At 61.4% G+C, this 57,097-nt stretch carries 55 protein-coding genes (1 of these 55 running past the window's edge); 33 read left to right on the forward strand and 22 right to left on the reverse strand.

Annotated elements, in window-relative coordinates:
- Positions 1-226 precede the first annotated feature (226 nt).
- Both ACXYL9_RS01865 and ACXYL9_RS01870 read right to left on the reverse strand, forming a co-directional pair.
- On the reverse strand, positions 227-1,318 hold the full coding sequence (locus ACXYL9_RS01865; RefSeq protein ID WP_459037890.1) for a hypothetical protein: 1,092 nt from the start codon (positions 1,316-1,318) through the stop codon (positions 227-229).
- Positions 1,319-1,490: 172 nt separating this feature from the next.
- Positions 1,491-1,973, reverse strand: a complete 483-nt coding sequence (locus tag ACXYL9_RS01870; protein WP_459037891.1) for a GAF domain-containing protein — start codon at positions 1,971-1,973, stop codon at positions 1,491-1,493.
- A 103-nt stretch (positions 1,974-2,076) separates the two neighbouring features.
- On the opposite strand from ACXYL9_RS01870, the gene ACXYL9_RS01875 reads away from it, so the two are divergent.
- Positions 2,077-3,555, forward strand: a complete 1,479-nt coding sequence (locus ACXYL9_RS01875; RefSeq protein WP_459037892.1) for a PQQ-dependent sugar dehydrogenase — start codon at positions 2,077-2,079, stop codon at positions 3,553-3,555.
- Positions 3,556-3,567: 12 nt separating this feature from the next.
- Here the strand turns inward: ACXYL9_RS01875 and ACXYL9_RS01880 are convergent, their stop codons facing one another.
- Together ACXYL9_RS01880 and ACXYL9_RS01885 are read right to left on the reverse strand one after the other, a co-directional pair.
- Positions 3,568-4,404, reverse strand: a complete 837-nt coding sequence (locus tag ACXYL9_RS01880; RefSeq protein ID WP_459037893.1) for a DUF815 domain-containing protein — start codon at positions 4,402-4,404, stop codon at positions 3,568-3,570.
- Between the two features lie 11 nt (positions 4,405-4,415).
- A complete protein-coding gene (locus tag ACXYL9_RS01885) occupies positions 4,416-6,158 on the reverse strand; it encodes an acyl-CoA dehydrogenase (RefSeq protein WP_459037894.1) in 1,743 nt (580 codons plus the stop codon).
- Between the two features lie 64 nt (positions 6,159-6,222).
- Between ACXYL9_RS01885 and ACXYL9_RS01890 the strand changes: the two genes are divergently transcribed.
- On the forward strand, positions 6,223-7,167 hold the full coding sequence (locus tag ACXYL9_RS01890; protein WP_459037895.1) for an L-threonylcarbamoyladenylate synthase: 945 nt from the start codon (positions 6,223-6,225) through the stop codon (positions 7,165-7,167).
- Here ACXYL9_RS01890 and ACXYL9_RS01895 read toward each other — a convergent pair whose 3' ends face one another.
- From ACXYL9_RS01895 to ACXYL9_RS01920, 6 genes are all read right to left on the reverse strand, one after another.
- A complete protein-coding gene (locus ACXYL9_RS01895; RefSeq protein ID WP_459037896.1) occupies positions 7,168-7,506 on the reverse strand; it encodes a hypothetical protein in 339 nt (112 codons plus the stop codon).
- Positions 7,507-7,569: 63 nt separating this feature from the next.
- Positions 7,570-8,370: a head GIN domain-containing protein gene (locus ACXYL9_RS01900; RefSeq protein ID WP_459037897.1), complete on the reverse strand. Its 801-nt coding sequence runs from the start codon at positions 8,368-8,370 to the stop codon at positions 7,570-7,572.
- 130 nt (positions 8,371-8,500) lie between these two features.
- The gene (locus ACXYL9_RS01905) at positions 8,501-9,034 is read right to left on the reverse strand and encodes a CarD family transcriptional regulator (protein ID WP_459037898.1); all 534 of its coding nucleotides are present in this window, start codon (positions 9,032-9,034) and stop codon (positions 8,501-8,503) included.
- A 337-nt stretch (positions 9,035-9,371) separates the two neighbouring features.
- Positions 9,372-9,710, reverse strand: coding sequence for a ferredoxin FdxA (fdxA, locus tag ACXYL9_RS01910; protein ID WP_459037899.1), 339 nt, complete (start codon positions 9,708-9,710; stop codon positions 9,372-9,374).
- On the reverse strand, positions 9,707-10,018 hold the full coding sequence (locus tag ACXYL9_RS01915) for an RNA-binding S4 domain-containing protein (RefSeq protein WP_459037900.1): 312 nt from the start codon (positions 10,016-10,018) through the stop codon (positions 9,707-9,709). The genes fdxA and ACXYL9_RS01915 overlap by 4 nt, the downstream gene beginning before the upstream one ends.
- The gene (locus ACXYL9_RS01920; protein WP_459037901.1) at positions 10,018-12,594 is read right to left on the reverse strand and encodes a helicase-related protein; all 2,577 of its coding nucleotides are present in this window, start codon (positions 12,592-12,594) and stop codon (positions 10,018-10,020) included. Before ACXYL9_RS01920 ends, ACXYL9_RS01915 begins: the two co-directional genes overlap by 1 nt.
- Positions 12,595-12,800: 206 nt before the next feature.
- Here ACXYL9_RS01920 and ACXYL9_RS01925 point away from each other — a divergent pair, with 206 nt between their 5' ends.
- The 5 genes from ACXYL9_RS01925 to ACXYL9_RS01945 are packed head-to-tail and all read left to right on the forward strand — an operon-like array spanning position 12,801 to position 17,187.
- Complete coding sequence (locus ACXYL9_RS01925; RefSeq protein WP_459037902.1) at positions 12,801-14,459, forward strand: peptidoglycan DD-metalloendopeptidase family protein; 1,659 nt, start codon at positions 12,801-12,803, stop codon at positions 14,457-14,459.
- A gap of 39 nt (positions 14,460-14,498) precedes the next feature.
- Positions 14,499-15,494, forward strand: coding sequence for a porphobilinogen synthase (hemB, locus tag ACXYL9_RS01930; protein ID WP_459037903.1), 996 nt, complete (start codon positions 14,499-14,501; stop codon positions 15,492-15,494).
- Positions 15,487-16,044, forward strand: coding sequence for a GNAT family N-acetyltransferase (locus tag ACXYL9_RS01935; protein ID WP_459037904.1), 558 nt, complete (start codon positions 15,487-15,489; stop codon positions 16,042-16,044). Before hemB ends, ACXYL9_RS01935 begins: the two co-directional genes overlap by 8 nt.
- The gene (locus ACXYL9_RS01940) at positions 16,037-16,594 is read left to right on the forward strand and encodes a GNAT family N-acetyltransferase (RefSeq protein ID WP_459037905.1); all 558 of its coding nucleotides are present in this window, start codon (positions 16,037-16,039) and stop codon (positions 16,592-16,594) included. The genes ACXYL9_RS01935 and ACXYL9_RS01940 overlap by 8 nt, the downstream gene beginning before the upstream one ends.
- Positions 16,591-17,187 carry a gamma carbonic anhydrase family protein gene (locus ACXYL9_RS01945; protein WP_459037906.1) on the forward strand — a complete coding sequence of 199 codons (597 nt, stop codon included), beginning with the start codon at positions 16,591-16,593 and terminating at the stop codon, positions 17,185-17,187. The genes ACXYL9_RS01940 and ACXYL9_RS01945 overlap by 4 nt, the downstream gene beginning before the upstream one ends.
- A gap of 51 nt (positions 17,188-17,238) precedes the next feature.
- On the opposite strand, the gene ACXYL9_RS01950 is transcribed toward ACXYL9_RS01945, so the two are convergent.
- The 5 genes from ACXYL9_RS01950 to ACXYL9_RS01970 form a co-directional block, all read right to left on the reverse strand.
- Positions 17,239-17,916, reverse strand: a complete 678-nt coding sequence (locus tag ACXYL9_RS01950; protein ID WP_459037907.1) for a YoaK family protein — start codon at positions 17,914-17,916, stop codon at positions 17,239-17,241.
- A complete protein-coding gene (locus ACXYL9_RS01955) occupies positions 17,913-19,523 on the reverse strand; it encodes a cisplatin damage response ATP-dependent DNA ligase (RefSeq protein ID WP_459037908.1) in 1,611 nt (536 codons plus the stop codon). Before ACXYL9_RS01955 ends, ACXYL9_RS01950 begins: the two co-directional genes overlap by 4 nt.
- A 1-nt stretch (position 19,524) precedes the next feature.
- A complete protein-coding gene (locus ACXYL9_RS01960; protein WP_459037909.1) occupies positions 19,525-20,556 on the reverse strand; it encodes a ligase-associated DNA damage response exonuclease in 1,032 nt (343 codons plus the stop codon).
- 67 nt (positions 20,557-20,623) lie between these two features.
- Positions 20,624-22,999 (reverse strand): ATP-dependent Clp protease ATP-binding subunit ClpA, encoded by a 2,376-nt coding sequence (clpA, locus tag ACXYL9_RS01965; protein WP_459037910.1) that lies wholly within the window; start codon positions 22,997-22,999, stop codon positions 20,624-20,626.
- Positions 23,000-23,148: 149 nt separating this feature from the next.
- Positions 23,149-23,352 (reverse strand): DUF1192 domain-containing protein, encoded by a 204-nt coding sequence (locus ACXYL9_RS01970; protein ID WP_459037911.1) that lies wholly within the window; start codon positions 23,350-23,352, stop codon positions 23,149-23,151.
- A gap of 109 nt (positions 23,353-23,461) precedes the next feature.
- Between ACXYL9_RS01970 and ACXYL9_RS01975 the strand changes: the two genes are divergently transcribed.
- The 3 genes from ACXYL9_RS01975 to ACXYL9_RS01985 all read left to right on the forward strand — a co-directional run bounded on the left by ACXYL9_RS01975 (position 23,462) and on the right by ACXYL9_RS01985 (position 27,144).
- Entirely contained in the window at positions 23,462-24,472 is a 1,011-nt protein-coding gene (locus tag ACXYL9_RS01975) for an NAD(P)H-quinone oxidoreductase (RefSeq protein WP_459037912.1), read from the forward strand.
- A 125-nt stretch (positions 24,473-24,597) separates the two neighbouring features.
- The gene (locus tag ACXYL9_RS01980) at positions 24,598-25,374 is read left to right on the forward strand and encodes a DUF1013 domain-containing protein (RefSeq protein ID WP_459037913.1); all 777 of its coding nucleotides are present in this window, start codon (positions 24,598-24,600) and stop codon (positions 25,372-25,374) included.
- Between the two features lie 102 nt (positions 25,375-25,476).
- Positions 25,477-27,144 carry a long-chain-fatty-acid--CoA ligase gene (locus ACXYL9_RS01985; protein WP_459037914.1) on the forward strand — a complete coding sequence of 556 codons (1,668 nt, stop codon included), beginning with the start codon at positions 25,477-25,479 and terminating at the stop codon, positions 27,142-27,144.
- 57 nt (positions 27,145-27,201) lie between these two features.
- On the opposite strand, the gene ACXYL9_RS01990 is transcribed toward ACXYL9_RS01985, so the two are convergent.
- Both ACXYL9_RS01990 and ACXYL9_RS01995 read right to left on the reverse strand, forming a co-directional pair.
- On the reverse strand, positions 27,202-27,660 hold the full coding sequence (locus ACXYL9_RS01990) for a bactofilin family protein (protein ID WP_459037915.1): 459 nt from the start codon (positions 27,658-27,660) through the stop codon (positions 27,202-27,204).
- Positions 27,608-28,708, reverse strand: coding sequence for a M23 family metallopeptidase (locus ACXYL9_RS01995; RefSeq protein WP_459037916.1), 1,101 nt, complete (start codon positions 28,706-28,708; stop codon positions 27,608-27,610). The genes ACXYL9_RS01990 and ACXYL9_RS01995 overlap by 53 nt, the downstream gene beginning before the upstream one ends.
- A 318-nt stretch (positions 28,709-29,026) precedes the next feature.
- Between ACXYL9_RS01995 and ACXYL9_RS02000 the strand changes: the two genes are divergently transcribed.
- From ACXYL9_RS02000 to wecB, 9 genes are all read left to right on the forward strand, one after another.
- Entirely contained in the window at positions 29,027-29,680 is a 654-nt protein-coding gene (locus ACXYL9_RS02000; protein WP_459037917.1) for a nicotinate-nucleotide adenylyltransferase, read from the forward strand.
- A gap of 151 nt (positions 29,681-29,831) precedes the next feature.
- Positions 29,832-30,194 (forward strand): ribosome silencing factor, encoded by a 363-nt coding sequence (gene rsfS, locus ACXYL9_RS02005; protein ID WP_459039837.1) that lies wholly within the window; start codon positions 29,832-29,834, stop codon positions 30,192-30,194.
- Between the two features lie 56 nt (positions 30,195-30,250).
- Entirely contained in the window at positions 30,251-30,673 is a 423-nt protein-coding gene (locus ACXYL9_RS02010) for a 23S rRNA (pseudouridine(1915)-N(3))-methyltransferase RlmH (RefSeq protein ID WP_459037918.1), read from the forward strand.
- A gap of 4 nt (positions 30,674-30,677) precedes the next feature.
- Positions 30,678-31,913, forward strand: a complete 1,236-nt coding sequence (locus tag ACXYL9_RS02015) for a murein hydrolase activator EnvC family protein (protein ID WP_459037919.1) — start codon at positions 30,678-30,680, stop codon at positions 31,911-31,913.
- 145 nt (positions 31,914-32,058) lie between these two features.
- Positions 32,059-33,396: a S41 family peptidase gene (locus ACXYL9_RS02020; RefSeq protein WP_459037920.1), complete on the forward strand. Its 1,338-nt coding sequence runs from the start codon at positions 32,059-32,061 to the stop codon at positions 33,394-33,396.
- A gap of 18 nt (positions 33,397-33,414) precedes the next feature.
- Positions 33,415-33,882 (forward strand): disulfide bond formation protein B, encoded by a 468-nt coding sequence (locus tag ACXYL9_RS02025; protein ID WP_459037921.1) that lies wholly within the window; start codon positions 33,415-33,417, stop codon positions 33,880-33,882.
- A 4-nt stretch (positions 33,883-33,886) separates the two neighbouring features.
- The gene (locus tag ACXYL9_RS02030) at positions 33,887-34,408 is read left to right on the forward strand and encodes a demethoxyubiquinone hydroxylase family protein (protein ID WP_459037922.1); all 522 of its coding nucleotides are present in this window, start codon (positions 33,887-33,889) and stop codon (positions 34,406-34,408) included.
- Positions 34,409-34,514: 106 nt separating this feature from the next.
- Positions 34,515-35,156, forward strand: coding sequence for a hypothetical protein (locus ACXYL9_RS02035; RefSeq protein ID WP_459037923.1), 642 nt, complete (start codon positions 34,515-34,517; stop codon positions 35,154-35,156).
- Positions 35,157-35,220: 64 nt separating this feature from the next.
- Positions 35,221-36,342 (forward strand): non-hydrolyzing UDP-N-acetylglucosamine 2-epimerase, encoded by a 1,122-nt coding sequence (gene wecB / locus ACXYL9_RS02040; RefSeq protein WP_459037924.1) that lies wholly within the window; start codon positions 35,221-35,223, stop codon positions 36,340-36,342.
- Between the two features lie 47 nt (positions 36,343-36,389).
- Here wecB and ACXYL9_RS02045 read toward each other — a convergent pair whose 3' ends face one another.
- The gene (locus ACXYL9_RS02045; protein WP_459037925.1) at positions 36,390-37,403 is read right to left on the reverse strand and encodes an NAD-dependent epimerase/dehydratase family protein; all 1,014 of its coding nucleotides are present in this window, start codon (positions 37,401-37,403) and stop codon (positions 36,390-36,392) included.
- A gap of 636 nt (positions 37,404-38,039) precedes the next feature.
- On the opposite strand from ACXYL9_RS02045, the gene ACXYL9_RS02050 reads away from it, so the two are divergent.
- The 9 genes from ACXYL9_RS02050 to ACXYL9_RS02090 all read left to right on the forward strand — a co-directional run bounded on the left by ACXYL9_RS02050 (position 38,040) and on the right by ACXYL9_RS02090 (position 45,312).
- A complete protein-coding gene (locus tag ACXYL9_RS02050) occupies positions 38,040-39,116 on the forward strand; it encodes a hypothetical protein (protein ID WP_459037926.1) in 1,077 nt (358 codons plus the stop codon).
- Positions 39,113-39,955, forward strand: a complete 843-nt coding sequence (locus ACXYL9_RS02055; protein WP_459037927.1) for a LicD family protein — start codon at positions 39,113-39,115, stop codon at positions 39,953-39,955. Before ACXYL9_RS02050 ends, ACXYL9_RS02055 begins: the two co-directional genes overlap by 4 nt.
- Complete coding sequence (locus tag ACXYL9_RS02060; protein WP_459037928.1) at positions 39,948-40,574, forward strand: sugar transferase; 627 nt, start codon at positions 39,948-39,950, stop codon at positions 40,572-40,574. Before ACXYL9_RS02055 ends, ACXYL9_RS02060 begins: the two co-directional genes overlap by 8 nt.
- A gap of 8 nt (positions 40,575-40,582) precedes the next feature.
- The gene (locus tag ACXYL9_RS02065) at positions 40,583-41,449 is read left to right on the forward strand and encodes a glycosyltransferase (protein WP_459037929.1); all 867 of its coding nucleotides are present in this window, start codon (positions 40,583-40,585) and stop codon (positions 41,447-41,449) included.
- Between the two features lie 23 nt (positions 41,450-41,472).
- Complete coding sequence (locus ACXYL9_RS02070) at positions 41,473-42,279, forward strand: hypothetical protein (protein ID WP_459037930.1); 807 nt, start codon at positions 41,473-41,475, stop codon at positions 42,277-42,279.
- Positions 42,280-42,384: 105 nt separating this feature from the next.
- Positions 42,385-42,825 carry an adenylyltransferase/cytidyltransferase family protein gene (locus ACXYL9_RS02075; RefSeq protein WP_459037931.1) on the forward strand — a complete coding sequence of 147 codons (441 nt, stop codon included), beginning with the start codon at positions 42,385-42,387 and terminating at the stop codon, positions 42,823-42,825.
- A gap of 68 nt (positions 42,826-42,893) precedes the next feature.
- Positions 42,894-43,340 carry an HIT family protein gene (locus ACXYL9_RS02080; RefSeq protein WP_459037932.1) on the forward strand — a complete coding sequence of 149 codons (447 nt, stop codon included), beginning with the start codon at positions 42,894-42,896 and terminating at the stop codon, positions 43,338-43,340.
- 74 nt (positions 43,341-43,414) lie between these two features.
- A complete protein-coding gene (locus tag ACXYL9_RS02085; protein ID WP_459037933.1) occupies positions 43,415-44,134 on the forward strand; it encodes a hypothetical protein in 720 nt (239 codons plus the stop codon).
- Positions 44,135-44,205: 71 nt separating this feature from the next.
- The gene (locus ACXYL9_RS02090) at positions 44,206-45,312 is read left to right on the forward strand and encodes a DegT/DnrJ/EryC1/StrS family aminotransferase (RefSeq protein WP_459037934.1); all 1,107 of its coding nucleotides are present in this window, start codon (positions 44,206-44,208) and stop codon (positions 45,310-45,312) included.
- A gap of 29 nt (positions 45,313-45,341) precedes the next feature.
- On the opposite strand, the gene ACXYL9_RS02095 is transcribed toward ACXYL9_RS02090, so the two are convergent.
- Positions 45,342-47,195: a polysaccharide biosynthesis protein gene (locus ACXYL9_RS02095; RefSeq protein WP_459037935.1), complete on the reverse strand. Its 1,854-nt coding sequence runs from the start codon at positions 47,193-47,195 to the stop codon at positions 45,342-45,344.
- A 420-nt stretch (positions 47,196-47,615) separates the two neighbouring features.
- On the opposite strand from ACXYL9_RS02095, the gene ACXYL9_RS02100 reads away from it, so the two are divergent.
- The 4 genes from ACXYL9_RS02100 to ACXYL9_RS02115 are packed head-to-tail and all read left to right on the forward strand — an operon-like array spanning position 47,616 to position 53,173.
- The gene (locus ACXYL9_RS02100) at positions 47,616-49,022 is read left to right on the forward strand and encodes an O-antigen ligase family protein (protein WP_459037936.1); all 1,407 of its coding nucleotides are present in this window, start codon (positions 47,616-47,618) and stop codon (positions 49,020-49,022) included.
- Positions 49,023-49,069: 47 nt separating this feature from the next.
- Positions 49,070-49,780, forward strand: coding sequence for a polysaccharide biosynthesis/export family protein (locus ACXYL9_RS02105; protein ID WP_459037937.1), 711 nt, complete (start codon positions 49,070-49,072; stop codon positions 49,778-49,780).
- An 11-nt stretch (positions 49,781-49,791) separates the two neighbouring features.
- A complete protein-coding gene (locus tag ACXYL9_RS02110) occupies positions 49,792-51,978 on the forward strand; it encodes a GumC family protein (RefSeq protein WP_459039838.1) in 2,187 nt (728 codons plus the stop codon).
- A 40-nt stretch (positions 51,979-52,018) separates the two neighbouring features.
- Positions 52,019-53,173 carry a hypothetical protein gene (locus ACXYL9_RS02115; protein WP_459037938.1) on the forward strand — a complete coding sequence of 385 codons (1,155 nt, stop codon included), beginning with the start codon at positions 52,019-52,021 and terminating at the stop codon, positions 53,171-53,173.
- A gap of 39 nt (positions 53,174-53,212) precedes the next feature.
- On the opposite strand, the gene fabI is transcribed toward ACXYL9_RS02115, so the two are convergent.
- From fabI to ACXYL9_RS02130, 3 genes are all read right to left on the reverse strand, one after another.
- Complete coding sequence (gene fabI, locus ACXYL9_RS02120) at positions 53,213-54,016, reverse strand: enoyl-ACP reductase FabI (RefSeq protein ID WP_459037939.1); 804 nt, start codon at positions 54,014-54,016, stop codon at positions 53,213-53,215.
- 36 nt (positions 54,017-54,052) lie between these two features.
- A complete protein-coding gene (locus tag ACXYL9_RS02125; RefSeq protein ID WP_459037940.1) occupies positions 54,053-54,946 on the reverse strand; it encodes a YihY/virulence factor BrkB family protein in 894 nt (297 codons plus the stop codon).
- Positions 54,947-55,046: 100 nt separating this feature from the next.
- Positions 55,047-56,003: a DnaJ C-terminal domain-containing protein gene (locus ACXYL9_RS02130; protein ID WP_459037941.1), complete on the reverse strand. Its 957-nt coding sequence runs from the start codon at positions 56,001-56,003 to the stop codon at positions 55,047-55,049.
- A gap of 108 nt (positions 56,004-56,111) precedes the next feature.
- On the opposite strand from ACXYL9_RS02130, the gene gmd reads away from it, so the two are divergent.
- Positions 56,112-57,097: the 5' portion of a GDP-mannose 4,6-dehydratase gene (gmd, locus tag ACXYL9_RS02135; protein WP_459037942.1), read on the forward strand. It continues 85 nt past the right edge of the window; 986 of the gene's 1,071 nt are visible here — the first part of the coding sequence; it begins with the start codon at positions 56,112-56,114; its stop codon lies beyond the right edge, outside the window.

Genomic DNA, 57,097 nt, shown 5'->3' on the forward strand with positions numbered 1-57,097 from the left:
CGCGGCGCCGCGGCGGCATCGCTACCGAGCAAGGTCGGGGTGGCAGGTTCGCGACGAACCTGAGCAGTTGAAAACAGTTCCTTCACACGCTGCGATATCGCAGCCCATGGTTAATTTCGGGCTAAAGAATTTGCGCAGACCTCGAATTGTCCCGGCATGGGAGGGGGGCGCTACCAAATGGACCAGCCCTCGCCCAGGATGACGCCAAGGCGTCAAGCGTAAACCCTTATTTTCCCTTGATATATTTAGCCGGCTTGGCCTTGCTCTTGATGTAGCGGACCTTCGCCTTGGGTTTGGGTTCCGGATGGTAATGGGGCTTGGGCTTGGCATGGTGGGTCTTTTCGACCTCGACCCATTCCTCGGTCACGACTTCGCGCACCACCGGCACCATTGCCTGGTGATGGACCACCACCGTGGTTTGCGGGACCACGACATAGGCGCCGCTCCAGCCCCACGACTGCTGCCAGCCGCCACCTTGCCAACCTGTGTGCCAGCCACTTTGCCAATTGCCTTGCCAGCCGTTCCACCCTTGCGGGTAGGGCTGCCAGACCTGGCCATAACCGGGCCAGACGCCGCCATTGGCGTAGCTGTCTTCGTAGGTCCGCAGCCACCGCTTGCAGTCCCGCTTGGTACCGTCACCGCCAGCGAGCGCGATAGCCTGGCCGATAAACAGCCCGACAAGGCCCCCCACGCCAGCCCCGATTAGCGTTCCGCCAAGCCGCTCGCCATCGGCGACCCGGTTGCCGATCACGCCGCCCGCAACTGCGCCGAGCAGTCCTCCGCCCACGGCACCGCGGTCTGCCTGCCGCCGCCGATCACGCAAATAGGCGCGGCAATCGGCTATCCAGGCATCACGGTCGACCACCGGCGGCATCGGAGGATAGCCATGACCGCTGGCATATTGGGGATGTTGTGGCTGGGCATAGCTGCCCTGCTGATAGCCCTGCTGTGGATGGCCATGCTGCGGGTAGGCCTGGTGCGAGTGGTGCGCCTGCTGCGCGGATTGCGCATGGTGATGGCTCTCAGGCGCGTGCGATGCTGACGGCATGGCGGCTGACACCGGCTGAGTGTATTCAACCTCGTAGGCTTGCTCGACCGGGACGCTTTCGTAAGGCGTATGCGCCTCAACCGTCGGCGTTGCCTGCACCACGGGATTGCGCACGAACACCGTCTCCGGCTGAGCCACAATCACCGGCTTGGCGTTGTCGTAGACCCGCTGTTCGTAGCTCATCTGCTGGGCGAGTGCCGGCGTGGCGGCAATCATGGCTCCGGCGGCAACTCCGGATGCGGCAATCAGGCGTGGCAGGGCTCTCGACATCGCAGTTTCCTCTTTCGGGCCATCGGACCGCACAAAAGGGTGCGCGACTCCACGGCGTTAAGAGAAAAGTTACCATAAGCAGCCGCCGTGTCACGATATCGGGCGGCTTTGTCCCGTTACGGGTCAGAAAGTCAGCTAACGCGACTTACCGGTCAGCGCGAACGCCCGGTTGTTAGATGCGGTCGGCGATGCGCCGGGCCAATTGCTCTATCCCCGTGGCATCTGCTTCGGCGAAGCGCGCCAGTTCAGGCGAATCGAGGTCGATCACCGCGACAACCTCGCCGTTGCGGGTAACGGGCACCACCAGTTCGGAGCGACTGGCATTGTCACAAGCGATATGGCCAGGGAAGGCGTGGACATCCTCGATGCGCTGGGTCGTTCCGGTTTCAGCCGCAGTCCCGCACACGCCTTGCCCCATCGGGATACGGATACATGCTGGCCGCCCGACAAACGGGCCGAGCACCAGCTCACCGCCCACCACGCGGTAAAATCCGGCCCAGTTGAGGCCGGGGACGAATTCCCAGATCAACGCCGCGAGATTGGCCATGTTCGCGATTGCATCGGGCTCACCATCGGTCAGCGATTGGGCGGCAGCGGCCAGCTGCCGGTACCGCTCGTCGGGCGCAAGTGTCGTGTCGGGGGCAAAATCATACATCGTGGCAGCGATCTACGCGCTGGCCGGTAATGTGCAAGCGTCTGCCAGGGCCAGGCGTGCAAATCATTTGTAGCGCGCCGATAGCTCGCCTATCCCTGCGTGCATGAACTGGATCAAGAAACTCCTTATCGCCCTTATGGTAATCACTTTGCTGCTGGGGGCCATCGGCTATTGGCTGACCCGCGGCGACACTGCCGACCTGTCGGTGGAGGCGGTAACGGGTACCGATCCAACACTGTCGGAGCCGCAGGAAGAATCCTTCCCCACGGTCAAGATCGCCAAGCCGGTCGGGTGGGAAGATGGCGCGACACCTGACGCAGCCGAGGGCCTCGAAGTGGTTCGCTTTGCCGAAGACCTCGACCACCCGCGCGTGATTCACACGCTCCCCAATGGCGATGTTCTTGTCACCCTGACCCGCGCCCCGGCGAGCGAGGGTGGTGACGACTCGATCATGGGCGCGATCCGCAATTTCATCGCCGGGTTCCTGTTCGCGCAAGCCGGCGCTGCCGGCGAATCGGCCAATGAACTGGTGCTGCTGCGCGATAACGACGGCGACGGGCGGGCGGAAATCCGCCGTACCGTGCGTGACGATCTCGTTTCTCCCTCGGGCATCGCCTGGGCCGATGGCAAGCTCTACATTGCCAATCACGATGCACTGCTTTCATTCGACTACGAGTTGGGGGCCACCAGCGTCGCGGGCGACGCGCGCAAGCTGATGGACCTGCCGCCGGGCGGCGGACACTGGATGCGCAATATCAAGCTGAGCCCTGATGGCAGCAAGCTTTACGTCGCGGTCGGCTCGGTCTCCAATATCGGCGAGCAGGGTATGGAGGTCGAAGAAGGCCGTGCCATGATCTGGGAGTATAATCTGGAAACCGGCGCTTCCCGGCAATTCGCGGTCGGATTGCGCAATCCCAATGGTCTCGACTGGAACCCGATGTCGGGTGAGTTGTGGACCACGGTGAACGAACGCGACATGCTCGGTTCGGACCTCGTGCCCGACTATCTCACCAATGTTCCTGCCGGGTCACAATATGGCTGGCCATGGGTCTATTGGGGCGACACGCTGGACGCCAGGGTCAAGGCGAGGCGTCCCGAGTTCTTGGTCGAATATACCCGTCGCCCAGAATATGCGCTGGGGCCGCACGTGGCCGCTCTCGGCCTCGCTTTCAGCGGCGAGGGCAACTTGATGGGCGAAAAATTCGGCCGCGGCGCATTTATCGCCCGGCATGGCTCGTGGAACCGCAAGCCGCCGTCGGGCTATGACGTGGTCTATGTTGCATTCGACGAACGCGGCAATCCGGAAGGATTGCCAGTGCCTTTGCTGACCGGGTTCCTTCAGGATGACGGCACTACCCGTGGTCGCCCGACCTGGGTCGAATGGGCAGGCGACGGCTCACTCCTCGTCAGCGACGATACCGCCGGTATCATCTGGCGAGTGGTGGCAACGGGGGCGAAGCCGGTGGCGGCGCCGCCGCGCTACCAGACAACCAGTCTGCCGGCGCGCGATTCGCTAGATGGCGACCCGCGGGCCCGGTTTCGCGAGGACTATGCCCGCCAATCCAGCCCGCAGGGGCAGTAGACCGCAATTGCCTTAAAGTTCTCGCCCGGCGCGTCCGGCCAGTTCGGTGACAAACTGCCATGCCGTGCGGCCTGAACGCGCACCGCGATGCATCGCCCATTCGAGCGCCTCGCTGTCATCATATTCGAGCCCCAGCGGGTCGGCATGGGCGGCCACGATGTCGAGATAGACCAGCTCGCTGCATGGGTGGAAACCGAGAACCATGCCAAACCGATCGGCCAGCGCGAGCTTGTCGTCGACCATGTCCCGTTCGTGCAGGGCAGCTTCCGCTTCGCCCGCCTGCCGCGGCAGAATCGAGCGGCGGTTGGTGGTCACAGCCAAGCGTGTATTTGCAGGTCGTGCCTCAACCCCGCCTTCGAGCCAACTCCTCAAGACTCGCGGTCCCAGCGTATCGTCCTCGGCAAAGGCAAGGTCGTCGATAAACAGCAGAAACGGTCGATCGATGCCGCCGAGGTGATGAAACAGCCCAGGCAAGTCCGCCAGCGCGCCGACCCCAAGCTGCACCAGCCCGAGCCCCCCGCCCTGTGCCTGCGCTTCCTCTACGGCCGAGCGGATCAGCGCCGACTTGCCCATTCCGCGCGCGCCCCATAGCAACATGTCATGCGCGGCATGACCCGCCGAGAGCCGCTCGATATTGGCGACGACGGCGTCGCGCTGCCGATCAATGCCGCGAAAACAGGATAGCGGGGGCGCGTCGATAGTTTCGATGCTGCGGGCGCGTTGGCCGGACCAGACATAGGCTGGCGGGAAGAGCCAATCGACCGGTTCCCTAGCCTGTCCGCAATGCTCGGAGACAAGCCGTTCGAGCGCGTCCGCGATCCGGGCAAGGGGGTCTCCCTGGTCGGTCACTGCACCGCAACTCAGCCTGTCAGCCGTTGTGAATCAAGCGCGTAGAGCAAGTCCGCTCCGCCGATGGCCGAAGCTTTGAGCCCGCTCGCCTCGGCCACGATCCGGTCAAGGAAGAAGCGCACCGTGACGGGCTTGGTCTGGGCCAATGAAGGTGCCGCGCCGCCTTCTATCGCGGAAAGCTGTCTCATTAAATGCCAACCGGCCACGGCCACCGCGCACATGGTGGTGAAGGGGACACTGCCGGCGAGCCGATCATCGAGGCTGGCGTCTTCGCGCATCCAGCGGGCGATGGCTGCGCAGTCACCTGCCAGCGCGAACAGCGCCGGTTCGTCGGCAGCGTCGCGGGCAATCTCTTCGAACAGGCCGATCAGCGCCGCACCGTCTTCCAGTCCCAGCTTGCGGATAACGAGGTCTGCCGCCTGGATGCCGTTGGTGCCTTCGTAAATCGGTGCGATCCGGGCATCGCGGTAATGCTGCGCGGCCCCAGTTTCCTCGATGAACCCCATCCCGCCGTGGACCTGGACGCCGATACTCGCGACTTCGATGCCGATATCGGTTCCCCAGGCCTTGATCATCGGGGTCAATATCTCGCCGCGTGCGTGCGCCGCTTCATCGCCCAGGGAGCCGCGATCGACCTGCCCTGCGGTGTAATAGAGCAGTGCCCGCGCCCCCTCTGTCAGCGCCTTCATCCGCAGCAGCATACGGCGCACGTCGGGATGTTCGATGATCGCCACCGGAGCCTTGTCCGGCGAACCGGCGCGTGCTGACTGAATCCGCTCTGCAGCATAATGCACCGCTTGCTGGGTGGCGCGTTCGCCGATCTGTACACCTTGGTTGCCAACGTTGATGCGGGCGTTGTTCATCATCGTGAACATCGCCACCAGGCCGCGATTTTCGGCCCCCACCAGTTCGCCGATGCATTCATCATTGTCGCCATAGCTCATCACACAGGTAGGCGAGGCATTGATGCCCAGCTTATGCTCGAGGCTGACCGTGCGCAGATCATTGCGCTGCCCCAGCGAGCCATCGTCCAGGACATGGTATTTGGGCACCACGAACAGCGAGATACCACGGGTTCCCTCGGGCGCACCGGGGGTACGGGCCAGCACGAGGTGGATGATGTTCTTCGCCAGCTCGTGATCGCCCCAGGTGATGTAGATCTTCTGGCCCTTGATGCGATATTTGCCCGCATGTTCGCCATCTTCGATGGGCATAGCGGTGGCTCTCAAAGCGCCGACATCACTGCCAGCCTGCGGCTCGGTCAGGTTCATGGTGCCCGACCATTCGCCGCTCACCAGCCGGGGCAGGTATTTGGCCTGTTGCACTTCGTTGCCGTGGTGTTCGAGTGCCTCGATGGCCCCGACCGAAAGCATCGGCAGCAGATTGAAGGCCATGTTGGCGGTGCCGAGGTTCTCGAGCACGTTACAGGCGAGCGTGAAGGGCAGGCCCTGTCCGCCAAATTCAGCTGGGGAGGCGATGGCGTTCCAGCCCTGCTCGACATAATGCCCATAGGCTTCGGCGAAACCGTCAGGTAGGCGGACGACGCCGTTTTCCAGCCTGGCGCCTTCAAGGTCGCCGACCCGGTTAAGCGGGGCCCATTCCCCGGCTGCGAATTGACCTACGCCCTCGACAATGGCCTCGACCATATCGGACTCTGCAGCGGAAAATCGCTCGCTTCGGGCCAGCTCCTCGATGCCGGCATTGGCACGAATGGCGAGCAACTGGTCCTGGGTGGCCGGGGTGTAGGGGGTCACTGGGATGGGTCCTTGAGCTGCGAAGTGGCTTGGAAAGTCGTCGCATCAGATATAGCGCGCTGGCATGACCGGCAAGAACGCTACGGAAACGCTGGCGCCCGATGGGGCCGGAATCGCTCGCGCGGCTGAGATTCTCCAACGTGGAGGACTGATCGCTGTGCCGACCGAGACGGTCTACGGACTCGCCGCGAGGGCCGACAATGCCGAAGCGGTGGCGCGGATCTATGCCGCCAAGGGGCGGCCGAGCTTCAATCCGCTGATAGTCCATGTTGCCGATCTGGCTGCCGCGGCGCGGCTGGCGAGGGTGGATGGACGAGCAGAGACGCTGGCTGCGCACTTCTGGCCCGGCCCCCTCACGCTGGTCTTGCCGCTGCGCGACGATGCCGGTCTGGCCGGTGCGGTAACCGCCGGGCTGCCGACGCTGGCAGTGCGCGTGCCCGACCATCCGACAATGCAATCGCTGTTGCGGACGCTCGACGGACCAGTGGCCGCTCCATCGGCCAATGCCAGCGAGACCGTCAGCCCAACCAACGCGGACCATGTTCTCAAGACATTGGGTGGGCGGATCGATGCCATTATCGATGCAGGCGCCACGCAGCGCGGGCTGGAATCGACCATAGTAGCGCTGCGTCCTGATGGAAGCTGGAACCTGTTGCGCGCGGGGCCGGTTGGCCAGGAGGCTATTACCGAAGTGCTCGGTTCGCCGCCGGCCTCGGCTCGTTCCGGTATCGAGGCGCCGGGACAACTTGAACGGCATTACGCGCCGGGCAAGCCCGTGCGGCTGGACGCGAAGACGGCAAGGGAAGGAGAGTTCTTGCTTGGATTCGGTAACGTAGAGGGAGACTGGTCACTATCCCGGCACGGGGACCTGGCAGAGGCTGCTGCGCGGCTTTATGCCGGTCTACACGCAGGTGCGGACGCTGGTTTGCCGCGTATTGCGGTCGCTCCGATCCCGAATGAGGGGCTGGGGGTGGCGATCAACGATCGCCTGCGCCGCGCTGCGGCCTGATCAATCCTCGCCGTCTGCTGATTCGGCCGGGAGCGAGCGCACCAGAACCTGCATTTCTTCGTAGGTCCGGCGGGCATCGTCACAGGCCCCGCGCTCGCCATCGAGGCAGTCCTTGCGCTGTTTCTTGTAGCGCCGATCAAGCTTGCCAACCCGCTCCTCGCGCTTCCGCAGCTCGCGCCCCCGTTTCTCGTCGGCCTCGGATTGGCTGGTCGTCGCGAGATCCACGCCCTTGCTGACGATCCGCACTGGCGCGGTCGCCACATCGAAAGCGGTCTTGGCGAGGCAGCCCTGCAAGGTGAGGCTGGCAGCACCGAGCAGGACAAGGTGGGCGATACGCATGGAGGGCTCCTAGCTTCGAGCCCCCAGCACTAGCCGGAACACGGTTAGCAATCCATGAATGTGCTAGCTTTCAGTTGCTTCGCCCCCGTCACCATCGCCGGCTGGCTGGCCCGTCGACGGACCAGCAGCGGCCTCGGCAGCTTTGCAGGTCAGCGAACCGGAGCCCATCGACTTGATCGTGCAGGTTGCGCTCCCGGTGACCGTGATATTGCCCGAGCCGGCGACATTGGCTTCGACTGTGCCGTCGGAAGCGAATTGTGCATCGCCCGAGCCAGCCACCGCGATTTCCGCGGCTTCGACCTGCAATCCAGCCATCTTGGCTGTGCCCGACCCGGCAATGGTGAGGTCAAGCCGTCTGGCAGTGCCTGCTGTCTCGAAATCGCCCGAGCCGGCAACCGTCAAATCCAGCGAGTCGACGGCAATATTGCCCGCCATGGCGCTGCCTGAACCAGCAATTGTGACTTCGGCCTTGTTGCCCAGTCCGGGCAGATCAACCTTGCCCGAGCCAGCGACAACGACCTTTTTCGGCAAGGGCATGGTCACGCGCACGATAGCCGTGCCATCGCGTTTCCAGGAATTCTGCTCACGCATGATGCCAAGCGTCTCGTCCTCAAGAGTGAAGCGCATGGAATCGACGATATCCTGGTCGCCCTCAACATCAATCGAGAGGGTCTCTCCTTCAGTGATCACGACCGTGTCTGCGCCAGCTATCACGATGCCGGTTGGTGCTGGGCCACCGGTGTCAAGTTCGGCGAGGGGTACGCCTTCCGAACCGCTAATCGAGATATCCATTCCGTCACAGCCGGTGACCGCTAGGCCCATGGCGGCGAACGGCAAGAGCTTCTTAAAAAGTTGGTTCAGCATGCATCCCTCCGAGCAACGTGTATTGTCGCTATAATACACCGATACGGTCGTTGCAAGTCCTGCGGGGGTACGAAAAAGGGGCCGCCCCATCGCTGGAGCGGCCCCTTGTATCTTTCTTCCAACTGCCGGGTCAGGCGTCTTCGGAATTCTCGTAATATTGCGGCGCATGTTCGCGCAGCACGTCGAGGATTTTTTCGAGAGCCGTCGCTTCGTCGGTCTTCTCCATCGCCGCCAATTCGCGGGCGAGGCGGCTGGAAGCAGCCTCGAAGATCTGGCGTTCGGAATAGCTCTGCTCGGGCTGGTCGTCGGGACGGAACAGGTCGCGCGTCACTTCTGCGATCAGCACGATCTCGCCGGAATTGATCTTGGCTTCGTATTCCTGTGCCCGGCGGCTCCACATGGTGCGCTTCACCTTGGGCTTTCCCTTGAGCGTTTCCATCGCTTCCTTGAGCGCCTTGTCGCTCGAAAGCTTGCGCATGCCGATCGCCTCGACCTTGTTGACCGGTACGCGGAGCGTCATGCGCTCTTTTTCAAACCGCAAGACGTAGAGTTCGAGCTGCATGCCGGCGATTTCTTCATTCTGAAGCTCGATCACACGGCCGACACCGTGCTTGGGGTATACAACGTAGTCGCCAACGTCGAAGGCGAGGGCCTTGGCTGCCATGAATTGTCCTTTCGTTCAAAAAGCGGGGTCGTGCGAACAATCAAGCCGGGGCGGGATACGCCCGGTAGACGGCCAGATTGTCGAGGGAGTGCGACCCTGCCTTTCCGGATTCTGCCACCGGCGGAGCTGAAGCGCGCCGGCGGTTGGTCATTTATATAGCAGATTCGCAATAAAATTGCCAGTCGCGGCGCAAATCCACCCAAGGGCAGATTATATCGTGCTGGCGCGGGCGTTTATCGCCGCACTTCGGCGACCAAGCCATGGGCAGAAAAGCCAGCGCCAACTGATCGAAGGCGCGTTGAACCCCGCTTTAGCTACAGACTGCAGCGGCCAGGCTCTAGTCGCCTTCGCCGGCTTCGGCAGTGAAGTACTTCTGGTACTTGTCTTCCTCGCCCTTGTGCTCGTCGGCGTCTTCGGGCGGCTCTTTCTTTTGCGTGATATTGGGCCATTCGGCCGATAACTTGGTGTTGATCTCGAGCCATTTCTCGAGGCCGTCCTCGGTGTCGGGCAGGATCGCTTCGGCCGGGCATTCGGGTTCGCACACGCCGCAATCGATGCATTCGCTGGGGTTGATGACGAGCATGTTCTCGCCCTCATAGAAGCAATCGACCGGACAGACCTCGACGCAGTCGGTATATTTGCATTTGATGCAGGCGTCGGTGACGACGTAGGTCATGGTGCGTGGTTCCCCTTGAATACGGTCCGTGAACCCTCCGCTAGTGCGCTTTGTTCCTTCGGGTCAAGCACCCGATAGCAGCTTTGCGCTTCCGACGGCGGTCCGCGCCGCGTCGGAAGGGCGAGGATTTCAATGACCAGCACATCGAGCTGGCGCGGGATGGTGAGAACATCGCCGGGCACAACCGCACGACTCGGCTGGGCAGTCCGATCGCCATTGATGCGCAAGTGGCCAGCCTCGATCAGAGTGCGGGCTAGGCTGCGGGTCCTGGCGATGCGCAACCGACACAGCGCTAGGTCCAACCGCATCAGCGCACGAGCTTGGCCAAGTCAGCGAAGGGATTGCCTTCGACCGGGCCATCCGGCTTGGGCCGCTGCGGCCCGCGACCCGGGTGCTTGCCCTGACCCTTGCCCTTGTTCACGCCCTTGCTGGACGCAGCAGCTTTGCCACGCGGAGCTCTGCGCCCGCCAGCTGTGCCGGGACGCCAACTCCAGCGATCGGGTGCAGGCGGTCCAGACACGCCGTCCGCTAATGGCCGGGCCCGCCGGAGCCTAAAGCCGGCCGCACCGAGCAATCGTTCGAAACTGGCCTGGCTAAGCCCGGTAGAGATCGCCAGCGCCGGATCGATCGCCACGCTGCGCGCTTCGGCTTTCGCACTGCGTGCCTCGTGCGCTGCCCGGACGATTTTCTCTGCCACGTCGACCCGCACCAGCTGGTCGCCCGCCGGACGATAGCCTGCCGGGACTTGCCGCGTACCCGGTAGAACCGAGCGCATGGCCTCTTCGAGTGGGCGGCGGTCGAAGCCTGCATCGTGCAGCGCCCGGCGTGCAGCGGGCTTGAGCGAGGCGGGGGCGAACACGTCGAGTGCACCGAACACCACCCCCAGCCGGCGCAGGAAGGGGCGCATCTCCTTGGGCAGGTGCTGGATTCCAGCCTCCTCGCGGGCAACTACGCCATGGCCTGCAATCAGGTTAAGCAGCAGCGCCCGTGTCTGCGATCCCGCCGCCGGATCGACCGACGCCTGTTCGAGCTTTGCCAACGGCTGCAAAGGCGCGAGCCTTTCCTTCGCCCAGGTCGCCAGCGCCTCCACAAAGCGTGTCCGCTCTCCATCCTCTATCCGGTCGAGATCGCGTTCGGGGATAATCTGTGGTTCGAGAACCGATGGACCGCGTTTCAAGATTGCCAACACCTGTTTGCCCCACCGAATAGCTCCCCGCTCGAGCGTAAGGTCATCAAGCCCCCTCTCACGCAGATTCTTGGCCTGTGCGGCTAGGATGCGTGGCAAGGCCTTCTCTGCCGCAGAAAGCAGCATTTTGCGATCAGCCACATGGGCGGTGGCATCGACGGCGAAGCGAAATCCCGTGACGGTTCCAATGGCTTCGCCTTCCACCGTCAGCATGCCGTCCTCTTCCAGCGCGACCGGCAGCAAGTTTGGATCGTTGCCCAGGTTCTTCATCAGGATTGCGGTCCTTCGATTGACAAATCGTTCGGTCAGGCGCGCATGGAGCGCGTCCGACAGCCTCGCCTCGACGCCGCGAGCGCGTGCAGCCATTTCGTCCCGTGCCAGCACCCAGTCGGGCCGCTGGCAGATATAGGCCCAGCTGCGGATCGCGGCGATCCTTCCTTGTAGCGTGGCAATGTCGCCTTGCATATTGTCGAGCTCGGCGATCCGCGCCGCGGCATAGTCCGCCCCCAGGTATCCGCCGCGCAAGTCCTGCCACAACCGGGCCACGAAGCGTGCGTGGGTATCGGCGCCCGTTTGCCGGAAATCGGGCAGCGAACAGGCTTCCCAGAACCGGCGTACCTGCCCGGGTCCGTGAATTTCGGCGGCCAGTGGTTCACCGGCGAGCTTCTTGAGCACGGCTAGGTCGATCGCCTCGGGCGCACCGCGCAATTCGCGCTCCCCCGGAGTGCTCTCGAGATCGGCGACGAGGGTAGCGATGGTGTCGAAACGCGGTTCGGGTTCGCGCCAGAACAGCTGGGTCAGTGGCGCGAAGCGGTGCTCCTCGATTGCATAGACCTCTTCCTCGGTCAGCTCGGGAACCGGACCGCGGCCTCCGGCGAGCGTACCGAAAGTGCCATCCTTCTGGTGTCGTCCGGCGCGCCCCGCGATCTGCCCCATTTCGGCCGGCAACAAGCGGCGCTGCCGTATGCCGTCGAACTTGCTCAGCGAAGCAAAGGCAACGTGGTTGACGTCGAGGTTGAGACCCATGCCGATGGCGTCGGTGGCGACGATATAATCGACCTCGCCCGACTGGAACAACTCGACCTGCCGGTTGCGCGTCTCCGGGCTCAATGCGCCCATCACCACCGCCGCCCCGCCGCGGAACCGGCGCAGCATCTCGGCCACGGTATAGACAGCTTCCGCGCTGAAGCCGACAATGGCGCTGCGCGGCGGCAGGCGCGACAACTTGCGTGCGCCGATGTGCGTCAGCGTCGAAAAGCGCGGCCGGGTCTCGATATGCGCCTGCGGGACCAGCGAGCGCAGCACCGGCTCGAGGGTCGAGGCACCGAGCATCATGGTCTCCTCGCGCCCCCGGGCATGAAGCAAGCGGTCGGTGAAGATATGGCCGCGCTCGCGGTCGGCGGCGAGTTGCGCTTCATCCAATGCGACGAAGGCGTGGCCGCCGCCATCGCGCGGCATGGCCTCGGCGGTGCACAGGAAATAGCGGGCCTGCGGCGGCTCGATGCGCTCTTCGCCGGTGATCAGTGCGACCGCTTTTTCGCCCTTGATTGCGACCACCCGGTCATAGACCTCGCGTGCCAGCAGCCGCAGCGGGAAGCCGATCGCTCCGCTCGAATGGCCGCACATGCGCTCAATCGCGAGATGGGTCTTGCCAGTGTTGGTGGGCCCAAGGACCGCCCGGATGGTACTTTCGGTCACGCCTCAGCACTGCCATTGCCGCTCGCCCGCTGCAAGCATGCACGGTTTTGGTGCAAATCGGGTGCATTCATCGCACAGGGGACTCGGCTCGCCGCGACTTAAAGCGGTGTTAACTTTAATCCGGCACATGTCTGAGGCAGTAACGGAGCGGGACGGGTCGCTCGTGGCAGAAATGCCGAAAGCTCCGAAAATTGCAGGAGGCCGCCTTGTATCAGGCGCGCATACAGACAGTGGCCGGCTATCAGACCGGTGACGGCAATGGCGGCAACCCGCGCGCCGCAACCCTGTCGCACGCCCAGGTGATCGAGCACGATCGGCCGGGAGGCGGGCCGCAGGGCCAGCAGCGCATTGTCCAGCGCGCCCATAACCTGCGCGAAAGATTCCATGCCTGGCGCTTCGAAACGAGCGAGAGGCTCGACCGCCTCGATCTGGCACCCGACCTTGCCGAGGATATCGGCAGCCCCCGCTGGCTGCGCGGGATGGCGACGCTGATCGGCCTGTCGGCCGCGGCGATATCACTATGGCCAAGCCTTTCGCCGCTGGAAGCCGCGCCGGCCGTTCAATATGACGATGCTGCGCTTGAAGAACTGCGCAGCCAGGCGATCCAGCCGTTGGCGCTTGGCGGCGACAGTGGCAGCCGCATGGGTGCATCCGCGCTGGTCGAGCAACTTCCAGCTGCTCCCGAACGCCCGCAGGTCCAACTGGTGGCAACGCTGGCACAAGGTGACGGCTTTGACCGCATGCTGCGCCGCGCCGGGGTCGGCCGTGACGATGCCGAGCGGGTGTCCGAACTGGTCGCTCGCAGCATTGCCGTTTCGGATATCGAGCCCGGCACACAGGTCGACATCACCCTTGGTCGCAGGACCGCGGCAGGTGCGACACGTCCGCTCGAAGCGATGGAGTTCCGCGCCCGTTTCGATCTGGCCCTGGCCATCGAACGGGGCGCTGACGGCCGCCTCTCGCTTCTGCGAAAGCCGATCCGCGTCGACGACACGCCACTGCGCATTCGCGGCAAGGTCGGCAGCAGTCTTTATCGCTCGGCCCGCGCCGCTGGCGCGCCGGCCAGCGCCGTGCAGCAATATCTCAAGGCGCTGGGCGATCATACAGATCTTGACCGCGCCCTGCGCGCCGATGACACTTTCGACATGGTCGTCTCCTACCGTCGTGCCGCGACCGGCGAGCGACAGGCGGGCGACCTGTTGTTCGCGGGGGTCGAACGTGGCGGCAAACCAGCCACGCAACTGATGCGCTGGGGCAAAGAGGGGCGCTTCTACGAAGCTTCGGGCGTCGGCGAGCAACGCAGCGGACTGATGCAGCCCGTGCCCGGCTCAACCAGTTCGGCCTTCGGCATGCGCCGTCATCCGATTCTCGGTTATCGCAGGATGCACTCGGGCCTCGATTACCGGGCCGGATATGGCACGCCGATCCGCGCGGTGACAGATGGCCAGGTCCTCGGTGCGGGGCGCATGGGTGGTTGCGGAATCGCGGTCCGGCTGCAGCATTCTGCCGGCCTGCAGACCCGCTATTGCCACATGAGTCGGATGGCGGTGCGCCGCGGACAGAGCGTCCAGCGCGGCCAGATCATCGGCTATGTCGGCTCCACCGGCCTCTCGACCGGCCCGCACCTGCATTACGAGATGTATCGCGGCGGCCGGGCGATCAATCCGGCTTCGGTGCAGTATGTCACGCGCGCGCAGCTTTCGGGTTCCGAACTCAACAGCTTCCGTTCGACCCTGGCTCAGTTGCAGGGGATCGCGGCAGGATCTGCGCTGGAAGACCTGGTTCCGCGACCTGAAGAAAATGTCGAACCCGAGCGCGAGATCGACAAGCTTGCCGTGCGGCGTCCGACCCGCGTCGGCGGCTAGCGATTGCGCCTGGCCCGTGGATGCGGCAACAGGCTGTCCATGACTGCCAGCTATCCCCATACCCGCCTCCGCCGCACCCGCGCGACTGCGTGGAGCCGTGCGATGCACCGCGAGACGGTGCTGACCACGGCTGACCTGATCTGGCCGCTGTTCGTGATCGATGGCAATGACGCCGAGGACCCGGTCGCCAGCTTGCCCGGCGTGTCGCGCTGGTCGGTCGACGGGATTGTCGCGCGGGCCAAAGAGGCGATATCGCTCGGCATTCCGTGCATCGCGCTGTTTCCCAACACTCCGCCGGACCTGCGCAGCGAGGACGGGCGCGAGGCGACCAATCCCGATAATTTGATGTGCCGTGCGATCAAGGCGGTACGCGATGCCTGTGGCAGCGATATCGGCATCCTCACCGACGTCGCTCTCGATCCCTATACCAGCCACGGGCAGGACGGGCTGCTCGACCAGTCCGGTTATGTCGTAAATGACGATACGGTCGCCGTGCTGGTCGATCAGGCGATCAACCAGGCCGAGGCCGGGGCCGACATCATTGCCCCTTCGGATATGATGGACGGACGGGTCAAGGCGATCCGGATGGCGCTGGAAATGGGCGAGCATCCCAATGTCCAGATCATGGCCTATGCCGCCAAATACGCCTCCGCCTTCTATGGACCGTTCCGCGATGCGGTCGGTAGCGGCGGGCTGCTCAAGGGCGACAAGCGTAGCTACCAGATGGACCCGGCCAACGCCGACGAGGCTCTTCGCGAAATCGCCATGGATATCGACGAGGGGGCCGACAGCGTGATGGTCAAGCCCGGGCTTGCCTATCTCGATATCATCTGGCGCGCGAAAGAGGCGTTTGGAGTACCGGTCTTTGCTTACCAGGTCAGCGGCGAATACGCGCTAATAGAGGCCGGTGCCGCAGCCGGCGTTGGCGATCGCGACACGCTGCTGATGGAAAAACTGATCGCGTTCAAGCGCGCCGGGTGCAGCGGAGTGCTGACCTACCATGCGCCCGTCGCCGCCCGCCTTCTCAATGGCTGATTTTCGCCACGCGACCGAGCGGCTGATCTTGCGCGACTGGCGCGAGGAGGATTGGCCACGATTCTGGGAGGGTACCAACACACCCGAGGTTATGCGCTGGCTTGGCGGTGTTTGCGACAAGACCAAGCGACTGGCAGCGCAGCAGCGGTTGCTGTCCTACCGCGCCGAGCGCGGCCACACTTTCTGGGCGGTCGAGCGCAAGAGCGATAGCGCCATTCTCGGCTTTTGCGGGCTCAAGCGCTCGAACCAGGCTGGCGGGCCGATGGGCATGATGGAAGTCGGCTGGCGTCTACGGCAGGATGCCTGGGGGCAGGGATATGCCAGGGAAGCGGCACAGGCCTCGCTCGACCTGGCTTTCGAGCGCTTTGGAGCAGACGAGGTGATCGCGCTGACGGTGGAGCGTAATGTGCCGAGTTGGGGCCTGATGATTCGTCTCGGAATGGAGCGGCGCGAGGATCTCGACTTCGCCAATGCCGATTTCGATCAGGAGAACCCGGTCATCATCGTCTATTCCATCGACCGCTCTAAGTGGGAGGCGCAGTGTGGCTGATATCGTTATCGAAACCGACCGACTGCTGCTGCGCCGGATCGAGGAAGGCGATGCCGCTTTGCAGGACCGATTTCTCAATACGCCGGCCGTGATGGAGCACCTCGGCGGGGTCAAGGAACTGCACGAGATCGAGGCCAAGCACGCCAGGTCGATGGCGTCGTTTGCACAATCGGGCTTCGGTTTCATGATGGCGATCGAGAAAACCACCGGCGATCTGGTCGGGCATGCCGGGATGAAGCTGGTCGATCATCCCAATGCGCCTAACAAGGGCGACCATGAAATCGGCTGGCTGGTGCGCGAGGACCGCTGGCGCCGCGGTTACGCCGAGGAGGCGATGCGCGCAATTATCGACTGGGCTTTCGCTCGCCACGACGTGCCCCTCCTTGTAGCCCTGACCGGCGAGCGAAACGCGCCAAGTTGGCGATTGATGGAAAAGCTCGGCATGGTCCGCCGCACTGACCTCGATTTCGATGACCCGGCCTATGCCCCTGAAGACAATCCGACGATCCAGTACGCGCTCTCGCGCGAGCGATGGGAGACCACCCAATGACCATGGAATTTTCGCCCCACCATCCTGGCGTCCGCATTGTGGAGATCCACGGCAAGCGCCCGCAGATCCATGACAGTGCCTTCATCGCGCCCGGCTGCACCATCATCGGTGACGTCACCATCGGAGCTGATTCCTCCGTCTGGTACAATTGCGTGCTCCGGGCCGATGTCAGCCGCATCGTGATCGGCGAACGCAGCAATGTGCAGGACGGCAGCGTGCTGCATTGCGATCCCGAACGGCCCGGCGACCCCGACGGGTCTCCGCTGCTGATCGGGGACGACGTGCTGATCGGACACATGGCGATGGTCCACGGTTGCGTGATTGAGGATCGCGGCTTTGTCGGCCTTGGCGCCATCGCCATGAACAAGGCAGTGATCGGGAGTGACGCCATGCTGGCAGCTGGCGCAATGCTGACCGAGGGCAAGGTGATGGAGCCGCGCAGCCTGTGGGCCGGGCGCCCTGCCAAGCCACTGCGCGACCTCAACGATGCCGCCGTTGCCGGAATGCGCGCAGGCGTTGCGCATTACGTCGAGAATGGCCGCGCTCATAAGGCCGCAGTGGAGGCTGCCGGCGAAGGCGCGCCTGAAAACTAAGCTACGCCAGCGCTGCGCCACAATGCGCGAGTCACGGCTGCAAACGGCGAGCTAGTTTGCGCTGCGCTCGATCCGCCAGGCAATCAGGAACAAGGCAAGGGCCCCGACGGCGGCAAGCTGCAAGCCAATGCTGTCACCGATGGCGAAGCTCGCGGCGCCGGCGAGCGATCCGGCGGCTAGCCCGAGCCAGAGCGCACCATAGCCGCCGTGCCGGCTTGCGTCCTGGCCCCGAACCCTCAGCGCCAACCCCTGGGCAAGTCGCACCAGTGCGCCGTTCAGATAAGTGACCCCGATCTGCACCTCACCCTCGCGGCTGAACGCATTGTTGAGCGCCCCCATGGCCATCGCGCAGGCGCCCAGAAAACATAGCCCGGGGAGGGCCACAAGCAGCACGTTGGACAGCACCAAGAGAATAGCGGCCGAGCCGAGCGCAATCGTCTTGCGGCGTTTTGGTCGGCTCTCGCACAGAAGGGCACCAACGAAGGCTCCGAATGTGAAACTGCCAATCAGCCCCAGCGGAAGCAAGGCAGCGGAGAGATTGCTCGCAAGGTCCACTCCGAGCCGGGTGGTGTTTCCCGACATGAACGATACGAAATAGCCACCTGCTTCGACGAAGCCGACCGCATCGACATATCCCGCGAGCGCCGCGAGGCAAATGGCCAATCGTCGCCGGGCTGGATCGTAGCGATGCACTGGCTGGCTATAGTCGCCCGGGGCCCCGGGATTCAATCGCGGATCAGCGCCTTCAGTGCTTCTATGCGATCAGCTTCGTGCGGCGGCTTGTCCCAGCGAATCCGGTGGATGCGCGGGAAACGCATGGCGAGGCCCGACTTGTGTCGTTTGCTCTCGTGCACACTGTCGAAGGCGACTTCGAAGACCAGCGTTCGCTCGACTTCGCGCACGGGTCCGAACCTGTTGATGGTGTTTTGCCGCACGTGACGGTCGATCTTTTTCAGTTCCTCGTCGGTGAAGCCGGAATAGGCCTTGCCCACGGGTAGCAATTCGGCCCCTTCGTCAGGATCGCCGTCCCAGCAGCCGAAAGTGTAATCAGAAAAGAAGCTGGATCTCTTGCCGCTGCCGCGCTGGGCATACATGAGCACGCAATCGATCAGCAGCGGATCGCGCTTCCACTTGTACCACAAACCGGTCTTGCGGCCGGCGATATAGGAACTGTCGCGGCGCTTGAGCATCAGCCCTTCGATGGCGGCGTCACGGGTGCCTTCGCGGATTTCGGCGAGGTGGTTGAAATCGCGCGCATCGACGAGAGCGCTGAGGTCGAAACGGCTGTCGGGCAGACGCGGCAGGAAGGCTTCGAGCCGTGCCCGCCGGTCTTCCCATGGAAGTTGGCGCAGATCCTCGCCCTCCACAATCAGCGCGTCATATAACCGCACGAAGGCGGGCGCCTCGCGCAGCATCTTCTTAGAAACGGTCTTGCGGCCGAGCCGCTGCTGCAGCGCATTGAAACTGGCCGCCCCACCCTGTGTATCGGCATTCTCGGGGCCGCCCTGTGCTGAGCCGCGCACAAGCAACTCGCCGTCGAGTACGGCGGGAATGGTCAGCGCATCGAGCATTTCGGGGAAGGTCGCGCTGATATCGTCGCCCGAACGCGAATAGACCCGCGTTTCGCCTCCGGCATGTACGAGTTGGACCCGGATACCATCCCATTTCCACTCGGCGGCATACTCGGATAATGAGACGACTGTCTCTTCGAGAGGATGGGCGAGCATGAAGGGGCGAAAGGTCGGCAGGTTCTCGATATCGGGCGGGTCGGCCCCGTCGGCGGCCCAGGCGAACAGCTCGTCATAGGGCGGCGCGAGGCCGTGCCAGTATTCCTCGACCTCCTCTACTTCGACATCGAAGGCTTGCGCAAAGGCCACCTTGGCGAGCCGGCTGGAAATGCCGATCCGCATCGCGCCGGTGGCAATCTTGATCAGGGCGTAGCGCCCGGGCGGGTCGAGTCGGTCGAACAGGCGGGGCAGTTCCGTCAGGACCGACTTGCGCGTCAGGGTGTCAAGTTCAGCCACCGCTTCGCTGACGCTCGGCGCGGCGCTGCGTTCGCCGTCCGGTTCTGGCCAGAGCAGGCTGGCGGTCTCCGCCGTATCGCCGACGAAATCGCGGCTTAGCGCCCACAGCACAGGATCAATCCGCTCCTGCAATATCGTGCGCACGGCCGAACTCTTGACGGCAGGAAAGTCGAGGCTGTTGGTCAGCGCTGCGAGCGCCCAGCCGCGATCTTCCGTCGCGGTAGTGCGCAGATATTCGGCGATCAGTCGCAGCTTCTCGTTGCGGCTACGGGTATAGACCAGCGCGTCGATCAGGGCGGCAAACTCCTCCACCCTATTCGTCCTCGTCCTCGCGCCCGACCAGCGCCAGCGCACGGGCGCGGCGCTGATGCAGCTGGTGCCAGCGCAGCAGAGCTTCCTCGCGGCCATGGGTGATCCATGTCTCGTGCGGGTCGACTTCCTCGATCGTGCGCGTCAGTTCGCCCCAATCGGCATGATCAGAGATAACCAGCGGCAATTCAACATTGCGCTGCCGCGCCCGCTGGCGCACCCGCATCCAGCCGCTGGCCATGGCTGTGATCGGCTCGGGCAGGCGGCGGCTCCAGCGATCATTGAGCGCGGAGGGCGGGCTGACTACGATGTGGCCGCGTATGTCGTCCTTCTTGGCGTCACTCACCAGCCGCAATTCGCCCAGATCGACGCCGTGATCCTCATACAGGCGGCACATTCTTTCCATCGCGCCGTGGAGATAGATCGGCTTCGTGTGGCCGGCGCGGCGCAGCTCTGCGATCACCCGTTGCGCCTTGCCCAGCGCATAGGCGCCGACCAGGACGCAGCGCTCTGGATGGGCGTCCAGCCGCTCGAGCAGTTTGGCCATCTCTTCCTCGATCGGGGGATGGGTGAAGACCGGCAGGCCGAACGTCGCCTCGGTGATGAAGATGTCGCACGGGGTAACTTCGAAAGGCGGGCAGGTCGGATCGGCCCGGCGCTTGTAGTCTCCGGTTACGACCACGCGCTCGCCAGCATGTTCGAGCAGGATTTGAGCGCTGCCTAGTACGTGGCCGGCAGGGATATATGTCGCATCGACCCCGCCCTTCAGACGAATCGTTTCGCCATAAGCAACAGGAGTGGCTTTGGAGGGCATCTCGCCGTGCTGATCCTCGATCCCGGTGCGATAGCGTAACGCCATGATGGCCAGGGTTTCCGGTGTCGCCACGGTTTCTCCATGGCCACCGCGCGCATGGTCGGCGTGGCCGTGGGTGACGAGCGCGCGGTCCACCGCCTTGCCCGGATCGATCCAGGCATCGGCGGGGACCACGTGAATGCCCCACGGTTCGGGCCGGATCCAGGAAAAGGGTGCGCGCATTACGCCTTCAACGAGACGGGGCGCGAACCGTTTCCAGTTCGCGCCCCGTAAAGTCGTTTGCTGATGATTAGCTCTCGCCTTCGTCCTTGGTTTCCGGACCATCGGCTGCGCCAGTTTCAGGCTTCTTCGCCGCCGGCTTTTTCTTGGCCGGCTTGCGCTTGGGCTTGGCCTTGGGCGGGGCGGGCGTCAGTTCGAAGGCGGGCTTGCCGTCCTTGATGCTGACCTGCACCTCGCCGCCACCGGAGAGTTTGCCGAACAGCAATTCCTCTGCCAGCGGCTGCTTGATCTTTTCCTGGAGCAACCGGCCCATCGGCCGCGCGCCGTAGAGACGGTCATAGCCCTTGTCGGCGAGCCATTCGCGCGATGCCTTGTCGAACTGGATGTCGACATTCTGCTCGGCCAGTTGCAGTTCGAGCTGGAGGATGAACTTGTCGACCACGCGGGCGACGGTGTCTTTCCCGAGATAGCTGAATGGCACGATCGCATCGAGGCGGTTGCGGAACTCGGGAGTAAACATGCGCTTCACCGCATCCTCGCTCGCATCCTCCTTCGACACATCGCCAAAGCCAATGCCTTGGCTCGCCATATCGGCGGCGCCTGCATTGGTGGTCATGACCAGCACCACATTGCGGAAATCGACCGTCTTGCCATGATGGTCGGTCAGGCGACCATTATCCATCACCTGCAACAGGATGTTGAACAGGTCGGGATGCGCCTTCTCGATCTCGTCGAGCAGAAGGACGCAATGCGGGTTCTGGTCGATGGCATCGGTCAGCAGGCCGCCCTGGTCGTAGCCGACATAACCCGGAGGTGCGCCGATCAGGCGGCTGACCGAATGGCGCTCCATGTATTCGGACATGTCGAACCGCTTGAGCTCGATCCCCATGATGCTGGCGAGCTGGCGTGCCACCTCGGTCTTGCCGACGCCGGTCGGGCCGCTGAACAGGAACGAGCCGATCGGCTTGTCCGGGTCGCGAAGCCCCGCGCGTGACAGCTTCATCGCGGTCGACAGCTTCTTCACCGCCGGGTCCTGCCCGAACACTACATGCTTCAGATCGCGCTCGAGGTTCTCGAGGGCCTTCTTGTCGTCCTTGCTGACGGACTTGGGAGGGATACGCGCCATGGTCGCGATGACCTGTTCGATTTCACGCGCGGTGATCTTCTTCTTGCGGCGGCTGGGCGGGACCAGCATCTGCATCGCGCCGACCTCGTCGACCACGTCGATCGCCTTGTCGGGCAGCTTGCGATCGTTGATGTAGCGGGCCGACAGCTCGACCGCAGTCTTGAGCGCATCGAAGGTGTATTTGACTTTGTGATGCTCTTCGAAGGCGCTCTTGAGGCCTTTGAGGATCTTGATCGTATCGTCGATCGTCGGCTCGTTGACGTCGATCTTCTGGAACCGCCGCAACAGCGCACGGTCCTTCTCGAAATGGTTGCGGAACTCCTTGTAGGTGGTCGATCCGATGCAGCGGATCGACCCGCCTGACAGCGCTGGCTTGAGAAGGTTCGAAGCGTCCATCGCCCCGCCGCTGGTGGCGCCAGCACCGATCACGGTGTGGATTTCGTCGATGAACAAGACCGCGTCGGGCATCTTTTCCAGTTCGGAGACGACCTGCTTCAGCCGTTCCTCGAAATCGCCGCGATAGCGCGTGCCTGCTAGCAGCGCGCCCATGTCGAGCGAGTAGATCACCGCATCCTCGAGCACTTCGGGCACATCGCCTTCGATGATCTTGCGCGCCAGCCCTTCCGCGATTGCGGTCTTGCCGACGCCGGGATCACCAACATAAAGCGGATTGTTCTTCGACCGGCGGCACAGGATCTGGACCGTGCGGTCGACCTCGGGGCCGCGTCCGATCAGCGGGTCGATCTTGCCGTCTTCGGCCTTCTTGTTGAGATTGACGGTGAACTGGTCAAGCGCGGTTTCCTTGCCCTTGCTGTCTCCGCCCTTTTCCTCCGTCTGCGCTTCTTCGGAGCCTTGCGGCGCGCGACTTTCAAGTTGCTTGCCGCCTTTGCCGATGCCGTGACTGATGAAGCTGACCGCGTCCAACCGGCTCATGTCCTGCTGTTGCAGGAAATAGACGGCATAGGAATCGCGCTCGGAAAATAGCGCTACCAGCACATTGGCGCCGGTAACCGTGTCCTTACCCGAGGACTGGACATGCAGGATCGCGCGCTGAATCACCCGCTGGAAACCCGCCGTGGGTTGCGGCTCGCCGACTTCCTCGGTCTGCAACGACTGATATTCCTGGTCGAGATATTGCTTCACCACGCCGGTCAGCTCTTCGATGTCGACCCCGCATGCGGCCATCACTTCGGCCGCGTCGTCGTCCGCTACCAGCGCCAGCAGCAAGTGCTCGAGCGTAGCGTACTCGTGCCGTCGCTCGCGCGCGGAGTCGATCGCCGTGTGAAGCGTTTTCTCGAGGTTCTGGGCGAAGCTTGGCATCTGGCTACTTTCGGGTGGTGTTATGGAGCGTGCGGCACGGATGAGTATGACCGGTCATGATTAACCTTCGCTAACGCGCGGGCCGGGTGTGCGGCAAAGATATATGCATGCGCCGCACAATTGCGAGTGGGCAGGGGCGCAAAGCCGCGTCACGTCCCCGGTTTTCCGAACAGGGCATTGGCAGCCGCGCGGTGGGCATCGACCTTGCTGCGATGTGCTTCGACCCGCGCAATTTCCACCTGAAGCAAACGAATTCGCTCGGCCAGTTCGTCCTGCGAATAGGGGCCGAGGTCCTCTGCGGCGAGCTTGCTCGCGGCGTCGCCCTGCGGGCGCGGACGATCAACGTCTTCCATTGCCTGCCATCTTCGCCCGCGACCGTGCTTGCTGTCAACAAGACGTAAGGCTAGGTCCCGCTTAATCGCATCAGGGGCTGCTTTGAATCGAGTGGGGGGCAGACGATACATGACGCAGGCATTGCCGGTGGAAATCACCGCAATCGGGTTCGATACACCGGGCGGGGCCGAAGTCTTGCGCCCCGAAACAATCGCCATGCCGGAACCGGGGCCGGGCGAGGTCCTGATCGAAGTGGCGTGGGCAGGGGTCAACCGGCCCGACTGCATCCAGCGCGCCGGTCTCTACCCACCGCCGCCCGGTGCCTCGCCGATCCTCGGACTAGAGGTCTCGGGGAAGATCGTGGCGCTCGGTGCCCAGGTCGATGACGCCCATCTCGGTCAGACGGTCTGCGCGCTGACGCCCGGTGGTGGCTATGCGCAATACTGCACGGCGCCAGTTGGCCATTGCCTCACCGTGCCTCAAGGCCTGACGCTGCGCGAAGCAGCGGCGATCCCCGAGACCTTGTTCACCGTGTGGCACAATGTCTTCCAGCGCGGCATGGCACGCGATGGCGAAACGCTGCTGGTACACGGCGGGACCAGCGGCATCGGAACCATGGCGATCATGCTCGCCAAGTCTTTCGACATGACCGTCATCGTGACCTGCGGCGACGATGAAAAGTGCGCCGCCGCCTGCAAGATCGGCGCAGACCATGCGATCAATTACAAGACCGCGGATTTCGTCGAGGAAGTGCGGACCCTGACCAAGGGCAAGGGGGTCGAACTGGTGCTCGACATGGTTTCGGGCGACTATGTTCAGCGCAATCTCAAATGCCTGGCCGAGAATGGGCGCCATGTAACCATCGCGGTCCTCGGCGGGATGATGGCCGAGATCAACATGGCCGTGGTGATGAGTCGGCGGCTGACCCTGACGGGTTCGACCCTGCGCCCGCGCTCGGATGCCTTCAAGACGGCATTGTGTGACGAGATTGCACACTTCGCATGGCCGCTGTTCGAGGATGGCACGATCCGCCCGGTCATGGATGAGAGCTTCCCGCTGGCAGAGGCAGCCGCAGCCCATGCGCGAATGGAAGCCGGCGACCATATCGGCAAGATCGTTCTGGAGGTCGGCGGCGGCTGAGTGCGGCCGTACCCACGGCTGGCCAATCGAACGCCTTGCCCAAAAGCCCGGGATGGCCTACATCGTCGGGCAAGTGGCCGCTCCGAAAGGGGCGGCCCTTGTATTTTTGACAAGGTAGAAATCCGATGGCCGACCAACCCAAACCGCTGATGCCGCACGCGACCGCCACCTGGCTGGTCGACAACACCGGCCTGTCCTTTGAACAGATCGCCGAGTTCTGCGGCCTGCACATCCTCGAAGTCCAGGCGATGGCGGATGACCTCGCGAGTTCGAAATATACCGGCCGCGACCCGGTCCATGCCGGCGAGCTTAACCAGGAACAGATTGCCAAGGGCGAAGCCGACAGCACCTATCAACTGCAGATGCAGAAGGCTCCGGTCGAGGTTACTCGGACCAAGGGACCGCGCTACACGCCCGTATCGAAGCGGCAGGACAAACCCGACGGGATCGCATGGATCCTGCGCAACCACCCGGAAATTTCCGACGCGCAGATCGGCAAGCTGATCGGCACCACTCGCAATACTATCGGCGCCATCCGCGAACGCACCCACTGGAACATCCAGAACATCCAGCCGAAGGATCCGGTAACGCTCGGCCTGTGCTCGCAGCGCGAGCTTGATTCCATTGTGGCCAAGGCGGCCAAGAAGGCCGGTCTGACCGAGGGGGACGAGGTTGCTCCGGTTGCAGCCGGCAGCGACAAGGAACGGCTGATCGAGGAACTGCGTGCCGAACGTGATGCATCGGTCAAGGCCGCTGCCGAAGCGGCGCAGGAAGCCGAGGCCGCCGCATGGCTGGAGGCCAAGCGGGCCGGCGAAGCAGGCGAGGGCAGTGCAACCGAGGCCGGTGCAGCCGATGAAGCGAGCGAGGCCAGCGAAGCGCCTGCAGAAGAAACAAACGATTGATCGCACGCGGCGCGGTGCCGATGCGCCGCAGCCGTGAAGCAATCCCATGCAAACCCGGCCTTTCGCCTTGCGAGCGGCCGGGTTTGGCTTCATGCTGCTGACATGGATGTCAGTAAGCTCCCCTATCACCACCCCACACCCTGGGACACGCAGTTTGCCGCGCTGACCTTGCCCGACATGTTCCGGCGCTCGATGTCGGCCAACCCTGCTGCGCCGTTTCTGCATTTCCTCGGCCGAACCTACAGTTACGGCGAGATCCATTCCGAGGCCCTGCGCTTTGCTGCCGGACTGCAGGCGCTCGGCGTGAACAAGGGTGACCGGGTCGGCCTGTTTCTGCCCAATGTCCCGATTTACGCCTCGGCCTATTACGGCGCGATGATGGCGGGTGCGATCGTGGTCAATTTCTCGCCGCTCTACTCGGTCGAAGAATTGGCCTGGCAGGTCGGTGACAGCGGCACGCGGGTGTTGGTCACTATCGACGTGCCGGAATTGTACCAGCCGGCCGCGCAGGTCTGCGAGGAGTCCGGGCTCCAGTCGCTCGTCGTAGGGCGGCTGGCGGACATGTTGCCACGGTTGAAGGGCATCGCTTTCAAGCTGTTCAAGCGCGCCCAGATCGCCGCAGTCGATTACGGCCCGGCAATCCACTCATGGAACGATCTGACGCGGTCCGCTTCGCCAACTCCTGTAATGCTCGACGCGGAACAGGATCTCGCTCTGTTGCAGTATACTGGCGGCACGACCGGTCGGCCCAAGGGCGCGATGCTGGGGCACAGCCAGCTGTCGATCAATGCCCAGCAAGTTGCGGCGATTAATCCGTTTGGAAACCCATCCGGCGAAATCTTCATGGGCGCGCTGCCTTTCTTCCACGTATTCGCCAATACCAGTCTGTTGAACCACGCGGCTGCGACCGGGGCCTCCATTGCCATGGTTCCCCGCTTCGAAACGGCGCAGGTTCTCAAGACAATTGCCGCCCATCGCTGCACCGGTTTTCCTGGCGTGCCGACCATGTTCCAGGCGATGCTCGACCATCCCGATCTCGCCAAGACCGACCTGTCCTCGCTCAAGGTCTGTATCTCGGGCGGCGCACCGATGCCGGCTCCAGTACATGCCCGTTTCGAGGACATTGCCGGCGTCCGGTTGGTGGAGGGTTACGGACTGACTGAGAGCGCCGGGGTCGTCTCGGTCAATCCCTACGAGGGTACGCGCAAGCGCGGGACGATCGGGCAGGTCCTCGCCGGGACCGAGATCATCTTGCTCGACAAGGAAGACCCGACCAAGCTGGCCCCCGAGGGCGAGCCGGGCGAACTCGCCATTCACGGCCCGCAGGTCATGCGCGGCTATTGGAACCGGCCCGAAGCTGCTGCCGATGCCTTTATCGAGCATGATGGCAAGCAATGGCTGCGGACGGGCGATGTCGCAACGCTCGACGCTGACGGGTTTCTCGCCATCGTTGATCGGATCAAGGACATGATCGCGGTCGGCGGGTTCAAGGTTTTCCCGAGCCAGGTTGAGGACGTCCTGTTCGAACATCCGGCGGTGAAAGAGGTGCTCGTCATTGGCGTTCCCGACGAATATCGCGGGGAAGCGGTGCGTGCCTTCGTCACCTTGAACGAAACGGCCGAAACCAGTGGCGAGGGGCTCAAGACCTGGCTCAACGAGCGCGTCGGCAAGCACGAGCGGGTCGACCAGGTGGTCATCCGCGATGACCTGCCCAGGACCATGATCGGCAAGCTCGACCGCAAGGCCCTGCGCGCCGAAGTGCTCGACTGATACGAAAAGGGCGCCGCAATCGCGGGCGCCCCATCCGGTTTGCAATGGTTTTGCGCGTTAGTTGGCGGCACTCAACGGCAGGCTGTCAATCTCGGTGTCGGTGGCAGGAGAGACCGAAGCCACACTGGCCGGTTTTCCATTGCCGCGCGGTGCAAAGCGGCCATCGACATTGGCACCCTGCTCGATCGTGAGCGCGTCATAGTGGACGTCGCCCTTGATGCTCGCGGTGCGCAGCACGACCAGTTCACGGGCATCAATCGACCCCTCGACCGTTCCGGCGATGCGGGCGGTTTCGGCCCGGATCGCGCCGGTCACTTTCGAGGTCTCGCCCTGCACCAGCGATGCGCATTCGATATCGCCCTCGACCGACCCGTCGACATGCAGCTCTGTTGAGGCGACGACATTGCCGGTGATGGTGACATCGCTGCCAATCACCGAAAAGCTGCCGGATGCTCCCGACGCCCTAGCCACGTGGCTGGCCCTCGGTTCCGGCTCGGCGGACTTCTTTGAGAACATTGGGAGCGGCCTCCAGGAAGCGGCGCGGATTGACCGCGCGCTGGTTGATGCGAACTTCGAAATGCAGGTGTGGACCGGTCGAGCGGCCGGTGCTGCCGATCGCACCGATCGCGTCGCCCGCGGTGACGGTCTCACCGACCTTGGCCTTGAACTGCGACATGTGGGCGTAGCGGGTCATCAGGCCGTTGCCGTGGCTGATCTCGACCGTCTTGCCGTAGCCCGATTTCCAACCGACATAGCTGACGCGGCCATTGGCGGCGGCATAGATCGGCGCGCCTGTCGGACCTTTGAAGTCGAGCCCCGAATGCATCGCGCTTCCGCGCGTGATCGGATCGCGGCGATAGCCGAAACTGGACGAGATGCGGGTTACGTCGAGGCTGGTCGGATTGACCTGGGGAATCCCTTCGAGGCCGCGCTCGAGTGCCGCCATCCGGGCAAGGCTCAGGCCCAGGCGCTCGAACCGCGGATCGAGATCACCATTGGCGCTGGTGGCCAACAGCTCAAGCGGACCACCCATAGCCTGGCGTTCGGCCTGCCGCAGCATGGTGCTGGGGTTGAGGCCGAGGTCGCGAATGGCTTTTTCGGCCCTCGCTGCGCGGCGATCGGCGTAGCGGGTCAGCTTCTCCACATAGGCCAACTGGCGAGATTCGAGCTTGGCTAGTTCGACCGCTTGCGGAAATGCGATGCTGACCTTGTCGACCAAGGCTGCGGTTTCCGAACTGCTGTCGGTCACCGTATCGGCATCGTCGACCTTCACGTCGTCCGGCAGTGCGGCTGTAGTCGCCTCGAGAAAATCCTGACGCTTCGCGAGATCCTCGGCGACCGCCTCGAGGTCCTCGCCATAGACGCTGTGGCGTTCCTCGGCGGTGGCGACCTGGGCTTCACGTTCGATCAGCGAAACCCGGTCGGCCTGGGCGCGATATTGCAAATAGCTCATGACGCCCATGCTGATCGCCCACGCCATCAGCGCAATGACGACACCAGCGGCGGCGAGCATCTGCACGCGCGAACTGACCTTGATAAAGCGGACCTGGCCCTGCGAACGCATGAAGAATTCGCGATCGGGAAACCAATCAGCGATGCGTGCGGTCCAACCGCCATGTTGTGTTTGAGACTGCAATGCGACCCCGTATATACGATTTTTGTATTTGATCCCGCCTGTCGCGCTAGCAATCGAATCGTTCACCGTCGAATCCGGTTGCCGATGTAACCGGTGAACGGAGCGAGTCGCGCGGTGAGTCGAGCAAAATGGCGGGAACCAATAGCATTTTAGCCGATTTCGACCGCTGCGACGCTCTCAAGCCATTGTTTTCGAATCGCTTGGCCACTGCTTGGCGAAATCGGTCGAAACGGGTACGCGAGACCTATGAAACTGGCCAAGCGCACAGGGTTGCTGGGCGGAAGCTTCAACCCGGCCCACGGGGGACATCGCCGGATCACCTTGTTCGCCATGGCTGCGCTCGGGCTCGACGAAGTATGGTGGCTGGTATCTCCCGGCAATCCGTTGAAGCCTCGTGAAGGTATGGCGTCACATGAGGCCCGCTACCGCTCGGCTCTGCGCCATGCGCGGCGAGCGCCAATCAGGGTGACGACGATCGAGACAGCGCTGCGTACCCGCTACACCATCGACACGCTGCGCTCGCTGAAACGACGCTATCCGGGGCGCGAGTTCGTGTGGCTGATGGGGTCCGACAATATGGCGCAATTCCATCGCTGGAAGGCCTGGCGCGATATTGCCCGTACCATGCCGATTGCGGTCATCGCCCGCCCGGGGTATGAAGGGGCAGCCATCGCCAGCCCCGCGATGGCCTGGCTGGAGCGATACCGTATCGCGCCAGCGGCATTCCTAAGGGGCGAGTGGAGCGCGCCAAGCCTGGTGAATTTGCGATTTGATCCCGATTCCCGATCGGCCACGGCCATTCGCCGCGGTGATCCGGAGTGGGCGCGCCGCCTGCCGACCGGCCCGTTATACGACCAGGTCACCCATCGTCGCATATTCGATAGTCAGGGACCCGCGTGACTGGAGTCCATCTGATCCCGGCATCCGCAGTACGCACCAGCGACTCGCAATATCGCCAGCAACACCCTATTTTCTCACCATGACAGGAGTACCCAAACCGCCCATGACCCCGGCGCAATCCAATCCGCACGAAGACGATGGCGTTCGCGCCATGCCCGAAGCCGAGCCCGGCTCGCTGCACGCGCTCGTCCTCGAACAGCTCGACGACGATCAGGCGCAGGACATTGTTTCCGTCGCGCTTGAGGGCAAATCATCGATTGCTGACCACATGGTGATCGCCTCCGGGCGCTCGACCAGACAAGTTGCGGCCATCGCGCAGAAACTGGCCGAGCGGATCAAGCAGGCCGGCCATGGACCGGTCCGGCTCGAGGGCTTGCCTGCGGCTGACTGGGTGCTGGTCGATGCCGGCGATGTCGTCATTCACCTGTTCCGGCCCGAGGTGCGCAGCTTTTACAATCTCGAGCGGATGTGGGCTTTCGGCGATGCCCCTCCGGCTGCGGCTGGGACGGCCTGATAATCCCACAGCCCCGTCCGCAATAGGCGGCCCAATCCAGATCGGCCCGTTGCCCCATGCTTCTGCACGTCATAGCCCGCGGAAAGATTGCTCGCTCGCCCGAAGCCGAGCTGGTCGCACGCTATGAGAAACGGATGACGTGGCCGGTCAAGCTGACCGAACTGCCGGAGACGGGCGGAAGAATCCCTGAACCGCAATCCCCGCACAAGACCATCTTGCTCGACGAACGCGGTGAGGATCTTTCTTCGGAGGCGCTGGCCACCTTGCTTGAGCGGTGGCGGGACGACGGCATGCGCGAGACCCGCTTCGTGTTAGGCGCAGCCGACGGACACACCGACGAAGATCGCCGCTCGGCCGACCAGTTGCTGGCTTTCGGATCCGCCACATGGCCGCATCTGCTGGCACGGGCGATGTTGATGGAACAGCTTTACAGGGCCACCAGCATCCTTGCCGGACATCCCTATCATCGGGCAGGGTGACGCCATGATGTCGCACCACCCCCTCTTTGCTCTCGTCGCATTGGTAGGGCTTGTCGGTATGGGCATGGCGTCGATCGGAACATTCGCGCAATCGGCTGATCCAAGCACAGACCCGGCCGCAATCCTTGCGGCAATCGAAACTGCCCGCAGCGAGGCTGCCGAAGCAGCCAAGCGCGGCAGGAAGCTCGAGCAAAGGGCCCGTATCGCCACCGAAGCCGCAGAGAAGACGGCGGGCGAGGCAGCAGCGCTGGCGGCGCGAATCCAGCAATCCGAATCGCGCATTGCAGCCGCCGAAGGACGCATCGCGCTGGTCGAACGCCAGCGGCAGGACCTGCAGCGTCGTCTGGCCGAACGCCGCGAACCGCTGGTCCGCCTGACGGCAGCCCTGCAGAGATTTGCCCGCCGACCTCTTGGTCTTTCGATCCTCCGCCCGGGTTCGCTGCGCGAAACGGTGTATCTGCGCGCCATGCTGGAGACGACCTTGCCGCAAGTGCGTCAGCGGACTGCTGCGTTGCGGGGCGAAATCGACAAGGGGCGCGCGCTCGAGGCCGAGGCCAAAGCCGCGCTCGTGGGCCTGAGGCAGGAGCAGGGCACGCTCGATGAACGGCGGCAGCGCCTGGCTGCACTCGAGACGCGCCAGCGGATCGAATCGCGCGATCGTAGCGGTGCTGCTGCGCGCGAGACGGACCGGGCACTGGCACTCGCCGAGGAAGCCCGCGATCTTGGCATGCTCGTCGAGAAGCTGGACCAGGCCGGGTCCTTGCGCGATGAGCTGGCCGCGCTGCCGGGCCCTGTCGTGCGCCCTTCTGCCCCCCGCGCCGCGCGAGTGGTGACAGCTCCCAGTCCAAGCGCCAGCGCGACGGCGGGCGCGCTGGCACCGATCGACCTGCAATTGCCAGTCGTGGGTCGTACCGTCGTCGGGTTCGGCTCTCCGTCCGAAGGCGGGGTGATGTCCGACGGGATCACGCTCGCCCCGCGCCCTGGCGCGCAAGTCATCGCGCCGGCGGCCGGCCGGGTCGCCTTTGCCGGGCCCTATCGCGGCTATGGTCGCATCGTCATCATCGAACATGGCGGCGGCTGGACCAGCCTCGTGACTGGTCTGGCGCGGGTCGACGTGACGGTGGGCGAAGAGCTTGTTGCCGGTTCGCCGCTCGGCGTCGCTGGTCCCGGTCGGCCCGAGGTGTCGCTCGAGCTGAGGCGCTCAGGCACCCCGGTCAATCCGCTCGATTTCATCGGCTGATGCGCCTTGCGCTATCAGTGCCAGCGGATATTTCTATCGGCGATGCCCCGCAAGGGGACGAACGACGTGGTTCGCCGTGTTCCTCATATGGTATTAAGGTCGCGTTCGCGATATTGTTGCGCTGCAGACTGTTGAGAGATCATCGATGAAATTCGCCGAATTGATGCGTTCCGCCGCCCTCGTCACTGCCGTGGCGCTGATCCCGGCGACCACCGCCACCTTTGCCCAGGTCGATGGCCGGGTGGGACCGGAGTTCGCCAAGCTCTTCGCGGTCTACCAGCGGATCCAGGCTAGTTATGTCGAGAAGGTCGACGATGAAAAGCTGATCCGCGGCGCAATCGACGGGATGCTGGCTTCGCTCGATCCGCATTCGGCCTATCTCGACGGCAGCGATCTGGAACGGCTCGAGACCATGATCGACGGCAATTATTCTGGCCTTGGCCTGTCGGTCATCATGGAAGACGGCGCGGTCAAGGTCATCAGCCCGTTTCGCGGCAGTCCCGCTGACGACGCCGGCATCAAGGCAGGCGACTTCATCACCCACCTCGATGGGGAGCTGATCTATGGCGGCGACCTCGACGATGCGGTCCAGCGCATGCGCGGCGTCGCCGGCACCGCCATTCGCCTGACCATCTTTCGTCCCGGCCGCGACGAGCCGTTCGACGTCAGCGTTACGCGCGGTGTGATCGAATTGGAGCCGGTCACCTACGAGGTGCAGGATGGCAATATCGGCGTTATCACCGTCAACGAATTCTCACGTGATGTCGGGTCCGATGTTTACGGTGCCTGGCAGGCGATACAGCGCGAGGCGACCGGGCGCATCAACGGGCTGGTTCTCGACCTGCGCTCGAACCCTGGCGGCTCGCTCGACGAAGCTGTGGCGCTGTCGGACCTGTTCCTGAGCAAGGGTCGGATCGTCTCGCAGCGCGGCCGCGCCCGCGGCGAAACTCTGCTTTATGATGCAGAAACGGTCTATCGCGGAGAAATTGCTGCCGAAATCCCGCTGATCGTGCTGATCGATGCCGGTTCGGCCTCGGCCTCCGAGATCGTCGCGGGAGCGCTTCAGGACCACCGCCGTGCGCTGGTCATGGGTGAACGCAGCTTCGGCAAGGGCAGCGTCCAGTCGCTGCTGCCGCTGACCCGCACTTCTGCGCTCAAACTGACCACTGCACGCTATTACACGCCGTCGGGCAAATCGGTGCAGGAAGGCGGCATTGCACCCGACATCAAGGTGCCGCAGATTTCGGACCCCGATTGGGAACGGCGCGCCAAATATCGCCTGCGCGAAAGCGATCTGCGCAACAAGCTGATCAACGAGGCTGGGTTGAAGGACGAAGAGCTCGAAAACGATACCCGCGCTGATCCGCGTTTCAAACAGACCTCGGAAGAACTGAAGGCGCAGGGGATCGAGGACTTCCAGCTTCACTACGCGTTGGAAACGCTGCGCCGCACCACGCCGAGTTCGGTCGCGCTGCGCAAGTAGGTGCAGGCTGGCACCACTATGACCGAGACTCCTTCACAGCGGCTCGCGCGCCAGCTCGCGCTGGCCGTGCCGGCCCTGTTGCTTGGCGGGGCTTACATCTCCGAATACGTCTTCGGCTTATACCCATGCGAAATGTGCTGGTGGCAACGCTGGGCCCATCTGGCGGCCCTCGCACTTGCACTGCTGGGCAGTTTCGTTGCTCCACGCAAGGTGTGGGTGGCTCTGGCAGGGATTGCTATCATCATTGCGGGCCTGATCGGTGGCTTCCACGCCGGGGTCGAATATGGCTGGTGGCAGGGTATCACTGCCTGCGGCACAACCGCGCAGGTTGGCGGAGACGCGCTCGATGCGATCATGAACGCGCCGCTTGTGCGCTGCGATATCGCACCCTGGACCTTGCTTGGCATCTCGCTGGCAGGTTGGAATTTCCTCTTCTCCAGCGTAGCTGGGGTAGCGGTGCTGACATTGCTGGCAAGGAAGGGCTGATACGATGACGAAACCCGATACCGACCGGATGATCCGGGTCGACCAGGCCGGGGAATTCGGCGCGACCCGCATTTACGAAGGCCAGCTTGCCGTAATGGGCAATCGCGGCCCCCATTCGGGCGAGATCGCTGCCATGGCGCGGCAGGAGGAGGGCCATCGCCAGCGGTTCGATGCGCTGATGGCCGAGCGCGGGGTGCGCCCGACAGCGCTACAGCCCTTCTGGTCTGTCGCCGGCTACGCATTGGGAGCGGGAACCGCGCTACTCGGCCCCGAAGCTGCGATGGCCTGCACAGCTGCCATCGAAACCGAGATCGACAAGCATTATTCCGATCAGCTCGACGCACTGGAGCAATCGGGCGAGGACCCGGAACTGGCGGCCATGGTTCACGAGTTCCGCGAGGACGAGCGCGAGCACCGCGACGCAGCGCTGGAAATGGGGGCCGAAAAGGCGCCCGCTTACCCGGTCCTGTCAGGCCTGATCCGGCTCGGTTGCCGCGCGGCGATCAAGCTTAGCGAGCGGGTCTGACCCGGCGCTCTCCCGGCCCGTTGGCCGGGGCGTGCTTCAGGGTGCATTCACGGGATTTCCTACCTATATACGGCCCGACCGTTTTCGCATTTGCAAAGGCAGACCCATGATCCGTCGCTTGAACCCGCTCACTCTTGCCGCCCTGCTGGTGGCGGCCACCATGCCGCTTACCAGCCCTGCCGCGGCGCAGGACACAGCGGGCGATACCGTCCGCATGGTCATTATCTATGGTGACGATGCGCGGCCCGAGCCTGTCGGCAATGAAATCCTGGTCGTGGCCACGTTGCCGGAAAGCGAGCGTTATCGGATCCCCGAGAACCTGCGCTTCAGTAATGATCCGGCCAATACCGCCTGGGCGCGGCGGGTCGAACGGTTCGACTTCATCGGCGATTTCGGTACGCTTTCTTGCTCACCGAGTGGAGCCGGCGGCTTCACGGGCTGCACGCAGGAACTGATCGATGCTGCCTATGACGCCAAGGCCAACGCCTCGAGCGTACGTTTCGGGCGCCTTATCGAAGCCGCCCGTGCCGAGCGCCTTTCGCAGATTGACGAGGAAGCGGCTGCCGAACAGGAACGGGTCGAGGCGATCGAGCGCGAGTATATGGAACGCCTCGAACGTGAACGTGCCGGCGACCTGCCCGGCGAAACCTCGTCCGACCTACCCCAACCTGCGGGCGCCGCGGCTGATGCACCTTCGGACGATGGCGGCGAGGACGCTTCAGGGCTCGACCGCGAACCGGGTCGCTAAACCCACACAACTTTCGTCTGCGGGGGTTAGGCAGACCAAGCGAATCTGGTCTAGGGCAACAGCCATGAACTCCCCGCGCAAGATTGCCGTCATCTTCGGCACCCGCCCCGAAGCCATAAAGCTGTTCCCGCTGGTTCATACGCTTGAGCAGGACGCGCGTTTCGACGCCCGCGTGCTGGTGACCGGGCAGCATCGCGGCATGCTCGACCAGATTCTCGCGATCGCCGAGATAGAGCCCGATCACGATCTTGATGTGATGCAGCCCGACCAGACCCTAGACGCACTGACTGCGCGCCTGATTATCGGGATCGGCGATTGGCTCGACCGGAAAAAGCCCGATTGGGTCGTTGTCCAGGGCGACACTGCCACGGCCATGTGCGGCGCCTTGGCAGCCTATTATCGCAAGATCCCAGTGTGCCATGTCGAAGCGGGTTTGCGCAGTGGCGATATCTACCATCCGTTTCCCGAAGAGGTGAATCGCAAGGTCATCGGCAGTTTTGCGCAATTGCACGCGGCGCCGACCCAGACCTCGGCCGATGCGCTTCGGGCCGAGAGCATCGACCCGTCAAAGATCCACGTGACCGGCAATACGGTGATCGATGCTCTTCACTGGATCACCGCCAAGGTCGCTGAGGCCCCGAGGTTGGCGAGCAACCTCGGCGAACTCGAAGCACGCTTTGCCGGCAAGCGAATTATCGGAGTGACCTCGCACCGGCGCGAGAATTTCGGCGACGGAATGCGTGCCATTGCCAACGCAATTAAACGCCTGGCCGCCCGCGAAGACGTGGCGCTGATTTTCCCGGTGCACCTTAATCCCAATGTTCGCGACATCATGCAGGACGAACTCGCCGGGATCGACAATGTCGCGTTGCTCGATCCACTCGATTACCCCAATTTCGCTCGTCTTCTGAACATTTGTACGCTGATGCTGACTGATAGTGGCGGGGTGCAGGAAGAGGCGCCAGCCCTAGGCAAGCCTGTGCTCGTGATGCGGCAAACGACCGAGCGACCTGAGGGGGTCGAGGCGGGAACGGCCAAGCTGGTAGGCACCGATGCAGAGACAATCATACGCGAAGTCGAGCGCTTGCTCGATGATCGCGCAGCCTACGAAGCGATGGCGAAGGCGCACAACCCTTTCGGGGATGGTAAATCAGCGCTTCGGATTGCCGATCTGCTGGCGCGCTAACTGGGCGAGCTTACTACCAACTTCACTCTCTCGTTCCGTGGTCCGGGTCAAACCCCATAATAGACGCGGTACCACGCGACGAACTGGCCCACCCCCTCACGGACGCCAGTCTGCGGGCGATAGCCGGTCAGGTGCTGCAGCAGGGACGTATCAGCCCATGTCGCAGGGACGTCGCCCTTTTGCATTTCTATGAAATTGCGTCTCGCCGGCACTCCGCATTCGGCCTCGATCGCATCCACGAAATCAGTCAGCTTCACTTTCTCACCACTGCCGATATTGACCACGCGGTAGGGCGCGGCAGGTGAGAGGCTGTCCCATTCGGGAATTTCGTCCCTCGTTTGGGGCCGCACAGGCGGAGCATCAATCAACAATATAATTCCTTGCACGAGGTCTGTCACATAGGTGAAATCACGGTACAGCTCGCCATGGTTGTAAACGTCGATTTCCTTGCCTTCGAGAATGCCATGGGTGAACTTGAACAGGGCCATGTCGGGCCGCCCCCAAGGGCCATAGACGGTAAAGAACCGGAACATGGTGGTCGGCAGGTTCCACAGATGTGCATAGCTGTGGCCCATCGCTTCGTTGGCCTTCTTGGTCGCGGCATAAAGCGTCAGCTGCGTGTCGCTTTTGTCCCGCTCTTCGAACGGCATCTCCGCATTGGCGCCATAGACTGAGCTGGTCGACGCCATCAGCAGGTGATCGATAGCCAGCTTTCTCGCGCATTCCATCACGTTGAATGTGCCGACGAGATTGGATTCTACAAAGGCGCGAGGGTTCTCGAGGCTGTAGCGAACGCCCGCCTGCGCCGCGAGATGGACGATCACATCGGGCTCGGCACCCATTGCGATGGCGTCCAGTTTCTCAAAGTCCTCCAGCATCCCGATATGAGCGGTAAACCTCTCGTGCTGGAGAAGCATCTGGTGCCGTCGCTTTTTCAGCGAGACATCGTAATAGTCGGTTAGCCCGTCATAGCCGACCACCGTGTGGCCTGCTTTGAGCAACAGGTCGCACAAATGATATCCGATGAAGCCCGCGCTACCGGTGACGAGGATGGTTGTCATGCGTGCCTACCTCGCGCAGTTGCCGCTCAGGATGAAGCGTCTTGTCTTGAAGGGAATGAGCGCGTCCAACCGATCAGACACGTATAGTGCATCAGAGAACTTCAGCCACTGCTCGGCACTGATTACGGCCAAGTCGGGGCCCTTCCATTCATCAAAGATCCGATTGCATTCTCCCATCGACTAACCCGTCGTCGATTCTATGGCAACACAGCGAGACAGCCGAAACCAAGAAGGGCGTAATCCGCAACTCGACCATTTTCCTAGGCCGTTCAGACTGCAAGGAGGACAAAGTTCTTGCGCTCGTCCAAGGTGCTGATAGAGCCGGGGACCCTGCGTTCGCAGCGCAATTTGCCATGAGAATCGTATCACTGTCCGGGGCTCGGGAGCATTGCGCTGAAGCGGCCGACGACCTGATTCATTCCTGCCAGCTCCAGCCTCTACCTGAATCGCGCGATGATCCGATATATCCTTCTAATACTGGTATTCTTCCCGTCGATAACGTTTGGTCTGACCGAGGCTGAGGTTTTCCCTTGGGCGTTCCTGTTTGCGGTCGTTTCAATCAGGGGGCTTCCTAGGGATGGCTTGCCTTCGACGATCTTGCTTGGCGCTCTGCTCCTGGCTTCGTCGGTCTGGTCTTTGACCACCAATCCCGATTCCGATGCCATCAGGAGCCTCGCCGCCTATCTGAATCCGCTTGCGGCGTTCATTGCCTTTTTGCGTCTGTCGCCTGCGTGGATCAATCGTAGCCTGACCCTGGCAAGCCGGCTCCTGGTGGTGTTTATCGTGCTGGGGCTGGCACAGTTCGCAGGCTTGCTGGAGCCCTTCGAAGAATATCTACAAGCGCTTGTGCCTCGGGCCGCTGGTGGCGCGCTTTCAGAGACGGGGAGGGGCGTGACCTTGATTTCGACAGAACCGTCGAGGGCTGGCGTTGAGCTAACGCTTCTCTATTTCATGTGGAGGTTGGGTTTCGGCCGCCAACGTTATGGCATATTCATCGACGTCGCCTTCTTGGCGTACATGGCCTTGGTCATCAGGGCGGCCCAGCCAATGGGTTTTGCCATCGTCGTCATAGGCCTCCTGATCGTTCGCAAGCCGGTGCAGATAATCCCATTCGTAATCGCGGCGCTCCTGGCTCCGTTGGTGGAGGTGGGAACCGGGGATTCGCGCGTTCTTTATCTGCTGTCCAATCTCTCGCTGCAAGGTTCATTCAGTGACATTCTCCTCTTGCTGGTCGACGCTGCAGGGCCGCGCCTGATTTCGATCTACGCATTCTTCCAGTCAGGCATTTTTAATCCGCTCGGCATGGGCGTCGGCAATTGGCAGGAATCGTCGATCATTGCGCTCGACGCGACAGGGTTCGATTTCCGCACTATTTCATATTTTCAGGTTCTCGGTTTCGGTGACAGCATAGCCGTTCGCGGATCCGGCTTGCTTACCAATCTCATGCTGGATGTTGGTATCGTTGGCTCGGTCCTGTTTCTCTATTGGATTTTCGCGGTCACCAGGGGCATCCGCTTCAAAGACCGTGACACCTGGATCATCATGATCGTGCTGCTGCTCAAGGTTTCGTTGGTCGGCTCGGTCGGCGAGCCCTTGCCATGGGTGGCGGCTGCTATTCTGTTGAAGGCGAATGCAATGCGCCATAGGGCGCGCGCTCGGGCGAGATACAAGGTTGCCGAGCAAGACAAACACGAGGTTGCCGAACAGTTATGAGCACTGAAAAGCTTCAGGGTGCCGCTGCGCCGGGCCACGATCTGAAGGCGCTTCACCGCGTCTTGACGATGATCGCAGCGGATATCGATACGATCTGCGCCGAACATGGCATCACCTATTATCTTATGGGGGGAACGGCCTTGGGAGCGATGCGTCATTCCGGCTTTATCCCGTGGGATGACGATTTCGATATCTTCATGGATCGCGAGAACTACGAAAAATTCCTGGCGACGTGCGAGGACAAGCTTGATCGCGACAAGTATTACCTGCAGCGGGAAGCCACGCAGGAGTGGCCCCTCTATTTCTCCAAGGTAAGGCTAAACGATACGCTCTACGTCGAAAAGGAAGATGAGGTCGGCAAAATGCACAGCGGCATTTATATTGATGTCATGTGCCTGCATTACGCATACACAAACAAAGCCATGCGGTACCTGCAATTCCTCGCCGCACGCGCGCTGTCTACAATGGCGCTTTCCAAGCGTGGATATCATACTGAAAGCAAGGCCAAGCGCGCGCTCCTGGCAATCGGGCGCATGATTGCATTCGCCCCGATCAAATCGATGCTTCTCCGCTTCGTGCGCTCGCTCGACCGCAGGAAATCAAGCCTCGTCGGCCATTATTTTGGCAGGGCGCCATTCGCCAAAACGACATTTCCGGTGGAGTATCTCGGTTCGCCGAGGCGCGTTGCGTTCGAGGACGAAATGCTGCCCGTGCCAGCGAATGTCGAAGGTTACCTCGGTACACGATTTGGCCCGTCCTACATGGACATGCCCGACCAGAAAACCCGCGATTCCTTCCCCAGCCATATGCTTGCCGTCGATTTCGGACCCTATGCCTGACAATACCGTCCCAGCCCAAGTCCCCGAAGACAGCAGGTTCTTGGTCAAGCGCCTCGTGGACATCGTCGTATCATTCCTAGGCCTGCTCTTTCTTGGATGGCTCATTGCCATCTGCTGGGTGATTGCCGCTATAGAAACAGGCTCGAATGGCTTCTTTCTTCAGGATCGGATTGGGCGACATGGCGCCATATTTCGCATTATCAAGATCAAAACGATGACCAATAGGGGGGCAAGCGATCGTTCTTCGGTGACGACCGCGAATTCTGCCTCAATCACGCGTTCGGGCAAGATCATTCGGCGCTTCAAGCTTGATGAGCTGCCGCAGTTGATCAACGTGTTGAAGGGGGAGATGAGCCTGGTCGGCCCGAGGCCGGACATTCGTGGATTCGCCGACAAGTTGGAAGGTGAGGACAGGATCATTCTGACGCTCAGGCCAGGGATCACCGGGCCCGCTTCGATCAAGTTTCGCGACGAGGAGTATCAGCTTTCTAGGGTTGCCGATCCCGAAGCCCACAATCGCGATGTGATTTGGCCGGCCAAAGTCGCCATCAATCTAGACTACGCTAGGAATTTTGGGTTCTTCAGCGACTTAAAATACATCCTCCAGACTATCTTGTGATCAGATCCATGCAGCCGCAATCCAAGAGCCAATCAGGCAAGAGGAACATCCCGGGATTCTCCGCCATGTTGTGCTTGTACAAGAACAATCGCGCTGAAGAGGTGAGGGAGGCTTTTGCGAGCAATCTGATGGCGCAAAGCTTGATGCCCGACGAAGTGATAGTCGTCTTCGACGGTCCTGTTCCGCAGGATGTCGAGACCGTGGTCGAGGAGTTTGAAGGCAAGTTCAACATCCGCCGGGTCGTGTTTCCCGAGAATCAAGGCCACGGGCCAGCGCGCGCAGCGGCGATCGACGCCTGTAGTTACTCCTGGATGGCAATCGTCGACGCTGACGATATCTCCCGGCCGGATCGTTTCGAGAAACTGCTTGCCGCCGTGGCAGAGTACCCGGAATGCGCTGTCATCGGAGGGGGATATACCGAATTCCATGTCAAGAATGGCGAGATCATTACTGGCGCCAAGGTTTCGATGCCCGAGACATTGGAAGAGGTGGAAAGTTTCCTGCAAAGTCGGTCACCCGTGGCGCAGGCGACGGCTATTCTTCGGGTAGATGCGATCCGTGACGTCGGGAACTACAAGCCGTGGTTCAACAATGAAGACTATTATCTGTGGCTGCGGCTGGTGGCTGCCGGCTACAAGATCCGAAACATCCCCGATGATGTGCTCCTCGTGCGAACGGATCCTAATTTCTACCAAAGGCGTGGCGGCTTCCAATATTGGCGCAACGAGGTTTCTCTACAGCAATACAGCCTCGAAACCGGAACGACGACGCTTTCCAAATTCTTGTTCGGCGCGACCGTCCGCTTCGTCGTCCAAGTGCTATTGCCAAACCGCCTCCGAGTTTGGTTCTACAACGCAATCCTGAGACGACCATGATATCATTCGCGGAATACCGCTCAGTGCTTCAGGCGCTGAGCAAAGAGAACATCTTTTCAAAACGCATGGATACGCTGCACGGCTTTCAGCCGGACAGGGGATCGCTCTACCTCAAACATGATGTGGAGGCCCGCATCGATCGCGCCGTTCGGATGGCGCGGATAGAGGCGGAAGAAGGTCACTGCGCGACCTACTACGTCCAAGGCGATCTGTTGGAATCAAAGGGCGCTGACGCTCAGTTGCAGGAGATCGCAGGGCTGGGCCATGAAGTGTCCTTTCACTACGATGTCCTGGATTCCAACGAAGGCGACTATAACGCTGCGCAAGCCGAGTTCGCTCAATACTGCGCCAGATTCACGGCCTTGGGAAATAAGGTCACGACGGTCTGCCCGCACGGAAATCCGACCAAGTCAAGGGATGGCTGGAATTCGAACAAGGATTTCTTCCGTTCCGTCAAAGTACGCGAGCGATACCCAGACATGATCGACATCGTGGTCGATTTCCCTTCGCTCTTTCCTCAGGGCCGCTACCTCTCTGATGCCGGCAGGGTGCTGCGCGCCATCGGGTCGATTTCCAGTAACGATCTTTCCAATGAAACCGCGATGGATGACGGAGAAGCGATCGAGTGGGAGGATCTTGCAGGATTGGTCGAAAGGCACTGCGGCGTGGTCATGAGCATTCACCCCCATCGATTTTATGAAAACGAGCTGGCGCACAAGGGAGAGCTGATGGCATTCAATGCGCTGAAAAGTGCCTATTTGAAACTCAAACACATTCCGATCGTGCAAAGTGCGGCGAACCGCTTTTACAAGCTGGCACGGAAATTTTGACGCGCTAAAGGGTGGCAATGCGGCTGGGGCGGCGCGGGCAAGCGGCGAAGCTTCCAGCGATTTTCCCACCCACGGTGCCATGATTGGGGACAGAAGGAGCAATATGTGAGCAAGAAACCAAGAATTGGATATACTACAGGCGTCTTCGACATGTTCCATGTCGGCCACTTGCGTATTTTGGAACAAGCCAAGGCACAGTGCGATTTCTTGGTAGTTGGCGTGAGTTCTGACGCACTCGTGGCGCAATACAAGAAAAAGACTCCGATTATTCCCCTGCAGGACAGAAAGACTATCATAGAAGCGGTCCGCCATGTGGACATGGTTGTGGTCCAGAAGCATCGAGACAAGGTCAAGGCATGGGAAGAAATCCGCTTCGACGTCATGTTTGTCGGGGATGACTGGAAGGGCAATCGGGTCTTTCAGGAAGCCGAAAAGGTTCTCAACGGGCACGGTGTCGAGATCGTTTTCTTCCCTTACACCAAGCATGTTTCGTCAACGCAGCTAACCGAAGTGCTGAACCAGATTGATGCCGATACGAGGATTTAACGCGGCCTGTCCTTTGCGAGGCCGGCGCGCTAGAAATATCCGGGGCATAGACAGCAGGAGGGCATCGCATGCATTCTACCCTTGAAAAGTTCGGGTATCCGCAAACCCTGTTGGCCGAGACCCGCAATTGGTGCGCGGTGTTGCGGCCGACGCAGGTTACGCTGGGGTCGGTCGTGCTCGCGCACAAGGCTGCTGAGCCGCGATCGCTTGGCGAGGTTCCGGCCGAGGATTTTCAGGAATTCCCGACCCTGTGCGAGGCGATTGAGAGCGCATTGCGGAATGAATTCCACGCCAGGAAATTCAACTACTTGGCCTTTATGATGGTAGACCCGCAGGTCCACTTCCATGTCATTCCCCGGTATGATAGGCCCGTGCCGTTTGGCGGCCAAAGCTATTCCGATGAGAACTGGCCGGGGCCGCCGAACATCGCAGCCAAAATCGATCTTCCCGACGAAGATTTCTCTCAGTTGCACGAGCGGCTTTCGGCACAAATACAAGCAAACCTGTCCGAATAGGGCGCCACCGCGACAAGACATAGAATTGCAGCCAGGCAGGTCGCAGGAACTGGCGGATCCAAAGGAAATCTGGCTTGGAAATTGCCATCGTCCTTCTTTTTTACGCTTTCGCGTTTCTCGATGCTATTGCGCAGATACCGAAATATATCGGCGGTGCCATGTCACTGGGCGGTGTAGGGTTCACTGTCTCCAATATCATCCACACCGTTAAACGCGTATTCGTGGTTTCCTATCCGCCGATCGTCGCCCTCTACCTCTTGAGCCACGATCTGGATGCGCTGTTTAAGGTCATTTTCGCATGCTATTTCGGATCCGCGTTGATTGTTTGGATCGTCCTTCAAAACCGGACGCATTTCGAGAGGATGCTCGCGCGTCAGATCCATGCATTCGGCTCGGGAGGATCGCTGTGGAAAGCGTGGACCTGGCCCGAGGTACCCAGTGATGTGGAATTTCCATCGACCGCGGATGGCGAGAAGACATTCGAATTCGGCCTCTTCCTCTCTGCGCTTTGGATATACTTCTTCTTCGGCACGGTGTTCTTCCTGGTCAATGTCCTGGGTTATGCGTTTCAGCAATATGCGTCTGTTATACTTCAGCTTTCCGGTCTCTTCAACGCGATGGGGACCCTGATCCTGGCGTTTTATCTCGATCCCATTCTTGCCCGTGTGTTCGAGCGCGACCGGATCAGGGCAAGTCCTGCCCTGCGCAGCGTGTTGCTGGCTCAAATCGCAAATTTCGCCATACTTTCGCCAGCCTTCTTTTATGGCTTGTCACTCGTCTTCGTGGGCAGCTGAGCCGCGATAATCCGACAAGGCAAGCAAGACGAAAAAGAGAGAACATGCGCATCTATCTTTCTAGGCCGCATATGTCTGGCAACGAAGAAACCTGCGTGGCCGAAGCTTTTGCCTCCAACTTCGTGGCGCCGCTTGGTCCGCACCTCGATGCATTTGAACAGCGGGTATCGGACTACCTGGGCGGCGGCCTCCACTGTGTCGGACTGTCCTCGGGCTCTGCAGCGCTCCATCTGGCGCTGCGTATTGCCGAGGTGGGCGCAGGAGACGAGGTCTGGGTATCCTCCATGACGTTTGCAGGCGGTATCTTCCCGGTTAATTACCTGAGCGCCCACGCGCGGTTCTTCGACCTCGACTCGGACAGTTGGACCCTCGACGTCGCGACACTTTCGGAACAGCTTGCGATCGCCGCCAAGGAGAATCGCCTACCCAAGGCGATCGTTCCGACTGACCTTTACGGCCAAAGCGTTGCGCTCGACGAACTCGAATCCCTGGCGGCCGAATATGACGTTCGGCTGGTGGTCGATTCAGCCGAGAGCCTGGGAGCGTCATACAGCGATACTCGTAAAGCCGGGACCGGTGGCGATGCGGCCATTCTGTCGTTCAACGGCAACAAGATCATTACTACCTCAGGTGGCGGCATGCTTGTAACCAGGCACAAGTCATGGGCTGACGAAGCGCGCTTCCTGGCGACCCAGGCACGCGACCCCGCTCCGCATTACGAGCATTCGACCTTTGGGTATAACTACCGGCTCTCGAATATTTGTGCGGCGATTGGCCTCGGTCAGATGCAGGTTCTGGACGATCGTGTGTCGAGACGGCGAGCAATCTTCGAGCGGTACCGCGAGGCACTTTCGCGCCCTGGCTTCGATTTCATGCCCGAGCCGGAGGGACAATATTCGACACGGTGGCTCACGGCCTGCACGGTCGACCCGGCCGAGCTAGGGGTATCGCGCGAGGATATTCGCCTCATGCTGCTCGAGCATGAGATCGAAGCCCGGCCGCTGTGGAAGCCAATGCACATGCAGCCTCTGTTTGCGGGCGCACCCTATCATGGTGCCGGTTTCGATGAACGCCTGTTTGAGCAGGGCCTGTGCTTGCCCTCGGGAAGCGACATGACCGATATGGAGCAGGACGAGGTTATCGAGCGCATCCAGGGAATCTTGGCTTCTCGAGACTGACAGGGTTCGCTGCCAGCTAGGCAAGTGCCTCACGCCGCCGATTCGACTTTTGCCTTGGTTTCCGTCTCCTTGGATTGGCTGGCATGCCACACGAGGTCGGCCGGGAGTTCCTGCTGGGGGCTGTATTGCAGCGGTAGCGTCCGCAGCAGCTTGTTGATCTTTGGCATGTCGAAGGCTTTGCACGCGGCAAGCAATTGATCGAGTATCGGCATGAGCTCGTCCATGCGCATCGACACTTCAGACGCCGTCAGGATACAAGGGTGGACGGTCGGCTGTGGATTGTCTCCAATCAGCAGTTCCTCGTAAAGTTTCTCGCCCTTCCGTAACCCGGTGAAGCAGATCGGAATGTCACCCTGTTCAGGTAAGACATCCTCGGGCTCGTCAACGAAATAAGGTACCAATCCGTGCAGCTTGACCATGGTCACGGCAAGGTCAGCAATCTTCACCGCTTCACCCATGTCGAGCACGAAGACATCGCCGCCCTTGGCCATCGCGCCGGCTTGGATCACAAGCTGAGATGCTTCCGGAATGGTCATGAAGAAGCGGGTTATGTCCCTATGGGTCACCGTCACCGGTCCGCCGGCTTCGATCTGGTCGCTGAATAGGGGGATGACCGAACCGGATGAGCCCAGGACATTGCCGAACCGGACCATCGAGAAGGTCGTTTCGGTCGATTCCTGCCCAATGGCCTGGCAGATCAGTTCGGCAATGCGCTTGGTGGCTCCCATGATATTTGTCGGGCGGACCGCCTTGTCGGTGGAGATCAGAATGAGGTTCTCGACCTTGTGCTCGCGAGCGCGATTGGCGATGGCGAGGGTGCCAAACACGTTGTTGCGGATGCCCTCGACGACATTCTCCTCGACCAGCGGCACGTGTTTGTACGCCGCTGCGTGATAAATCGTCTGGATGCGGAAAGCCTTGATTGCCTCTCCAAGTCGCGACGAATTTTGGACCGAACCGAGGATGGGAACGATGCGGACTTTCGCACCACTCTGCTTGGCCGCTTTGGTCAGCTCGCCCTCGATCGAGAAAAGCGCGAACTCGGAAATCTCGTAAAGCACCAGCGATTCGGGTTCCTGCGCGAGGATTTGCCGACAGAGCTCGCTCCCGATCGATCCACCGGCACCCGAGACCATGACCCTCTTGCCAGCGATGTTATGACGCAGCAGTTCGGTATCGGGGGTAACCGCATCGCGGCCCAACAGGTCCTCGGGCGCGACGTTACGCAGTTCCGAAATCTTCGACTTGCCGCTGATGATGTCGGACAGACCCGGAATGGTCTTGACCTCCAGGTTCAGCCCCTCGAGCCTTGCGAAAATCTCCCGCCGACGCAGGTGAGTAATGTTGGGCAAGGCCAGCAATACCACTTCGATGCCCGCATCGTCGCGCAAACGCCGGATCTCGTCAGGAGAGTAAACCGGGCATCCGCCGACCGTAAGACCCTGCAGGTTCGGATCATCCTCGACAAAAGCAATCGGTGCATAATCGCGGCCGTGAAACAAGGAGGTTAGAAGTTCGCGGCCGGCCTGACCGGCGCCGTAGATAACCACCGGCCGCTTGGTAACTTGGAGCGGGGCGCGAAAAATCGCACTAACCGCAAATCGCAATCCCCCTACCGATAGTAGCAGGAGGACGCCTGAAATGATCGAAACGGAGCGCGGGATGCCAGCTATGAGCAGTGCATTGCTAAACAGCAGGGTCACCATGAAGACAAGGATGCCCTTACCAATCGCGACGAACACCTTGCCCGACACGAAGCGCACGAGCGACCGATACAGACCGGCGCGCCAGAATGTGACGAGTGTTGCAGCGATCGCAATCGCGAGCGGCGTCCAAATCCGCTGATTGGCGAAGAAATCCAGGCTTTCAAGGCGGATGACCATGGCAGCGACGAAACAAATGACGCATAAAACGGCATCAAGGATGAGCTGCAGCGCTATTTTCTGTTTTCGACTCAAGCCAGACAACTGCGTGATATGTTTAGTCATTCAAGCCGTCCCGAAATCCCATTCCTGCGTGATCACCTGAGGCTGCAAATGGTATCGACGTGCGATTCAGTCAACTGGCGGCGCATGCTCAAGCTCTCCTATGGATGGCGAGGGCACGAAGTGCAAATGACCCTATGCCGTCGCGGCTCGCAGACGCCGCAAAATCGCGAGACCACGAGGGCAACGCTCCGCCACTTAGGTATTGATACATAGCTCGTTCAAAATGGGTTCGGTCTTTCAGCTTTCGATCGACCTGCTAGGGGGGCACCTGCCAGCCAGTCGGGCTGTGAGACACTGAGAAGTAAAGCCATTAGAATGACCGCGAACACCGAATTCCGCCCTCAAACTGTTTGGGTGTTACTGCTGCTCCTGACAGGCGCTGTAGCCTTTCTCGGGGGAAGCTCACGCTCCGATGCGGCCCAGCTGATGGTTCTCAGGCCCCTGTCAGCCATCTTTCTGATGATCGCGCTCTACAATTTCCGCGCACAGCATGTGGCTGGCGTGCGTTGGCTTGTGTTTCTATTGATCTCTCTGGCAATCTTGATGTTGGTTCAAGTCATCCCTCTGCCGCCAGAGATCTGGCACCGTCTACCAGGCCGCCAGCCGATCGTTGCGATGGACGCCTTCCTCGGCTTCGAGGAATTGTGGCGGCCGCTTTCTCTCAATCCTTGGCGCGCATGGAATGCCCTGGCGAGCCTAGTGGTCCCTGCAGCAGCCCTTTTGCTTGCGCTTGCAATGCGGGCAAAGGTTGAAACGCTGCTGATTCTGGTTGCCGGTATGGGTGCGCTTGATGCCATGCTCGGGCTTCTGCAGGTCGCGACAGGATCAGCGAGCCCCTTCTATTTTTACGAGTACAGCAATCGCGGTTCGCCGATTGGGATTTTCGCAAACGAGAATCATTCCGCGATCTTCTCAGCATGCTCGCTGTTGGTTCTCGCACGCCTGACGCTGATGCAGGCGGCCGAACGCGGCGGCAAGGTGCTAAGGACCATTTACCCTATCGTGTTCGTCTTCGTATTGGTTGTGGGGCTGGTCAGCAGCTCTCGCGCAGGATTCCTGGCTATTATAGGGGCCTTGGTGACTGCGGCCGTACTGGCCCAGGCAACCTACGCCTCGAGAAAATCCGGGGCGGCTGGCACCAAGAAGAAAGACGCGTGGCTATCGCCTCGACGCGTTGCCCCCGTGCTTGCGCTGTCGCTGCTGTTTGCCCTTCCTGCCCTGTTTATCGCCTTTGATTCAGTACCTGCATTTAACGATATATTCGCGACCGATCCACTTGAGGACCTGCGCTGGCAACTCCTCCAGGTTTCCTTGGCGATGATGGCTGATTTCTGGACAACCGGAATCGGGTTCGGCGCGTATGAACAAGTCTATCACATCTACGAACCGACCGAACTCCTGCGGGGTACCTACGTCAATCAGGCGCACAATGACTGGGCGCAACTCGTTATCGAAGGAGGAGTCGTCGCGATCATTCTTCTTGGCGGCTTGCTGGCCTGGATCGGCCGCAACGTGTGGTTGCTCGGCCGGGGGCCCGGCGCTTCTTTCACGCTGCAGATTTTTTGGTCTGCGATCTTGTTAATCATTGCGCTGGCCTCGGTGATAGATTACCCGCTGCGCGCCCCGGCTTTCCAACTAGCAGTTGTGTGGCTGTTGCTTGCGCTGGCACTTGATGTCCAAGAAAAAAGACGTCAGGCGCAACGCGCTGGTAGCGCTGGGTAACCACAGTGTATTTTCGCCTAAGGACAAGGGCTTGCCCCGAACCGGAGATGACAATGTTTACCCGCAATGCAATTGCCATCCTTTTGGCAGTTATATTGGCTGCCTGTGCCCCGACAGATCGCACCTATGGCGCAAGTTCGGACATCGAAGTCACGGCGTTGGATACGCTCCCAGAGCCGCGCGGCGATTTCATGTACAATATCGGACCTCAAGAAGCGCTGCAGATCGATGTGGTCGGCGCAGAGTTGCTGAGCGGCAAATTCCTCACCGACGACAGGGGCGGCGTGGAATTCCCTCTGCTCGGTTATATCGATTTCGGTGGCAAATCACCGGCAGAAGCAGCGGCGTTGATCGCTGATGGATTGCGCGGGGAATATGTGAAGAACCCTCAGGTTCGGATCATTCCCGAAGAATTTCCTGTTCCGACCATTTCGGTTGGCGGCGAAGTGGAGCGCCCCGGCAGCTATCCCGCGCCAGGCAAGCAGACGTTGCTGCGCATGGTCAATGCGGCGGGCGGACTCGATGACTACGCCCGTCTGGACGATGTGCTCGTGTTCCGTACCGTCGACGGACAAAACTACGTGGGGCTTTATAATCTGAAGGCGATCCAGCGCGGTAATTATGACGATCCGCGGCTGTTTCCGAATGATATCGTCATGGTCGGCGATTCCCCGGGGCGCCGCCGTTTCGAGCAATTTCTCCAATTGGTACCGCTCGCTACTGCCGCGTCGGTCATCATCGATCGCACGACAAGGTGAATACATTGAATGTGACCTCTCTCGTGACCGCTGACGGGTCTGACTATCGCTTGCTTGCGGATGAGTCGGACGCGGCAGATGACGGTTTTTCAATTGACATTGAGCGCTTCATCACCGAGGCGCGCAAGCTTCGGTTCTGGCTTGCCGGGATTATCGGCTTTGCGCTGGTGGCCGGCGTAATCGTCACCTTGCTCGCCACCGAGCAATTTCGTGCCGAGGCCCGGTTGGAAGTGAGCCAGGTCACTGCCAATGTGACCGATATCGATGACCTCAGGCAGGAATCGATGATTTCCGAGCTTCAGTATCTGAAGACGCAATACAAACTGCTGGAATCGCGCTTCATTGCCAGCCGCGTCATCGAAGCCGGCAATCTGATGCGCGACAATCAGTTCCTCCAGGCATTCGGTATCGATCCCGAGGAAGAATTTGACGAAAATGACATCAGCGAGGCCTTGCTTGATCGCCTGTCGGTCAACCCGATCACGCAATCGAGCCTCGTCGACGTTGCCTTCATCAGCGCCGACCCCGTCGTTTCGGCGGAGATTACCAATCTCTGGGCCCAAGAATTCATCCGTGCCAACTATGACAAACGCTTCGGCACCAATGTCGAGGCCCGTGAATTTCTCGGCCAGCAACTGGAAGAGCTGAGGATCCGGCTTGCCGAGTCCGAAGCGGAACTGGTTGAATACGCCAACCGCAACGAGATCCTTGTTCTCGACACGAACACCAGGACCGATTCCAGTGGTTCCGAAACAGCCGGGCAATCGCTGATAGGTGCTGACCTGACGGCGATCAATTCTGCGCTTGCGCAAGCTGTCACTGATCGGATTTCGGCTGAAGCAACCCTGCGTGCCGGGGCTGTCGGGCCGCGCGTCGAGCAAAGCGCCCTGCGTGCGCGGCTCGCCGAAGCTTCGGCAGAGCTCGCATCGCTGCGTGCCAATTTCGGCCCCAATTACCCGGTTCTTCTCGAAAAGGCTGCCGAGGTCGAATCCCTGCGTTCCGCAATTTCGGAACAGCGCCAGGCAGACCAGGGGCAGCTGCAGACCGCCTATAACGCTGCCGTCATGCGCGAGCGCCAACTTCGCGATCAACTCAACAGGGTCAAATCGCGCTTCCTCGGGCAGCAGAGCCAAGGAATCCAATACGGCATCTTGCAGCGCGAAGTCGACACCAACCGCGAACTCTACGAAGCCTTGCTGCAACGCTTCAAGGAGCTTGAAGCTGCTGGTGCAGGCCAAAACAACATCACGCTGATCGACGAGGCTACGCCGCCGGAAGAACCCTATGCTCCATCCTTGGCGCAGAACGTTCTTCTTGCGCTTTTGCTTGGCCTCCTTGCCGGTGCCGCCCTAGTCTATCTGCGTGTATTCCTGAGCAAGTCATTGCAGGATCCACAGGACGTGCGACGCGTGCTCAAGATCCCGCTTCTGGGCGCTATTCCTCTTGTGAAGACAAGCGATATCCTCGAGGAAATCGCGACCCGTAGCTCCGAGATCAACGAAGCCTACACGTCGGTTCGGACCAACCTTAGCCTGCTGACTACAGCTGGCGCTCCGCAGGTTCTGATGCTGACTTCGTCAGTACCGAGCGAGGGCAAGAGCATTTCCTCGGCATCGCTCTCGGCGTCGTTCGTACAACTGGGCAAGCGAACCCTGCTGGTTGATGGCGATCTGCGCAATTCGCGCCTTATGAACCTGTTTGGGCAGACCAATCCCGAAGGTAAAGGCCTCTCGCGACTGCTTACCGCGCCGGATGCGTCGATCTCGGAATCGGTCTATCATCTCGACGACCTTGGTTTCGACTTCATGCCGGTAGGCCCGAAACCACCAAATCCGGTCGAGTTGCTGGCCAGCGACCGCATGCGGCAGGTCATTGAACTTGCCCGGCAGGAGTATGACCAGGTTATCATCGACAGCGCTCCCATGCTGTCACTGGCCGACGCAATTGAACTGTCCAAGGCCGTAGAGGGTGTCGTCTTCGTCATCGAATCTGACCGCATCAAGCTGCGGGGTATCGAGATGGCGCTGCACCGCCTGCGGGCTGCCGGTGCAAACATCGTCGGCGGAATCGTGACCAAGCTGAAGATTGGCGATGCCGACTTTGGCTATGGCTATGGCTACGGCTACGGCTACGGCTACGGCTATGGAGACGAGGACCGGGCCGATAGCGAAAGCGAAACCGAGGTGGCTCGGGTTTGAGCTTCTCCAGAAGATGAAGTTCAGTCAAAAACTCGTGCTGATGTCCGTCCTGGGCCTGGGCCTTGCCGGTATCTTGATGCTGCAGGCAATGAGCGGGTTTGCCGCTCGGCGTGCGCCCGACCTGGCGACTTCGGTGATGTCGGGCAATGGCGAAGCGACGGACCGGCTCGCGTTTGCCCGGTTCCTGGGGGGCGTTTCGGACCCGGAGAATCCAGCGGCAGTTGCGCAGTCTGCGCAGTTGGCGGCGCCGCTCGCCCGTCAAGCATTGGCGATCGAGCCGCTTTCGACGCGATCGCTTACGGTGATAGGGCTCGCCGAAACAGACCTTGAGCAGCAGTCCAAATTCCTCGCCCTTGCGGATAAGATCAACCGCCGGGATATCTCGCTTCAGGGTGTGCGGCTGGGAAACCAGGTCGCCGCTGAAGATTTCGATGGCGTATTCGATACCGTTGACCGGATCTTGCGTGCGGGCCCGGAATTTTCCGATCAGTTTTTTCCGGTTGTGCTCATGGCTTTTCGGGAAGAGCGCGGGGTGGCGCGCTTGTTCGAATTGTCAGAGGGCAATTCTCCGTGGCTCAACAGATTCCTAATCTATGCTGTCCGCGAAGGCAGTGTGCTGGAAGAATTGGCGGCATTTCGCAGCCGGGCCAATGTCGATGACGAGCAATTCGATAACCTTCTGATCTCCAGCCTCACCAAGCGAGGTTACTATGACCTGGCACAGGATCTCTATCGACGGCTGACGGCGAAGGCGGGCGATGCCGAGCAGATTGCGGCACAGCCGCTCGGCTGGCATTTCCGGTTTTCGCCCTTCGGATGGTTGTTGGCAGACCGTTCCGGATTTCGAGCCCAGCCCGCCAAGGACGGAGACGGTATCGATATCAATGTCGGCGCTGGCGAGGATGGTGTGCTGGCGGAACGAGTGATTGCGGCTCCCGGTGGTTCATTCGGGATTGCGGTCAATCACGATATCAAACGTCCCGAGCAGTTGCGGTATTTTCGCTTGTTGCTGCACTGCGGCGATATTTCCAAGCCGTTCTTCCAGGCGCCAATGGTCGACCAGCGCAACAGCTTCAAGGTCGGGCAAGCGCCGCAGGGATGCGACTTTGTGCACGTGGCGCTATATGCCCGGGTCTTTTCAACGCAGCCACCACTTCGTGGCCATGTTTCCGAGGTTGCGTTGATCGACGGCTGAAGGCACCAGGCCTGCACCCGAGCATCCCGACACTTGGGCTCAGCTGACCGCGATGTCGGGCGCGTCTTCTTGTTTCATTCCGACGACATGGTAGCCGGCATCGACATGGTGGGTCTCACCGGTCACGCCTGATGACAGGTCGGACAGGAAATAGACGCCCGACCCGCCGACATCATCGATCGTGATGTTCCGTCGCAGCGGTGCATTGAGCTCGTTCCACTTGAGGATATAGCGGAAATCGCCGATCCCGCTCGCCGCCAAGGTCTTGACCGGACCGGCACTGATCGCGTTGACGCGGATGTTTTGCGGGCCGAGATCATTGGCAAGATATTGCACGCTGGTTTCAAGCGCCGCCTTGGCCACCCCCATCACATTGTAATGCGGAATGACCTTCTCGGCTCCATAATAGGTCAGCGTGACGATCGATCCGCCATTGGGCATCATCTCGGCAGCGCGCTTGGCCACCGCGACGAGCGAATAGGCCGAGATGTTCATTGTCATCAGGAAGTTTTCGAGGCTGGTGTCGACATATTTGCCGCGCAGCTCGTTCTTGTCCGAAAAACCAATCGCGTGGACGACAAAATCGATCGTCTCCCAGCGCTGCTTGAGCGTGGCAAAGGCACTGTCGAGCGCGTCCATATCGGAAACGTCGCACTCGAAGGTAAAGTCCGAGCCCAGTTGTTCGGCCAGCGGTTTCACCCGCTTGCCAAGCGCCTCGCCCTGGTAGGAAAAGGCCAACTCGGCGCCGTGCTCGGCCAATTGCCGGGCGATACCCCAGGCCAACGATTTATCATTGGCAAGCCCCATGATGAGGCCTCGCTTGCCCTGCATCAGACCGGTCATTCGCACGTTCTCCTGTTTGCCGTGTGCACCCAGCTTCTAGTCAGGAAGTGGCATCTCTCCAAGAGGCACGTCGGAGGATTTGGGGGGCGGTTCGGCCAGCGCCGCGTTGAGCTCGGCACCAACGACCACGCCGATGCCCACCAGCCAGAAGAAGAACAGGGCGATCATGATCCCGGCCAGCGATCCGTAGGTAAGGTCGTAGGCAACGAATCTTTGCAGCACGATCGGCATGGTCACCGTTACTGTCACCCACCAGACCGTGACCAGCAATGCGCCGGGCCACTTGGGATAGCGGCGGCGGCGATATTCGTTCGGGGTCAGGCTGTAAAACAGTAGGTATATCGACGCGAACAGGCCGAGCGCGGGGACGATCCGCGACAAGGAAAGTTCGCCAAGAAGATTGGTAAGCTGGGGGACGTAGGCAGAAATGAACTGCTGCGCCGTGGTGATCAGGAATTGTGCCAGCAGCGAGAACATCAACAGGATCACGGCGCCGATGATGGTGGCCATCGACAGCAATCGATACTGCCAGAATGCCCGCGTCGCGCGTGTGCCATAGGCGCGGCGCAGGATGTCGCGGATGGTCTCCACCAAGCTGCCCACGGTCCACAGGCCAATCAATCCACCGACCCACAACAGCCAACCGCTGCGCGAATCCACCACGGTGCGCGCGACCGGCTCGATCACGCCCCTGACGGTCGGCGGCAGTGCCAGTAGCACGGCATTGATAGTCGCCATGCGCTCGCTTTCCTCGCCCAGTACCGAGAATATTGCTGCCCCGACGATAAAGAATGGAAAGATCGCCAGCATCGAGAGATATGCGAGGTTGCCGGCATGGATGAAGCCGTCGTTATAGGTACTGACCGCGACGCGTTTGAAAACCTCGATAACGCGATCATACAGGTTCTGCCGCGCCGGCGTATTGAGCAACCGCGATCGCCGCCGCCATTCGGGAGTGGGCGAGTGGATTGCGCGCTGTTCGGTGTCTGGCAGTTCAGCTTGCGTAATTTTGCTGCTCCCCTGCCTGGCCCTACACGCCCAAATCGCTGCGCGGGTTGCTCTTGTCCTGCCAGTCTTCCAACCGCTTGGCCAGTTCGACGGTATCCTCGGGCAGGGCAATCTGCAGCTTCACCAGCTGGTCGCCGCGCTGGCCGTTCTTCTTCGTGAACCCCTTGCCACCCAGGCGCATGACCGTGCCGCCCGTCATTCCGGGCTTGATGGTCAGCATGACCGGGCCGTCGACAGTCGGCACCCTGATCTTGGCCCCATGCACGGCCTCGTCGAGCGTCAGCGGAAGATCGAGCCGCACGTTGTAGCCGTCGCGCTCGAAGAAGGGATGGGGATCGACAGAGATGGTGACGATGCCGTCGCCGGTTCCGCCGGGACCTTGCTCTCCCTTTCCCTTGAGCCGCATCTGGGTCCCGTCCTCGAGACCCGCGGGCAGCTTGAGATCGATTGTCTTGCCATCGGCGAGGGTAATGCGCTGGTCACGTCGCGAAGCGGCATCGGTGAAGGGAACCTTGAGCCGATATGCGATATCGGCGCCCTTTCGCGGCGGTGTCCGAGGTGGAGCCTGCGACCGCCGTCCGAACGGCGACCCGCCGCCGCGCCCGCGCGGACCACCACCGCCGAATAGCCCCTCGAACAAATCGCCAAGATCGACTTCTTCGCCGCCAAAGCCCTGGAAATCCTCGGGCCGGTATTGTTGCCGGCCGCCGCCGCCGCCGCCGCCGCCTCCGCCCATTCCGGCAAACGGATTGGTCGGATTGCCCTCGGCATCAATTTCGCCGCGATCGAACCGGGCCCGCTGGTCCTTGTCGGACAGCAGGTCGTAGGCGTTGGTGACGGTGGAGAACCGCTCTGACGCCTTGGGATTGTCCTTGTTGCGGTCAGGGTGAAGCTCCTTCGCGAGCTTGCGATAGGCGCTTTTGATCTCGCTTTCTGAGGCGGTGCGGGACACACCAAGGGTTTGATACGGATCAGCCATTGCGTGTGTTAGCTAGGTGCAGCAGTGGAGAGGTGCAAGCACCGCTTTACGCAGCGCCCCGGTCGGCTATATCGGCGCCGATAACACATTGATGGATTGGAGACTTCCTTGAAGAAGGAAAACGGCAAGCGTGCACTGATAACCGGGGTGACCGGTCAGGACGGTGCGTATCTTGCGCGATTGCTGCTGGAAAAGGGCTATGAAGTCCACGGTATCAAGCGTCGTTCCAGCAGTTTCAACACCGGGCGGATCGAGGAAATCTACCAGGACCCGCACGAGCCTGATCCACGACTGATCTTGCACTATGGCGACATGACCGATGCCACCAACCTGATCCGTATCGTCCAGGAGTGTCGCCCGCACGAGGTTTATAACCTGGCCGCGCAGAGCCATGTCCAGGTGAGCTTCGAGACCCCGGAATACACCGCCAATGCGGACGCCGTGGGCCCGCTACGCCTGCTTGAGGCGATCCGGATACTGGGGCTGGAAAAACACACCAGATTCTACCAGGCTTCGACTTCTGAGCTCTTCGGATTGGTGCAGGAAACCCCGCAGAGCGAGACAACTCCGTTCTATCCGCGCAGTCCCTATGGCGTCGCCAAGCTCTACGGATACTGGATCACCGTCAATTATCGCGAGGCCTACGGCATGCACGCGTCCAACGGCATCTTGTTCAATCACGAGAGCCCGCTTCGCGGCGAGACTTTCGTGACCCGCAAGATTACCCGTGCTGCCGCGGCTATTGCGCTGGGGAGGCAGGATACGCTGTTCCTGGGCAATCTCGATGCCCAGCGCGACTGGGGCCACGCCCGCGAATATGCCGAGGGCATGTGGCGGATGTTGCAGCAGGATGAGCCGGGCGATTACGTTCTGGCTACCGGCAAGATGACCTCGGTGCGCGAGTTCACCCGTTGGGCCTTTGAAGACGCCGGCATCTCGCTAGAATTCAAGGGCGAAGGCGTCGAAGAGACCGGCGTGTGCGCCAAGACCGGCAAGGTTCTGATCAAGATCGACCCGCGCTATTTCCGGCCGACCGAAGTTGACCTGCTGCTGGGCGATCCATCAAAGGCACGCAGGGTGCTCGGGTGGGAAAC

Source organism: Qipengyuania sp. CAU 1752, from assembly GCF_054482615.1.

Coding starts and splice junctions, on each gene's coding strand:
- wecB (WP_459037924.1), top strand. CDS start 35,221: ATGAACTCCCCGCGCAAGATTGCCGTCATCTTCGGCACCCGCCCCGAA.
- ACXYL9_RS01995 (WP_459037916.1), bottom strand. CDS start 28,708: ATGCGTTCGCAGGGCCAGGTCCGCTTTATCAAGGTCAGTTCGCGCGTG.
- clpA (WP_459037910.1), bottom strand. CDS start 22,999: ATGCCAAGCTTCGCCCAGAACCTCGAGAAAACGCTTCACACGGCGATC.
- ACXYL9_RS01905 (WP_459037898.1), bottom strand. CDS start 9,034: ATGGCAGCCAAGGCCCTCGCCTTCGACGTTGGCGACTACGTTGTATAC.
- ACXYL9_RS01875 (WP_459037892.1), top strand. CDS start 2,077: ATGAACTGGATCAAGAAACTCCTTATCGCCCTTATGGTAATCACTTTG.
- ACXYL9_RS01945 (WP_459037906.1), top strand. CDS start 16,591: ATGACCATGGAATTTTCGCCCCACCATCCTGGCGTCCGCATTGTGGAG.
- ACXYL9_RS02095 (WP_459037935.1), bottom strand. CDS start 47,195: ATGGTCATCCGCCTTGAAAGCCTGGATTTCTTCGCCAATCAGCGGATT.
- fdxA (WP_459037899.1), bottom strand. CDS start 9,710: ATGACCTACGTCGTCACCGACGCCTGCATCAAATGCAAATATACCGAC.
- ACXYL9_RS02035 (WP_459037923.1), top strand. CDS start 34,515: ATGATCCGTCGCTTGAACCCGCTCACTCTTGCCGCCCTGCTGGTGGCG.
- ACXYL9_RS02115 (WP_459037938.1), top strand. CDS start 52,019: ATGTCCGTCCTGGGCCTGGGCCTTGCCGGTATCTTGATGCTGCAGGCA.
- ACXYL9_RS02100 (WP_459037936.1), top strand. CDS start 47,616: ATGACCGCGAACACCGAATTCCGCCCTCAAACTGTTTGGGTGTTACTG.
- ACXYL9_RS01935 (WP_459037904.1), top strand. CDS start 15,487: ATGGCTGATTTTCGCCACGCGACCGAGCGGCTGATCTTGCGCGACTGG.
- ACXYL9_RS02010 (WP_459037918.1), top strand. CDS start 30,251: ATGCTTCTGCACGTCATAGCCCGCGGAAAGATTGCTCGCTCGCCCGAA.
- ACXYL9_RS01980 (WP_459037913.1), top strand. CDS start 24,598: ATGGCCGACCAACCCAAACCGCTGATGCCGCACGCGACCGCCACCTGG.
- ACXYL9_RS01975 (WP_459037912.1), top strand. CDS start 23,462: ATGACGCAGGCATTGCCGGTGGAAATCACCGCAATCGGGTTCGATACA.
- ACXYL9_RS01890 (WP_459037895.1), top strand. CDS start 6,223: ATGACCGGCAAGAACGCTACGGAAACGCTGGCGCCCGATGGGGCCGGA.
- ACXYL9_RS02015 (WP_459037919.1), top strand. CDS start 30,678: ATGATGTCGCACCACCCCCTCTTTGCTCTCGTCGCATTGGTAGGGCTT.
- ACXYL9_RS01865 (WP_459037890.1), bottom strand. CDS start 1,318: ATGTCGAGAGCCCTGCCACGCCTGATTGCCGCATCCGGAGTTGCCGCC.
- ACXYL9_RS02045 (WP_459037925.1), bottom strand. CDS start 37,403: ATGACAACCATCCTCGTCACCGGTAGCGCGGGCTTCATCGGATATCAT.
- ACXYL9_RS01985 (WP_459037914.1), top strand. CDS start 25,477: ATGGATGTCAGTAAGCTCCCCTATCACCACCCCACACCCTGGGACACG.
- ACXYL9_RS01870 (WP_459037891.1), bottom strand. CDS start 1,973: ATGTATGATTTTGCCCCCGACACGACACTTGCGCCCGACGAGCGGTAC.
- ACXYL9_RS01970 (WP_459037911.1), bottom strand. CDS start 23,352: ATGGAAGACGTTGATCGTCCGCGCCCGCAGGGCGACGCCGCGAGCAAG.
- ACXYL9_RS02065 (WP_459037929.1), top strand. CDS start 40,583: ATGCAGCCGCAATCCAAGAGCCAATCAGGCAAGAGGAACATCCCGGGA.
- ACXYL9_RS02080 (WP_459037932.1), top strand. CDS start 42,894: ATGCATTCTACCCTTGAAAAGTTCGGGTATCCGCAAACCCTGTTGGCC.
- ACXYL9_RS02020 (WP_459037920.1), top strand. CDS start 32,059: ATGAAATTCGCCGAATTGATGCGTTCCGCCGCCCTCGTCACTGCCGTG.
- hemB (WP_459037903.1), top strand. CDS start 14,499: ATGACTGCCAGCTATCCCCATACCCGCCTCCGCCGCACCCGCGCGACT.
- ACXYL9_RS02055 (WP_459037927.1), top strand. CDS start 39,113: ATGAGCACTGAAAAGCTTCAGGGTGCCGCTGCGCCGGGCCACGATCTG.
- ACXYL9_RS02090 (WP_459037934.1), top strand. CDS start 44,206: ATGTCTGGCAACGAAGAAACCTGCGTGGCCGAAGCTTTTGCCTCCAAC.
- fabI (WP_459037939.1), bottom strand. CDS start 54,016: ATGACCGGTCTGATGCAGGGCAAGCGAGGCCTCATCATGGGGCTTGCC.
- ACXYL9_RS01960 (WP_459037909.1), bottom strand. CDS start 20,556: ATGCGCGCACCCTTTTCCTGGATCCGGCCCGAACCGTGGGGCATTCAC.
- rsfS (WP_459039837.1), top strand. CDS start 29,832: ATGCCCGAAGCCGAGCCCGGCTCGCTGCACGCGCTCGTCCTCGAACAG.
- ACXYL9_RS02025 (WP_459037921.1), top strand. CDS start 33,415: ATGACCGAGACTCCTTCACAGCGGCTCGCGCGCCAGCTCGCGCTGGCC.
- ACXYL9_RS02105 (WP_459037937.1), top strand. CDS start 49,070: ATGACAATGTTTACCCGCAATGCAATTGCCATCCTTTTGGCAGTTATA.
- ACXYL9_RS01900 (WP_459037897.1), bottom strand. CDS start 8,370: ATGCTGAACCAACTTTTTAAGAAGCTCTTGCCGTTCGCCGCCATGGGC.
- ACXYL9_RS02030 (WP_459037922.1), top strand. CDS start 33,887: ATGACGAAACCCGATACCGACCGGATGATCCGGGTCGACCAGGCCGGG.
- ACXYL9_RS02060 (WP_459037928.1), top strand. CDS start 39,948: ATGCCTGACAATACCGTCCCAGCCCAAGTCCCCGAAGACAGCAGGTTC.
- ACXYL9_RS01915 (WP_459037900.1), bottom strand. CDS start 10,018: ATGCGGTTGGACCTAGCGCTGTGTCGGTTGCGCATCGCCAGGACCCGC.
- ACXYL9_RS01895 (WP_459037896.1), bottom strand. CDS start 7,506: ATGCGTATCGCCCACCTTGTCCTGCTCGGTGCTGCCAGCCTCACCTTG.
- ACXYL9_RS01990 (WP_459037915.1), bottom strand. CDS start 27,660: ATGTTCTCAAAGAAGTCCGCCGAGCCGGAACCGAGGGCCAGCCACGTG.
- ACXYL9_RS02000 (WP_459037917.1), top strand. CDS start 29,027: ATGAAACTGGCCAAGCGCACAGGGTTGCTGGGCGGAAGCTTCAACCCG.
- ACXYL9_RS02130 (WP_459037941.1), bottom strand. CDS start 56,003: ATGGCTGATCCGTATCAAACCCTTGGTGTGTCCCGCACCGCCTCAGAA.